A 50,315-nucleotide genomic window follows, 5' to 3' on the forward strand; every position below is an offset into this window, starting at 1 on the left:
GCCTTTTTTTAAAAAGCGTTTTTACTGGGTCTATTTTGTTGTGGTTTTTTCTGGATTTTGAGCTTTTTTAATTTTCATGGGAGTTCTATAAGAAAAGCGATTCTTATTAAAGAATCGCGCCCTATAATGGAATAAGATTGAGCTTCTATTAGCTGGTTACTTAAAGAAGAAAAGTGCGTTTCCGTTGTTTCAGAAACGCCCCCGTTAATTTAAGTACAACACTTCACAATATCGGCCCAATTAATAAAAAATATCATTTTATTATTTTACTCAGGTTTCTCCCCGAATTTTTTGCCGAAATTCTCCATCATATCAAGTATTGGGATAAATTCACGCCCTTTAGTTGTTAATGAATATTCAACACGTGGAGGTACCTCAGGAAAAACCTCTCGTTTAATTAATCCATCTGTTTCTAATTCTCTCAACTGTTTTGTAAGAGAACCTTGTGAAATGTCCCATAAAAAAGCTTTAATTTCGCTATAACGACGTTCTTTTGTTTTTAAAAACCAAAGAATAAGATACTTCCAGCGTCCTGAAAGCATATTTTGGGTATACGCAATACCATAAACGTCTCTTTGCTCCTTAATAAACTCTTTTTCAAATCCATCCTTGCATATTCTAGCCATACTTACATCCCTTTTCTTCTGTAAAGTACAAAAAAGTGTACTATATCATTTTTTATTGCCTACTTCAAAAGTAAGAGTAATGAGTTTATTATATTATTTATAACCAAAACACACAATTACCTCTAAATTACCTTAATGCTTGTAAAAAAAGGAATGTAGACAATTTCGCGTTGAGGCAATTGGAAAATTCCATAGCTGATATTGAATCATAATCGGATAAAATTATATTTAGGAGGAACAATAATGAGATTTGGAATTATAGGTGCAGGACCAATAGGGACAATTATTTCTAAAAAATTAGTTAAGAATGGACATGATGTCAAAATCGCAGATGCTCGAGGAATTGAACGTTTAGAAGGAAAAGAGATTGCTGGAACACCTGTGAGTGTAGAAGATGTAATAACTAATATTGATGTTCTAATAATATCTATCCCTTTTCATGTAATGCCAAGCATTCGCAACATTGTAGATAAAGCTGGAGAGGAAGTAATCGCTGTAGACACTTCAAATTATTATCCTTTTAGAGACAATAAAATTGAAGAAATTGAGAACGGGATGGTTGAAAGTGTTTGGGTTTCAAATCAATTAGGTAGACCTTTCATTAAAGCTTTCAACAATCAATTAGCTTATACTTTAGAAAATAAAGGAACCCCCGAAGGTACTAGTGGTCGCATTGCCATGGCGATTTCTGGTAATGACCTATCACAAAAACAAATAATCATGGACGTAGTAAACGAGCTAGGCTTCGACGCAGTAGATAGTGGTTCTTTAAGTGATTCGTGGAGACAACAGCCAGGAACTCCTGCATACTGCACAGAACTAACAAAAGAGGAACTAACGGAAGCATTGAAAAAGGCAAATAAAGAAAAAGCCCCATTCCTACGGGATAAGGCAATGGAGAAGTTTTCAGCTGGATTTTCACATAAAGATATTGTGAATCTAAACAGAGAAACATATAATTCATAATTTAGGAAACCCATATTGATCATTGCTCTGGTATTTAATTTTAAATTGAATAGAAGACATAGGAATTTGGAACCAAAAGTAGTGATCAAAATATTTGATCACTATTTTGGCATATTTTAAATCTCTCTGTTCATCCACCTTGGATGTAACACTTTAAAAATATTTAGACGTTGTTAACAATTTTCATCGCCGCAAAAAAATTGTATTGTTGTTACACTAAACTGCGACGTTAGCTTAAGTACTTTCTTCACAATCTCCTCTATTATTTTAACATAAATATCCAGTTTACTTGTTTAGTGATCTTCCACAATCTGGATCTTTAATGGAATAACATGACTGACGTTTTTAAACAACTTTAATGTCACTTAACAGTATTCCTTATGGAACTATCCTGCCCCGTTAGTGCCATAAGAAAAAGGCTGCCCCAGCAACCTCCCTTATTCTGATCTTCAGCTAACGCACCCGTTAGTACATTAATATGTCTATCCCCATTCCACAAAACATTATCGTTAGGATGAACCAAAATATATAATCTCTTTTTTTACAATGTAGTTTTCAATTCCTGTTAGAAGGGTGATTATGCCTGCAATTAATCTTAAAATTCCAGAGTGAATATAATCTATACTGTCATAAGTTTGGAAATATAATATTATTGCAAAGATTATCAATACCCATTGTATAAACAGAATAGGTTTATTTCTGTCATCCCAAAATTCTTTTCTCAAAAAAGAACGCATTATTTTATCTCCTCAACCTGAATCAAAGTCTACTCGTATTATAAACTGTAATGAACTAAACTGCCCCGTTAGTTCCATAAGCCAGCCGCAGCAAACTCCCTTTTTGAAGGAAAGCACCTGTTATTATTTAATGATTTCATCTAATTTGAGAACAGATAAAATCATCGTAAATGAGATGACGAATCCTTTAATTAACAAAAAACCTACCCCGGTTAAGGAAGTAGGCTCATTAAAATTAGTTCAACATTCATTTTCAAAATTAGGTGCGATAAGCTGTCCTAGTCTTCGAATTCCCTCGATTATTTCCTTCTCATTGGCATAACTGAACGAGAGCCGGAGAAACTCGGTTCCATCCTTTTGATCCAAGAAAAAGTATTTCCCTGGAACATACGAAACCCCCTCAGCCAGAGCCTTTGATAATAATTGCGACGTATCAAAACCTGGAATTCTCACCCATACAAAGTAACCACCATCTGGTACATACCAGGAAACGGGTTCTGGAAGAAATTGTTCCATCGAGCGGATTAACGCAGTACATTTGGCACGATACACATCTTTTAGAAGGTCGAGTCGTTTCTCTAAATTTGTGTTTTCTAAGTATACTGCCATTGTACTTTGAGAAAATGGATGATCTAAATCTTTTTTAAACCACTCTAAAGCCTTAATGAATTCACTTTCGCCTGCTATCCATCCAATCCGCATTCCTGGCGCCACTACCTTGGATAATGAACCAACATGGAGGACTCTACCACGTTTATCAAATGATTTTATTGGCAGCGGATTTTTGTCGAAGGATAATTCTCCGTACGCATCATCCTCTAGAATGAGGAAATCAAACTCGATGGAAAGTTCCAATAAATGCTTCCGCCGCTCAGTAGTCATGGTCGTCCCAGTTGGATTTTGAAAGGTTGGGATGGTATATAGAAAGCGCGGCAGGGTTAGACCTTTACGTTTTCTTTCATCCAGCATTTCTTTTAATTGGTATGTTTGAAGTCCCTTTTCATCTATAGGTATACTAATAATCTGATTCGTATAGTTTTGAAAAATCTCTAAAGCCTCCATATAGGTGGGAGATTCTACAGCTACAACAGTAGTATTATCAAGGAGAATACGGGCAATAAGATCTATCCCCTGGCAAGCACCTGATGTAACCAAAAGCTGTTCTTCCAAAACGGAAATTCCACGCTCAGCCAATCTTTTCTGAATTTGCTGCTTTAGTCTTGCAATCCTTGGACTTCCGAGATAATGGAGAGGCAAATCCTGCTCTTCATCAAGAAGTTTGGCTACTGCTACTTTAATCTCCTCAGCAGGAACGAGAGCTGGATCCGGATAGCCTGAACTCAAGCGTATACAGTTATCTGGCAAATCTGGCATCCATGCACCAGGTGGATCATTCTTAAGTGCCACTTTAATGTTTTCAGAAAAAAAAGATTCAACATTCACTTCAACCATACACCTTTCCGTCAATCGAACCATGATTGATTTTCTCAATTTTTATAGATAGCTGCTTATGCAGATAACCATCAATCTTTTGTAGAAACATCCTTACATATATTTTAGACTTTCTTTTCTGACGGAGACAACCTATTAATGTTGCAAATTCAGGAGTGCCTATTACCCTGAACTTTCTTGGCCGCTCCAATACATTAGGAGCTTTTTTCTTTAAGCTATGTGTGTATAGATTAAGTCGTTATTTTTATCTATCAGTATCTGTAAAGCAGATAAAAGAAAGTAAAAAAGTGAAGAAGGCAGATCATCCGCCTTTCTTCACTTTTTATGAAACTCTTCGTATTTCTTAACCAAACGCTTCGGCGCCGCACGTAAATAGGCTTCTTGAATTAGAATGGTCAATTCACCCCAGTCTTCCCTATCCGGATTTTGAATGGAGACCCAGCCGTGATGTCCTATATACGGTGTTTTGAAAAAATTCTCTTTCTGTAGCAATAATTCTTGGGTTTCCCGATCTGACTTGAACGACAAGCTGAATCCATTCTCACTTTCACCTGAAATCACGAAGGATTTTCCCTTGATTTTAAAAGTATTGTGACCGAAACCATCAATAAGTTCGACAGCTTCGGGCAGCGCAAGACAGATATTGCGTACATTTTCAAGCATGCCTGCCGTGTCGTGTAATTTCATGTTTCATTCACCTATCATCAAATCTATTTTGCATTCACATCAGGTTGATGAATTCCGAATATATTGCCTTCGGTATCAATATAGTATCCTTGCCACGCCATTCCAGGCAGGGCATATTTGGGCTTGGCGACCTTACCGCCAATCTCAATTATTTTAGCTTCCGTTAAATCGTAATTCTCCACTCCCATTGTACAAGCAAATCCATTTAAAGCTTGGTTTGTTTCCGGCGGAGCACTTTGACGCTGCATCAAAGCTCCATTGACCCCAGGTTCATTGTCATCGCCAGTTACTGCTCCAAAGTAAGGCATTCCCGCATAATCACTCCAATCTTGAAATGACCATCCGAATACCTCTCCATAAAACTTCTTTGCCCGTTCCATATCATCTACATGAATTTCGAAATGAACTAATCTTCCCATGATTCCCTCCTACTTTTTACGAGATTTAACCAATTCATTCAGTGTTTCCGCTTACAATATCCCACTTATTATTATAATGGATATGGAAATAAATACAATTATTACAATAATATATTATTGTTAGTTTCGATTAAATCAGTTTTTAGAGCCTCATCATACATCCTGACATCTTTGTAGAAAGACCGCAGGAACCGTTCAAATAGAGTTAGTTCCGACCAAAAGAATCCGCCCCATGCTCGTTGAGTAGATTTGTGGCCCAACATGAAAAGTTCGGGTCTCATGCGAAAGGCGGAATCTCTTATCCTATATAGTTAATCGTTTATTCTGCCCGCTAGTTTAAGTAGCAAACTTCTCAACCTCACACATATTTAACGACCCTGATTTTCAACCTTTTCGCTTTCATGTTCATATCCTGTTACACATAGTTGGCCTAGATACCAAATATTTGCGAAACTATGCGTATATTTTTGTGCAAGTTGGACGAGACTGCTAGTAAATTAAATCTAGGAGGTTATCAAAATGTTTAGATTCGGGAAAGGGAAAGCGCGAAGTAAGGTCGGGAAATTCATCGATAAGCATGGATATTCACAAGAGGAATTTGTAAGTGCGTCTGGAATCTCACGTAATACGATAAGCAGAGTTTGCAGCGATCCTAAGTATGTGCCATCAGCCGGAGTATTAAAGAAAATCATGAAGGCGATTCGGAGCATAGATGCTGACGCAAAGTCAGACGATTATTTTAATATTTAAGGAGAGAGCATGTGTTGGTATTAGGAAAACGGAGGACGTTTCTTTAATGGCCGGATTATAAACGTTCAACGTCCGCATGATTTTTAAATTCCTTTAAGCGTAACGACTCACCCCTATGCAGCGCACCAGTTTGATAGCGTATAATGGACGAATTTGAAAGGTAGTGGCAAGCGTTCTTCTCCAAAATCACTTCTTAACTTCGTCCAATATAATACATGCACCCAAAATCCAAGCTTTCCTTTCAATGGAATAAAGCCATCCAGTAGCTGCATGTCCTGAACTTCCCAAGCGAATCCCCTACCTTTAAACAATTTTCAAACTTACATACGCCAATGATCATACCAGTTGGGAGGTTGTCCTTTGAGTATCCATGCCTACTAAGCAACAACAGGATTGGCCTTGCTACTGAAAGCCTTATCCACTTTATGACTAGTATGAATCGCCAGCGAACCACGATAATTCGTTCCCCATGACCTTGTTTCGTATTTGACCTCTCCAAGGATAAATAGACTTGCCCAAGGCTGGATTATTGATAAAACCTTCATTCTAAATGCCTACAACTTTTCAAAGTTCACTTATGACTATGGAGCTTCCGTGCATGAGATTATTATAGGCATAGGTAAAAAAGTTTTATAATTAAAGGAGGTTTTCATTCCAAACATATGTGATTCAACAACATCGATACACTTGCAAATTTAAAATCCCCCACTTCCATTAGAAGCGGGGGTTTTATGATTTTCTTTGACAGGTAAAAAACATTTTACGGTTCTTTTGTCCCTTTTAGACAAACCCTGCAGGGATTTCTTTAAACAGGGGCTTGTTATGGATTTGGGACAAGTGCTTATGTATCGACTTCATCTATTTTCGACTAAACATTTTCTTAATGAATCGAACCACAGGTAACACAACGGATTCATGTACATTCGTAAGGGCATAACCGATCAGCCCCATTATTACCAAAACCATTATTAACGCTATTATCAAACCTGATGTTTCTCTAAGTTCTTCAAATACAGCACCCATTTCTTATCCTCCCCGGCTTGCCGATCCGATTTATTTACGGTTTTCACCCATTTACACTCCGAACAGCTTCATCAATCATTTTTTTCTACGAACCATTGCACCCGTTCTTGTTAAATAAGGTTCATTATAACGCATTGGATGATTATGGTCGAGTTTCCACCTTTATACGCACATAGTGATTTCTTTTCGATCATCTCTTCCTGCTAAAGGCTTTCTTCTAGCGTTTCTCTATACGTAAAATATAAACCTTCCCTTCTTGCCATAAAATGCGAGTCAATGAAACCCCTTTCATTTTGTCCAAAAGCGACAAATAAAAGACAGAATTATTGTTTTTTGAGAACATTGTGAACATTGTCGAAAAATCGTAAGCTTAATTTATGAAATACATCTTCTTAGGGGGTGCGCTTTATATGGAAGCCATTACAAGGGACTTTTTCTTATTTTTATCTAAAAATAATCTGCTTAATAATATTGCTAAAAAAAGCGGAGGAAATTTTGCTGCTGGAAAGATCATTGGGGGAACTGATTTCCAAAGTTCCGTTAAATTCATTAAACAACTTAATAATAGCGGCTTGTCGGTTACAGTCGACCATCTTGGGGAATTCGTTGATTCTAAGGAAGTGACTCAGGAACGGACGGCAGAATGCATCGAAACCATCGAAATGATCAGCAGGGAAAAACTTGATTCACAGGTTTCTCTGAAGATGACTTCTTTGGGACTTGATATCGATCATAAACTCGTGATTGAGAATATGACGAAAATTCTTGATACAGCCGAAAAACATAAAGTCATGGTCACGATCGACATGGAAGATGAAGTTCGTTGTCAGGCAACAATCGATATCTTTAGACAGTTCAAAGAAAAATACAGCTGCATAAGTACTGTTTTACAAGCATATTTATTCCGCACAGAGAAAGATTTAGGGGACCTTTCCCAATATAAGCCATTCCTGCGTCTCGTAAAGGGTGCCTACAAGGAATCTGCCGAGGTGGCTTTTCCCGAAAAGGATGATGTAGACGAAAACTACAAAAAGTTGATTAAGCAAAGTCTTCTTAACGGTAATTATACGGCCATTGCCTCACATGATGACAAAATCATCGAATATACAAAAGAGCTGGCTAAGAAGTTTGACATCCCGAATACACAATTCGAATTCCAAATGCTTTATGGCATGAGAAACAAAACTCAATACGAATTGGTCAAGCAAGGTTACAAAATGCGCGTCTATGTACCATATGGTCTGGATTGGTATGGATACTTCATGAGAAGGCTTGCAGAAAGGCCATCCAATATTGCCTTTGCCTTCAAAGGGATGGTCAGAAGCTAAATATACATTCAACATTATTAATTGCTACAAAAAATCTATTAAAAGGTGTGATGATCAATGATTTCATATAAACACGAACCATTTGTCGATTTTACAAACGAGGAAAACAAAAAAGCATATCAGGAAGCACTTCAAACTGTTGAGGGCTATTTAGGACAAGACTACCCTCTTTATATCGGGGCAGAGAAAGTGACGACTGATGAGAAAATCGTTTCATATAACCCTGCAGATAAGCAAGAGGTCATCGGCCGAGTATCGAAAGCGAATAGGGACCTTGCTGAAAAAGCCATGCAGGAAGCTGTTACCGCTTTTGAAAGCTGGAAAAAAGTGAAGCCGGAAATCCGTGCTGACGTTTTGTTCAAAGCTGCTGCCATCATTCGCAGACGAAAGCATGAATTCTCTGCTTTATTGACAAAAGAAGCGGGAAAACCTTGGAATGAGGCTGATGCAGATACAGCGGAAGCAATCGATTTCCTTGAATTTTATGCCCGTCAAATGCTGACTCTTAAAGATGGTGTGCCTGTCCAAAGCCGTCCGGGAGAATTTAACCGCTATGATTACATTCCATTAGGGGTAGGCATCATCATTTCTCCTTGGAACTTCCCATTTGCGATCATGGCAGGTACAGCTGTTGCCGCTATCGTTACTGGTAATACAATCCTGTTGAAACCAGCTTCGACTACTCCTATCGTTGCTGCTAAATTCGTTGAAGTGATGCTTGAAGCCGGCCTTCCAGCAGGTGTGTTGAATTTCGTTCCAGGAAGCGGAGCCGAAGTGGGCGACTACCTGGTCGATCATCCAAAAACACGTTTCATTTCCTTCACAGGTTCACGTGATGTAGGTCTGCGCATTTACAAACGTGCTTCAGAAGTGAACGAAGGCCAAATTTGGCTGAAGCGTGTCATCGCTGAAATGGGCGGAAAAGATACGATGGTCGTCGACAAAGAGGCAGATCTTGAATTGGCGGCTCAATCGATCGTGAAATCTGCATTTGGCTTCTCTGGACAAAAATGTTCTGCTTGTTCCCGTGCTGTCATCGTAGAAGATGTATACGATCAAGTATTAGATCGCGCTGTTGAATTAACAAAACAACTTACAGTTGGTAATCCTGTAGAAAATCATTTCATGGGACCAGTTATCGATCAAGCGGCTTTTGACAAAATCATGAGCTATATTGAAATCGGGAACCAAGAAGGACGCATTCTGACTGGAGGAGAAGGAGATAGCTCTAAAGGCTACTTCGTTCAACCGACAATCGTTGCTGATGTCGATCCGCAGGCACGCTTGATGCAAGAAGAAATCTTCGGACCAGTCGTTGCCTTCACAAAAGCGAAGGACTTTAACGAAGCACTTGAGATTGCCAATAACACTGAATATGGTTTGACTGGGGCTGTCATTACGACAAATCGCCTTAACATGGAAAAAGCACGCGAAGAATTCCATGTGGGGAACTTGTATTTCAACCGTGGCTGTACTGGTGCAATCGTAGGTTATCAGCCATTCGGCGGGTTCAACATGTCAGGAACTGATTCCAAGGCAGGCGGACCGGACTACTTGCAGCTTCATATGCAAGCCAAAACAACATCCGAAACGTTCTGATAAATGTTTCAAAAAGCTATTGAAAAGGAAATGCCCTCGTATTGGTGATGTATCTTCAACTATATGATACAATACCAAACGATGTACAATGGAGGAAGTGACAAATAGGTTGCTTCCTCTTTTTAAACGAAAAAATATCTATTTCATCTTGAAGGGAGTCTTCCTATGATCGATTTTTCTTTAATAATTTCCATTAGCATTTATATGGCTGGTATGCTGTTAATCGGATATTTCGCCTACAAAAGAACCTCCAATCTAAATGACTACATGCTGGGAGACCGGGGTCTTGGCCCTGCTGTCACTGCCTTAAGCGCCGGTGCCGCCGATATGAGCGGTTGGCTTCTGATGGGTATGCCAGGTGCCATGTTCGCAACAGGACTCAGCTCCATATGGATCGTCATCGGCCTGACGCTTGGTGCTTATGCAAACTGGTTATACGTGGCACCTAGATTAAGAACTTATACGGAAGTTGCCAATAATTCCATTACGATCCCTGCTTTCCTGGAAAATCGTTTTGGCGAAGGCTCACGGATCTTAAGGCTCATCTCGGCTTTGGTCATCCTGATATTCTTTACGTTTTACGTTTCTTCCGGTATGGTATCCGGCGGCGTCTTATTCCATAGTACATTTGGCCTTGATTACCATACTGGCCTCTGGATCTTAACAGGCGTGGTGGTCGCTTATACTTTATTCGGCGGATTCCTGGCGGTAAGCTGGACAGACTTTGTACAAGGAATCATCATGGTCGTCGCCCTGGTCCTTGTACCGATCGTTACCCTTTTCCATATTGGCGGCTTTGGCCCTGTCATAGATACACCGCGTTCCATTGATCCTGCGCTTTTAAATATTTTTACCGGAACTAGTCTATTGGGTATCATCTCATTATTTGCATGGGGATTAGGTTACTTCGGTCAGCCCCATATCATTGTCCGCTTTATGGCGATCAGTTCCGTTAAGGAAATAAAGAAAGCACGTACCATCGGCATGAGCTGGATGATCTTTTCCACTATTGGTGCCATGCTGACTGGGTTCATTGGAATCACTTATTTTTCTCAGAACAACATCAAGTTGGACGATCCCGAGACGATATTCATCGTTTTAGGTGAAATACTGTTCCACCCACTCATTACCGGCTTCTTGATTTCAGCTATCCTGGCAGCCGTCATGAGTACGATTTCTTCGCAACTTTTGGTCACTGCCAGCTCTTTAACGGAGGATATATACAAAACCTTCTTCCGTCGTTCCGCTTCAGATAAAGAGCTTGTCTTCTTAGGAAGGCTTTCCGTACTGATCATATCCATCATCGCGCTATTTCTCTCTTGGGAGAAAAACGACACGATTCTTGGACTTGTCGGTTATGCATGGGCTGGGTTCGGTTCTTCATTCGGTCCGCTAGTCTTACTCAGCCTCTGCTGGAAGCGCATGACAAAATGGGGTGCTCTAGCTGGGATGGTCTTTGGTGCCGGGACTGTAATTTTCTGGTCGATGGCAGGCCTATCCGATACGCTTTATGAAATGATCCCAGGTTTTGCCGCAAGCTTGATTGCCATCATCGTGGTCAGTCTTCTTACAGCTAAGCCATCTAAAGAAGTAGAAGAGCAATTTGATGAATTCAAAAGAACATTAAAACAATAATAACCCCTCTAAAAGGAACGGTATTTTTTCATATACCGTTCCTTCTTTGTTCTTGCCCCTATACACATCATTAGTTTAAAAGTATTATTAAACTAACTTGTCATACACTTCAAAAAATTACAGGGGGCCATATATGTCATTAGAAAAAATTCTGACTCTCACAAACATCAACGATATAACGGATATGGTCAGCACTTATTTAAAAAAACCAGTCGTCATCGAAAATGACCAATTTTTATTGCTGGCATATAGTTCATATTATATCGAACACTTCGACCAAGCCAATCGGCAAACCATCTTCACAAAGCATTGGCCTATTCCAATTCTGGAAAAATTCATGGATGAGGGCATTGTCGAACAGCTTAAAACCGTGGAGCATCCATTTAGGGTGAAACAAATCGAGGAGATCGGATTAAATCAAAGAGTCGTTGTGAGCGCCGTTCACAAAGGACAGGTCTTCGGATTCATTTGGGTCCAAGAAACGGAAATGATGACTGATTCCGATTTGGAATTTTTACATGAAGTTTCCCATCATATCGGCAAGCTCCTTTATCAGAAAAAACAGATAAACATGAAAAAAGATGAAGAAAAAAATGAGTTTTATCAAAAGGTCATTGACGAAGTCTATCAAACGGAAAACCAAATAAAATGGGAAGCCGCCAATATGAGTCTTCTCATTCCGGAAACTTTCCTTGTCAATGTCTTTACCATCGCTCAATCCGATGCGGAACATTTCGATGAATTAGCGGATACAGTCAGTCTATTCGCCAATGCATTGAATCATTTTACCCATGCATTCACAAACCAATTGAAGATCATCGTCCTGATTGGCAGCAACGGAAAAGGGAAAGACCTGCTTACCGATAGCGCCAATGATTTAACGAACACCGTTCTTTCCCAATTCAATGACAAAAAGGTATTCCCGGGAATCGGAAATGAGTACTCTTCGATTCTTCAATTAAGAAAATCCTATCTCGAAGCCCTGGAAGTGATCAACGCAGCCAAGTTCATCGGTAAACCTGAACAGCTTCCTTTCCAATATAGTAAGCTTGGGATTTTCCGTTACCTCGAAATGATCTCCAACCATCATACTAAAACGAATTATATCAATGTGGAATTAGAGATTCTTCAAAAGAAGGACCAGGAAAGCCAAACCAAACTCCTTCAAACATTGGAAATATATCTGTTGAACAATTGCCGGATCAAACCGACAGCTGAACAGCTATACGTTCATACCAACACATTGAAATATAGATTGAATCAAATAGCCGATCTCACATCGATCGATTTTGATGACTTACATTCAAGAATCCAGCTATACATCGATTTACAGCTAATAAAGCAAAGATCTTAGGGCATTCTGCTTTTGAGGCCATATTTTCGGAGCCCGCCCATGAATCATTCAATACAATAAGGAGTGAGGGATACGGAGACATCCCCCCTGTGTTCCTCACTCCTTATATGTTGTACTTCATAAACACTTTTACCAAATCAAGTACATTAGACCGTTTTATTTACATGTATACAGAATAAAATTAGCCAAATTGATACAAGCGAATTTAACGTTTTCAAGGGAAAAACTAATCACCTGAGGGGAACCAAAACCAAACAGCCCACAAAGGACCGTTATACCAAGACAGCCAGAAAGCCCATTTTAACCTCCCATCAGCTCATATTTAAGTTGATTTATAACTATTGAATGGATTCCCTCAATATAAGTATTTAACAGTAAAGAAAAACTCCTATCGATATCAATAGCCATCCCAAACCCACCCATTTTTTCAATAGAAGTAAATCCATGTAAAATGCTCCTTAATCCTCTCACCAAGTGAATCGCCATTTCTTCCTGCAAATCATAGGCTTGTAGTAATTGGACAACAAGCTCTACAACAGATTGCTGTGCTTGCTGTAATTCCTTGTCTTCACCATTTGGAAAACGGATGGTGGCATCATAAAGTCCTGGATGGATTCTAGCAAATTCAACATATGCCTCACTCAGTGCTAGGATTGCATCATCACCGGAGCGTCCCACTGCCGCTTGAAGCATGGAATCATAAAGTTTTTTCACTCCATTTACTGCTAGTTTCTGTTTTAATCCATTTAGGCCGTCTAAATGGTTATATAACGAGGGGGGCGTATTTGTAATTCTTCAGCCAACTTGCCTAACGAAAGGTGATCAAGGCCGTTTTCATCAACTAGTTCTGTAGCCTTCTGTAAAACGATGGACAAATCTAACCTTTTACGTTGAGACATCTCATTTTGACCTCCTATTTTCCTGGTTGAAGTTTTAATTCTGCTTCAACTATCGCTCTATCTATAGAATCCCCAGGGTGTTCTAGCATCTTCCCATGACCTACAGCAAGTAATCTCGGTTTATAACTTCTTAGTTTCTTTGCACTTTCAAGTGCGATGAGTTTGTTCCAAGTCCCAAAGGCTGGAAACGGAAATAAAGGTTTAATCATTCCTGATACCGCAGTTCCACCTCTCGTTTGCAAGGCATCCCCAACAATTAAACTATGATTCCGGGTGTCAAGAAGAGAGATCGAACCAGGGGTATGTCCAGGTGAAGAAATAACTTCCAATGAACCAATATGGTCGCCTTCTTTGAGTAATAAGTCTGGTTGAGTTTTAATCTTTTTAGGGACAACTCCGCGGATTGGAGAGTTTGCTTCATTTTGTAGGGGAGTAGAATTGCCAGCCAGTAATAATGCATCCCTAACAGAAATACTCACTTGTAAATCAGGGATTAACGCTTTAAGCCCGTCTAGTGCACCAACATGATCATCATGAGCGTGAGTAACGATTAATCTTGTAATCGGTTTTCCGACAGCCCGCGCTGCATCCATTATACTTTTTGTGCTGTAGGGTAATGCTGCATCTATTAGTGTAAGGCTATTCTCTTCTTCTACAAAATAACAGTTCACCGGAAATACACGTGGCATGAAAGAGAGTTGAAATAATGTACCACCCTTCGTCATTTTCACATTGCAGGAGTGGCGACGGCTATCGCTTTTAGTGGCCCAGGTATCTTAAAGGATTAAACAATAGTTTTTCCACTTGCAAATGCCCCGATAATCACATTCCGGGTTCAAAAAAACGCCAGCGATTCCGCCGGCGTCATGTTTTTTGCATATAAGGTCAAGATACGCTAATAGCACCAAGTACTTCATGTTCTAGCTGATTGGATCTTTCCATCTTCGTCGATTCCGTCCATCCGAAATATCCGGCCATATAATCAATCACCGATTGTTTATGCGTTTGGACTAGATCGATATCGAATAACAGGGTCCCGGTCCTGCGGAAGAAGAAATCCACTGGTGTCGCGGCCATTTCATGATCTAGTGCGTATTTCAGCTGTACGAACAATTTCTGCGGGAGGCCACTACTTGTTCCCCCATCTCTTTCGCTTTTTGCGATATTGAATAACACAGGTGCATTAGACCCGTACATGGCCAAAATTCCCTCCGAATCCTTAGCAGCGAGGCCTGAGGCGGCCCCCATTTGAATATGTTTCTTGATATAATCGGAGAAGTTTCTTGATCCCCCGACATCTCCTCCTGAAATCGGCATTCCTTTTGTATTGCTGGCTGGATAAGTCTTATTGGACTGCTCGGAAAGCTTGCCTGCGACAAGGTCAACCGTCGTTTTTGCCATTTTGCGATACCCGGTCAATTTACCTCCCGCAATCGTGATAAGGCCCGAATCGGATTCCCATATTTCATCTTTTCTTGATATTTCGGAAGGATCCTTTCCTTCTTCCATGATCAACGGCCTGATTCCTGCCCAGCTTGATTCGATATCCCCATCCGTAATTTTCACTTTTGGAAACATATAAGCAATCGCCTTTAATAAATAGGCACGGTCTTCCGAAGTAACAGTCGGAACAGCGGGATCGCCTTCATAAAAAGTGTCCGTAGTCCCTACATAAGCCTTGCCGGCTCTCGGGATGGCAAAGATCATCCGTCCATCAGGTGTATCAAAGTAAATCGCCTGCTTCAACGGGAATTTCGATTGGTCGATGACCACATGAACACCCTTTGATAACTTCAGCGTTTTCCCCTTTTTCGATTGGTCTTTTTCACGGATGGAATCCACCCATGGACCTGCTGCATTAATAACTTTGTCTGCGTGTATTTCATACGCGTCCCCTGATAGTAAATCGGCAACTTGAACGCCGGTCACCTTTCCATTTTCATATAACAATTTATCTACTTTTGTATAATTTATCGGTGTTGCACCTTTATCAACAGCTGCCTTCATGACTTCAATCGTTAAACGTGCATCATCTGTCCGATATTCGACATAGTAGCCGCCGCCCTTCAGTCCCTCTTTCTTTACGAGAGGCTCCCGTTTTAGCGTTTCATCAACAGAAAGCATTTTCCTGCGTTCAGCTCTTTTTACTCCTGCAAGGAAATCGTATACACGGAGTCCAATGGAGGTACTGAATTTCCCAAAAGTTCCTCCTTTGTGCATCGGCAGCAGCATCCATTCCGGCGTGGTCACATGCGGTCCATTTTCATAAACGATTTCCCGCTCTTTCCCAACCTCAGCAACCATTTTTATTTCAAATTGCTTCAAATAACGCAATCCGCCATGGACCAGTTTTGTCGAGCGGCTTGAAGTACCTGCCGCAAAGTCCTGCATTTCCACCAATGCTACTTTCATCCCCCGGGTCGTTGCATCCAGGGCGATCCCTGCACCGGTAATTCCCCCGCCAATCACTACCACATCATATTTTTCTTTTTTCAAAAGTTCGATTGTTTCTTCCCGATATTTATTTGAAAACCTCATGCCTATCTCCTCCTTTAAGTACTGCCTTCTTTTGGTCGAGCAGCTTGTTTTCCTGGTTAATTCGTGCTGGTCACTCGTGAATTCTGCACGTTTACTCTGAGTTTCTTCTTTATATTCAATAGGTTCATTTGTTCTAATAGTTTTTCATTCATATAGATGTTAATATCCCTAATCCGCCTTTAAAAACAAAAAAAGAGACCATAAATGCACATTATCGTATTCACGATAACGCATTCATGGTCTCTCCTGTTCTCCGGCCGAGTTATTAACTTGATTTAAGTATACCATACTTTAGTTCATTTTAGAAAGAATTTACTTTTTTTATTTAAAAGCCATGGCCGCTTGAACAGCTTTTTTCCAGCCTTCATATAATTTTTCACTATCATGCTCTTCCATGGATTTGTTAAAGGTTTTGTCTACCGCCCATTGCCGGGAGATTTCTTCTTGATCCTTCCAATATCCAACAGCAAGTCCAGCTAAATACGCGGCCCCTAGTGCCGTGGTTTCGTTTATGGTCGGTCTTTCGACAGGCACTCGCAATAAATCGCTTTGGAATTGCATTAAGAAATCATTCTTGACTGCCCCGCCATCGACTCTCAATGTCTGTAGCTCAATCCCTGAATCCGCCTCCATTGCATCAAGGACATCCTTCGTTTGGTACGCTAGTGATTCTAGTGTTGCACGAATGAAATGTTCTTTGGAAGTACCGCGCGTCAAACCAAAAACCGCTCCCCGTACTTCACTGTCCCAATATGGGGTCCCTAGCCCCACAAAAGCCGGCACTACATATACTCCATCCGTACTTTCCACTCGTTTTGCATAGGCTTCGCTGTCCTTGGCATCATGAAGCATCCGCAGGCCATCTCTCAGCCATTGGATAGCCGAGCCAGCTACGAAAATACTGCCTTCCAGTGCATATTCAACCTTCCCATTCAATCCCCAAGCAAGGGTCGTCAATAGTCCGTGTTCGGAACTTACAGCCTTTGTTCCTGTATTCATGAGCATGAAGCAGCCTGTTCCATACGTATTTTTAGCCATTCCTTCATTAAAGCAGGCTTGGCCAAATAATGCTGCCTGCTGATCACCAGCCGCTCCGGCAATCGGAATCGATTGACCGAAGAAATGATATTCGATCGTACGTGCGTACACTTCAGAGGATGGCCTAACTTCCGGCAGCATCGATTTTGGTACAGTCAATATCTCCAGCAGTTCCTCATCCCATTTCAGTTCATGGATATTGTACATCAATGTCCTTGATGCATTTGAATAATCCGTTACATGGGCCTTGCCTCCTGAAAGCTTCCAAATCAACCAAGTATCGATGGTCCCGAATAACAGCTTGCCTTCATCCGCTCTTTGTCGTACCCCTTCCACATTATCGAGAATCCATTTCACTTTTGTACCGGAAAAATAAGCATCTATAAGCAAACCCGTTTTATCCCGGAACAGATCATTTAATCCCTTTTCCTTCAAATCGTCACAGATTTCGCTTGTTTGTCTGGACTGCCATACAATGGCATTATAAACAGGTGCTCCTGTTTCCTTATCCCACACGACTGCCGTTTCACGCTGATTAGTAATCCCGATACCGGCAATTTGCTCTGGCTTGACACCGGATTCAGACAGTACACCGGCAATGACCGCTAGAATCGATCCCCAAATCTCATTTGCATTATGCTCGACCCAGCCTGGTTTAGGGAAAAACTGAGTGAATTCCTTCTGGGAAGAATGTACAATTTCCCCCTTTTCGTTAAATAGAATTGCCCGCGAACTTGTTGTTCCTTGATCTAAAGATAAGATATATTTTTCCATAATGTGTTTCCCCCCTTTTATTTTAACTAGCAATGTTGCTAATTTCTAACTCACGTGACTGCTTTTTTCCAAAAGCATATGCTAATACCAATATTATCAGGCTTACTCCTAAAACAGTCCAAAATATTGTCGTCACTTCACCTAAAAACATCGCTTTATAGAAGACAGCTCCAAGTGCTCCACCGACAATCGGACCAACAACAGGAATCCATGCATAGCCCCAATTCGATTTTCCCTTACCCGGTATAGGCAGAAGGAAGTGAGCAATACGAGGTCCAAGGTCACGGGCAGGGTTTATGGCGTAGCCTGTTGTTCCTCCAAGAGACATTCCGATAACAACAATCAATAAACCGACAGCAAATGGATTCAGACCTTCTGTAAACTTGCCGGCTCCAATAAATAATAAGCCAAGAACAAGGATGAATGTACCAATCATTTCACTTAAAAGATTTGAAAAAGTATGAGGGATAGCTGGTGAGGTTGAAAACACACCAAGCTTTGTACCTGGATCCTCCGTAGCTTTCCAGTGAGGCAAATAATGCAAAAATACTAGAGTCGCGCCTATAATCGCCCCTATCATTTGTGCCACGATATACCCTGGCACATCAGCCCAAGGAAAATCCCCATTGATAGCCAATGCTACTGTAACAGCCGGGTTTAAATGTGCTCCGCTTATGGAACCCACTGCAAAGACACCCATTGTAACAGCCAATCCCCATGCAATCGTGATGACAATCCAGCCAGCATCTTTGGCATAAGATCCCTTTAAGGAAGACCCCGCCCCGATACCTGCACCAAATAAAATTAAAATCATCGTGCCTACTACTTCTCCCCAAAATGGAGTCATACATGACCCTCCTCTTATAGAATGATGCCTTACCAACAAATAAAAGGAGATTCACAACAGAACTATCCTCAATAAATGAGTATGTCTGGTGTGAATCTCCTAATCTCCGTCACATGTATTAACTTGTAATTCAAAATATACTAGTTTATGAAAACGCTGTCAAATATTTTCTGAAATATTCATTCTTTTTTCTGTAATTTTTTTGACTTTTGACCCTATTAGACGATATCCCATAATTCAGTTTTGGACGTGGTGATTGCGGACGCTCCCGCTTCAAGGGCATTCAGGACTTCATCCGAAGTCCGTATGAGACCACCTGCAAAAACGGGAGTTTGTAATCGTTCTTTCACTTCTTTTATCATCCATGGCATTGCCCCCGGCAATACTTCGATATAATCCGGCTTCGTTTTCTGTACCAGCTTATAACTTTTCTCCAGCGCATGTGAGTCTATTAAAAAGATCCGCTGGATGGCAATGACTCCCTTTTGCTTCGCTTTCAAAATAACGCTTGATTTTGTCGAAATCAGCCCATATGGGTGATACTCCTGACAAATGAATTCTGTCGCGTATTCATCACTTCTTATGCCATGGATTAAATCAACATGATAAATCATTTTCTTATTATGCTGCTTGGCCATTATACTCACATTTTTCAATTGGGAAATATGCAAGTCAAGAAACACACCAATTTCATAGGAACTATCTAGAAATCTTTCAAAATCCTTCATGCTTGCCGAGGCAGGCAATATCTTCTGCTCCATGCATTTTCCCCCTTATGTCCCGGAAAAACTCTAAACTTTAAGTTTTTTAGTATATTTTAAAGTGCTTGATTTATCAAACACATTTTTTATTAATGAAGAATCAATTGTCACCATATCCTTACACTAACATACCTGGACCCCAAATACAGTAAGGGTAAGAATGTATGGAAAATCCCCCTTAAGATGATTCATCATAAAGAGATTTTCATTTTCATTGCACCTTCGACAAGCTCATACGATTTAATGGTGCCCACGGGGATTTTTCTCACGATGTTCCAAGCATCCACATTCATTTTGATCATTCTATTTTCAAATTCAAAAAATGGCGGTCTGTTAAATATCTTATGATTAATGAAATTTCTATCAATAGGTTTCATTTCCACTAATTCAAATGAAATCGTTCTTTTATCAACGTGAACCGGTTTTATTGTTATCCGGAAAGATACATTTTTCTTAAACATCATTTTTTTCACTTCCGTCGTTCCCCAAAGCACTATATGCTTTGGCGTGATCTCGACTTTAATATTCTGCTCATTAGATTTCATGTTTATAATTCTCTCTAGCATGGATGCACTTACCGTTATCGGTATACCATTCCCGAAAACATTAAAGTGATCGAATGTATTCATCCTGACTTCCCCCTCCGACTTTCAATATCCCCTCTCGCATGTGTGGGTTATAGCATATGCCAGGTTCACCAATGAGGTTAATCATCATGCAAGGCTACTATGAGTAATCGCTATATTCTAAATTTTCCGCCTCCACCCTTGACCTTTACCAATACTCCCTGTATAGTCATAGTTAATTTAATAGACAACTCTTATCCAGAGAGGTGGAGGGACTGGCCCTTTGATACCTCAGCAACAGACTTTTCATGTACTGTGCTAATTCCAGAAGTGTAAAAACTTGAAGATAAGAAGAGTAAATAGCTTTGTTGCCAACACCTCTTCTTATTTTTAAGAAGAGGTGTTTTATTTTATAAAAGGGAAGAAGGAATGCAACATGTCAATCACATTAACGAAAGCACCATTTAGAGCGGACCATGTCGGAAGTTTATTAAGACCAGATCGTTTACATATAGCTAGAAAGCAATTGAAGGAAGGTACCATTTCGGTGGAGCGACTTCGTGAAGTTGAAACGGAAGAAATCAAATTGATTGTCGATAAACAAATTGAAGTTGGATTAGAGGCCGTTACGGATGGGGAGTTCAGACGAACATGGTGGCACTTTGACTTCCTTGAACATTTAAATGGCATCGAGGGCTATGTTACTGAAAAAGGTCTTACATTCGATGGGGTTGAAACTGAGAGATATAACATTCGCAATACAGGAAAGGTTTCATTCAATCCTGAGCATCCCTTCATCCATGACTTTATTGAATTGAACAAAATAGTGGACGGACGTGCCGTTGCCAAACAAACCATTCCCAGTCCCAATCAATTGTTTGCTGTCGGTGTTCATAATGAAGACATCTATCCTGATATCGAGGACTATGCTAATGATGTCATTAAAGCGTATCAAGCTGCTTTGAAAGCCTTTTATGAAGCAGGTGTACGTTATCTTCAATTGGACGATGTATATATTGCCAGACTTTCAGCTCCAGATTTTCAGTTCAAAGATGGAAAATATTCAAGAGAACAATTAATCGATTTAGCACTGCGTGTTATTAATGGTGCATTGGAAGGAAAACCAGAGGATTTGGTCGTCACGACACACTTATGTCGTGGAAACTACCAGTCAACGTGGGCATTTGAAGGCAGTTATGCACGCATAGCCCCAACATTATTGGCCAAAGAAAAAGTAGATGGATTCTTCTTGGAATATGACGATAACCGCTCAGGGGATTTTAAACCATTGGAATACATTCCAAACGGAGGGGCCAGGATCGTTCTGGGAGTGGTCACTTCAAAAAATGGGGAAATTGAAGACAAGGAAGCTGTTAAGGTACGCATTAAAGAAGCCTCACAATTCGTTCCCCTCGAACAACTATGCTTAAGTCCGCAATGCGGATTCGCTTCCACCCATCATGGCAACAAGCTTACGGAAGAACAACAATGGGATAAGTTGAAATTCATCGTTGATGTAGCAAAAGAAGTTTGGGAATGATGACTCACCTTTAATAAAAGCTAGGCACCTTTCAATAAGGAAGCCTAGCTTTTTTTTAAAACAGTACAATAAAACGTTTCTCTGATCGGTATAGGCAGATTTGCTAAGCCCAAGGATTGTTGAAGAATTTACGGTGACAAAATCGATTTCCCTTCAAACAACATATCGTGAATATCCATTTTAACCAATAATATATCGGGCATCTGTATACAGTACATATGCCTTTTTTCATATACATTTTCGTTTATTATCATTGGCAGACCCTGCAGATTAATGAATCAGTATGTAAAATAGTTACTTACTATGTTGAGTTCACACAAAAAAAAGAACGAGCATCTTGCACGCCTTTTTTTACTTGCAGCTATCTTCATCATCCACTTTCTTTACAAATATATCATCCGTCACCCTATCTTCCAGCTTGTTCCTCAAGACCAATTGTGCGGCCTTCCCATCACTAGGCGATCCGTCTGAAAAATACATCGGAAATAAGGAGAAAAACAGTACATAGAAGGAAAAATATATGAATTGATACCAGATTACCGAGCTTTCCAAGATATTCTGATACACTAAGCTATATATGATCAACATACTGACTAAATTAAAGATAGAGCCCCCTAAATAAATAAGCATATTCGTCAATCGATTATCATGTATCAATCCCTTAAATTCGCAAGTACCATTCCAGAAATAATATTTTCTCACCTCTATGTTCCAAAAGGCAAAAAGTTTATTTCCACAACCAATCAAGATTTTCTTTTCAGATCCTCCAAAAATCGTCACAAAGAAGATATGCCCGCTCAAATGTATCAGCGTAACGATTGGCATAATCAAAAAAAAGGAAAAAAGAAATTTAATGATATCAGTGAGACCAAACATTTTTAATCCACCATCCTTATCAAAGAAATTTTCTTATGAACCTTTTTACAAGGATGATACTCTCATACCCTGTCTAAACTAGTTATAACTAGTAATTTTTCACAACAACGAATGGCTGACTTTCATCATGGATTTAAAAACCATTTAGCCATTTTCAAGCTTAATTCGTCCCTCCTCCCACTTAATTTGACATTCCTCACTTTAATTCGTCCTTTTTTCCACTTATTCCGGCCTACTAAATGTTGTCGCAGCATAGTTATTTACGTCGTTATTACGAGGGGCCAATTCATACAAAAACAAGGCTATCTCTCTCCAATATTGGAAATGCGATAGCCTTATTTGATCTTATTTTGTATTAAGGGGCCGAAGTATTTCTGCGTTGCTTTGTCCTGGCTTCAGTCCCGCATGTTTATATTCAGGGGTAAAAACTGATGTTTTGATCGGGCAGGCGATTTGCTTCTGGACATTTCCTTTTCCGTCAGGTACTTCGACGATCATTCCCCTATCCTTCAATTGGGGATGGTTGGTCGCTTCGGTAAAGGTCAGCACTGGTTCTGCGCATGCCTCGAAGTCAGAAAATATTTCCTGCCATTCATGGAAATCCTTTTCTAAGAAAGCTTGTTGGACGAACGTTTTGAATCGGATTCCGCTTTCTTCATCGCTGCCCATGCTCAGTTCATACAATTCCGGTGCCCCGATGGCTTCGCATAACGCTTTTCGAAATGGGGGCTCGAGGCTTCCAACGGAAAAATAACGTCCATCTTTCGTTTCGTAAAAGTCATAAAAAGATCCCCCGTTTAACATCAATTTCTCTGGCTCAAGCTCCAGGCCCCCTTGTAAATTCAGAGGTGATGATATGGCATTCAATGCAAAACTGCAGTCGGTCATGCTGATGTCGATGGCTTGGCCTTCCCCTGTTCGCTCCCTGTAAATGACAGCAGACAATATGCCGATAACGGCATGCAGTGAACCTCCAGCAAGATCGGCTATCTGGGTTCCGTTTTTTGCCGGGCCGCCCCTTTTCGTTCCGGAATAGCCTGATAAACCTGCAATCGATAGATAATTGATATCATGGCCCGGTCGGTCCTTATAGGGACCGGTCTGGCCGAATCCCGTGATGGAACAGTAAATCAATCTCGGATTAATCCGTTTTAATGCCCCATACCCCAGTCCTAGGCGTTCCATGACGCCTGGACGGAATTGTTCTATGACGATATCGTAGTCCTTCACTAGACTTTTTACGGATTCGATGGACTCTGATTGTTTTAAATCAAGTGTGATCGACTTCTTCGACCTGTTAAGATATTGGTTCACACCCCATGAATCACTTGCTCCCGGCCTCTCTACCTTCAAAACGTCCGCTCCTAAATCTGCTAGCATCAAAGTGGCAAATGGGCCTGGCAATAACATTGAAAAGTCCAATACTTTTAAATTAGTCAATAAGGTCATCAGCTGCGCACCTTTCCTTTCCATTGGAAATATTCAATCGGATACAAATGCAGTTAACGCTTTCCCCGTTGTTCTGTGCATGCCATTTAGCTACATAGAGATTACGATTATCATATAACATCTCCTATTAAATTTGTATAAATTCCCATTCATTAAAAATAAAAGGCCAGGAATCATCCTCCTGGAATCTGTTTATGAGCCTAAAGATAAACAAATAAAAGCCGGACAATTTATAACTCATTGTCCGGCTGATTTTACTTATAGCTTGTTCATTCGTATTTTTTGTCAAAGTCAAACTCGACTTCATCTAGTTTAACGAGCTTAGTCTTTCTTATCAGTTTATAGCCCAACCATAGACCAAGGAAAAGCGGGATTCCCAGGTATGCAGCTATAACACTGCCCCAATCAATCTGGTCTGAGAAAAAGGCTTGGATGTTTTGGGACAGGATGACGATCAGACCAATTAAAATGGCAAAGATCGGTCCTATCGGGAACCATAATGCTTTATATGGCAGCTTCTCCAATGAATGACCTTGAGCGATGTATGCCTTCCGGAAACGATAATGGCTGATGGAAATGCCCAGCCAAAAGATAAATCCAGTAATCCCAATGGCATTCATTAACCAGATATACACTTTACCATCACCGAATATGGAAGCTAAAAAGGCTAGCATACCGATGGAACATGTCAAAACCATTCCTGCAACCGGTACTCCGCGTTTATTAAGTCTTGCAAAAATACGTGGTGCTTGACCATTTTTTGCCATTGAATATAACATACGCGTAGATGCATATAGACTAGAGTTACCTGCCGATAATACCGCTGTTAAAATGACTGCATTCATAAGCGAAGCGGCAAAGGCCACTCCAGCCTTTTCAAAAATGAGCGTGAATGGGCTTACCATGACGTTATCCCCTTGTAAACTTGAGTTCGTATAAGGGATAAGCAGCCCTATAACAAAGATTGCCAATACGTAAAAGAGCAAGATTCTCCAGAAGACACTTTTAATGGCCTTTGGTATATTACGTGCAGGATCCTCACTTTCACCCGCTGCCACACCGACAATTTCGGTACCTTGAAAAGAAAAGCCCGCAGCTATGAACACGATGAAGACACCCATGAACCCACCCGGGAAAGGCGCGTCATCGACGGTGAAGTTTTTAAAACCTACTGCTTCGCCACCCATGATGCCGACAATCATTAGTATTCCAACGATTATAAAAATAACGATGGCTGTTACTTTAATGAAGGAAAACCAGTATTCTCCTTCACCATATCCTTTAACGGATAAATAGTTTAATAGGAATATGAGCACCAGGAATGATGCACTCCATAACAATGATGGACTATTCGGAAACCAAAACTTCATGATCATTGTTGAAGCGGCCAACTCTGCCGCTATGGTCATCGACCAATTGAACCAGTATGTCCATCCCAAGGCAAACCCAAATGCCGGATCGACGAATTTCGTTCCATATGTACTGAATGAACCGCTAGTCGGCATAAAGGCGGCCAGTTCCCCTAAGCTCGTCATCACGAAGTACACCATTGCGCCAACTAAAGCATATGCAAGCAATGCACCGCCTGGCCCAGCTGTATGGATAGCTGCCCCGCTGCTAAGAAACAGCCCGGTGCCAATAGCCCCTCCAATGGAAATCATCGTTAAATGTCGAGATTTTAACCCGCGCTTTAATTCTTGTTCTTCTTGCTTTGGAGGATGCTGAAAGATGTCGTTTTCTTGTTTTGGTATCATTAATTTTCATCCCTTTCTACATAAGCGCTTACATTTATGGGGAAATCCATTTAATAAATTTCCTATTTCATCGAGTTTCAAATAGAGCTAATTTACAATTCGAATATTCCTATTCTGAATATATGCAATTTTCATGCCAAATTTAAAAACCGCACTATTCAACAAATTAACCATTTATTTGACGAAATATTTTGCACTTTATGCCACGATTCTTTGCACTTTACGCCATGTTTTTTTGCACTTTTATTCATTTGGTTCAATTTAAATACATTCCAAATATTACTAAAAGAATAAATTCAAAGAACATTTCTATCAAAAACCATTTTTCTCCATTTTATTCCTTTAAATGTCATATTTTTTACGAGTTTTCTCCATTTGATAATAATTATGAAACGATGTAAAAATGAGGTATTCTTATGAAGGAGTTGAGTGTTATGAAGGGTAAGGTATTTTTAGGAACTGCACTATCCATCGGTCTATTATTTTCTGCTATTCCCCATCAAGAAGCTTTAGCGGCAAAAAATGTGTTAAGTGTTGAAAAGTACAATAAGCACAAGGATTCGCTAGAATACAAGTCTGGGAAACTTACGGACCCATCAAAGCAATCGGCAGAAGATATCATTCTTACCTTTTTTGATGAAAACAAAAAGTCTTACAAGCTAGAAAAGCAAAAGGCGAAAAACTCCTTCACGATCCAGAAAGAAAGCAAGGATGAACTAGGCAATACAGTACTTAGATTGCAACAAACCTATAAAGGCGTACCTGTATGGAACTCCACACAAGCAGTATTGATTGATGCTAAAGGTGTATTGACGGTCGTGTCCGGTACGGTTGAAGCCAATCTAAATACGAAATTAGGGAAAAAGGCTAAAAAAGGCATCAGTAAATCCGAAGCTATTAAAATAGCGGAAGCGGATCTGGGGTTCACTCCTGCCTATGAACAATCACCTGAATCTGACCTATATGTATACGCAAATGAAGGCCAGGCCGATTATGTATATAAAGTCAATTTGAAATTCTTAAGTCCGGAACCAGGAAATCATGAATATTTCATTTCAGTCAAAACGGGTAAAATCCTGAATAAATATAATACACTAGATGAAGTGACGGGGACTAATTCCGTCGGAACGGGCACCGGCGTCTTAAACAACACCGTGTCTTTGAACACTACCTTATCCAGCGGTCGTTACTATTTACAAGACAATACACGCGGCAAAGGAATCTACACTTATAATGCCAATAACCGTTCAAAATTACCTGGTACACTCATGTCCAACACGACCAATGCTTTCACTACTTCTACCGATAAAGCTGCGGTGGACGCCCATTATTATGCGGGTAAAACCTATGATTATTACAAATCCACATTTGGACGGAACTCCTATGATGGAAATGGAACCATCCTGAAATCAACCGTTCATTATGGCTCGAGATACAATAACGCTTTCTGGGATGGCACCCAAATGGTTTACGGTGATGGAGACGGCACGACGTTCATCCCATTGTCCGGCGGCCTGGATGTCGTTGCACATGAACTGACGCATGCTGTGACCTCCTCAGAATCCAATCTTACCTATCAATATGAATCCGGTGCTTTAAATGAGGCGATTTCTGATATTTTTGGAACAGTCGTAGAATTTAAGAATCAGAGTACCAAAGCTGATTATCTGATTGGAGAAGATATTTACACACCTAATATTTCCGGTGATGCACTCCGTTCAATGGCGAATCCAACATTGAATGGTGACCCTGATCATTATTCGAACCGTTATACGGGATCAAGTGACAATGGAGGAGTCCATACGAATAGCGGAATTATTAATAAGGCAGCTTATTTGATCTCTGCAGGCGGCACCCATCACGGCGTGACTGTATCTGGAATCGGCATTGATAAACTAGGGAGCATCTTCTACAGGGCAAACACGATTTATTTAACTTCCTCGTCAACTTTTTCACAAGCCAGAGCAGCAGTGGTACAAGCTGCCTCTGATTTATATGGTTCAAGCAGTGCAGAAGTCACAACTATCAAAAATGCCTTTACAGCAGTCGGTGTGAACTAAGAGATTCAGACCCAATATGACTAACACCTCCCTAACTAACTTTTAGCGGGGGGTGTTTTTTCGTATGTATATATGCGCTGGGGGAAAATATTTCGTCCTATTGAAGAATAATTTGGCCGATGAGAGGATTAATTCGTCCTTCCGACTGGATATTCTGGACGTTCGAATCATTATTCGATCCTTGGAGTTCATGATGAATGAAAGTTTGCAAAGTAGGGAGAAAATGATTAATTCTCTAAAATAGTTGCTTTTCTTCTTATTAACTGTCAAGCTTAGATAATCTGGACTATATTGAATAGAACAAGTAGGTGACGAACATGATTGAAGTTAAAACTTCCACACTTAGTGATGGTGAGTTCAATAGAGGTGTATTCGCAACACAGGACATTAAAAAAGGTGAACTTCTGCATGAAGCCCCTGTCATTGCTTATCCAAATGAGGAACATGTCTTCATTGAGAAAACATTGCTGGCTGATTATGCGTTTGAGTATGGAATTAACCATACTGCCATGCTTTTAGGTTATGGCATGCTGTTTAATCACTCTTATACTCCCAACGCTACGTATGATATAAACTTTAAAAATCACACGTTTGATTTTTTTGCTTACACCGACATAAAAGCAGGAGAAGAAATCCTGATTAATTATAATGGTGAGGTCGATAATGAGGATCCTCTTTGGTTCAATAAAGAAGATGACGGTGAAGAAGAATCCGAATGATCATTGATCGTTCATGAAAGCACTTGTGCTTTTGAAGACCTGTTATAGGTACTTCAAAAGCAACGAGTGCTTTTTCGTTTTTCCTTTCACCGAGTTCCTCCACAACAAGATGAACTTCACTATTTTCAGGAGGTCTTTTGATGATGGCTAATACCACAGTTTTTACGTGCTTATGGTTTCTTTACGAATGGCCTTCTCCATTTAATCAAGGTTCAATGAAAAAAAATCCCCATTAAGGCTTGCCCAACTTGAGCAGACACTTAATGGGAATATTTACCTCAATGGATGGATGGATTACTTGATTTTGATTTGGTTATGGATTGGAGTTGGCTCTTAACCTTATCAATGGTTTCTGGAGTGGCTAAGGATTTAATCTGACTCATGGTTTTTTCACGAGTTTTCTTATTGCGCATTAAATATGCTGCAGCTCCTATCAAGACGGTTCCAAGCACTTTGTTTGATGGCATGTGAGTTTCCTCCTTCAAGTTCGTTATAGTATAGTATTCCCTTGATCAGTAGATTTAAACAAATCCCCCTTGCTGATTGGGATATCCCCTTTATTTATCCAAATTCAAACTTTCAAGATACTTTAGGCTTTCAGGACTTTTCACCACTTTTTGGGCTAAATCAGGATCTACCTTCGCTTGCTTCAAATTATAGACTTTATACGTCAGGACTCTCTTCACTGATTCGTTAATTCGCTCCATTGGCACTTCCCCACCCTTTACAGCTTCAAGTAATCCGTTATATACCTCAAGCTCATGGGTATATTCATGACAGACAAGTAATAAATCAGCTCCTGCAAGAATTGCTTCCTTCCCCATATCTTCATAAGAGAAATACTTGTTCACAGCTCCCATTTCCAAATCGTCCGTGATCACAAGCCCTTCATATTTAAGTTTCCCCCGAAGCAGGTCTTCTATGATGACCTTGGAAAGGCTTGCTGGCTTTTCTTTATCATAGGCAGGATATTTAATGTGAGTCACCATCACGAAAAAATTTGGGTTCTCCATTTCACTTATGATTTTCTTGAAAGGATAAATATCCGAATTTTCCAGATCGAGCTGGTTTGCTTCCACTGAAGATGTTTCGACATGCGGGTCGATTTCGCTGCGTCCGTTTCCTGGAAAATGCTTCAAAGCACCAGTTACAGAAGCATCATTCAGGCCTTGTATGGCTTTCTTTCCGTATTGATAGACCTTCTCCGGATCTTTTCCCAATGAACGCTTGTCTGTATCCGATAGATCAAGAACTGGAGCGAAATTTATGTTTATCCCCATGGAACTCAGTTCTGTCCCATTCAATTTTGCCACATTATATATGTCTTCCACAGATGCCTGTTTCCCCATGTCCTTTTGTGCTGGGAGAGGCGATACCCGTTCCCTCATCCGGATTATGTCCCCGCCTTCCTGATCGACTGCCACCATGAGCGGAAGCGAATGCGAACTTTGATTGGCGGTTTGCTGAAGCGAATTGGATAACTTAGCCACTTGTTTAGGTGATTTCATATTTCGGTCAAAATAAATGACGCCCCCCATATGTTTTTGTTCGATAAGCTCCGTTATTTCATTGCTCTTTTCAGTTCCCTTGAAGCCGACCACCATAAGCTGTCCGATTTTTTCTTCAAGCGTCATGTTTTGGATCATTTTTTCAATTTTTTTATCCGTAATGGCTTCCACGTCTTTTCCTCTATCGGTTCCCGCTTCTGAATTCGCCCTGAACTGAAGGAACATCACTGTAATAAATGAGAGAATGGCGATGAAAAGCAGACCAATATAGATCCTTTTTTTCTTCATGCTTTGCCTCTCAATAGGCGGCCTGGCACTTGAAAAGCTTGTCTATTCTTCATGGATACTACCTCTTCATTTGACACTTCATGACTCATATTGTCCGTCCTTCCTTAATTGCACATTTGATTTATCCCAGAACTTCTGTCTGCATCATCCCATTGAGCACTCTCTTCATCATGTTCATAAACAGTCCATTCTATATCATCCTTGAGTATTTTTTTGCATAAAGCATTAGACGCGTACCATACTACATACATACCCTAATGCAAAGGAGATGCCCTTTATGGACGGAATCTTGAAAAATCTTGCCAATACCTTCAGTCATGCAGTCGATTATGCAAAAGAAAAAATAACAGCCATTACAGGATCGACATCTGTTACGATTGTGGAATTGAGTGAGCAAATCATCAATCAGCCTGAAACAAAACTAATCAGGAAAAACCTTTTAGGTATACCCTTTTCTTTTTATCATTTACAAAAAGAAGACGTTACGTACTATTTAGAAATGAAAAGCTCACAAATTCTACAGTTGGATGTTCAAGCACATGACCATACCATTGTGTCTTACAGATCTTATCGAGATCTTTCCAGCTTACCCACGGCGATAAGATTTCCAAAAAACCTTTTATCCGAATGAATCTGCTGGAGTTTCACACAAAATTAGAAAAAAGGCTAAAATCCCCCTTCATAGAGAGATTTCAGCCTTTTTTATTTTGGTACGTGATCTTTCTGCTAGAGTGAGAAAAATTGATCTCTTTCTCTAGAAATCCATTTCTCGGCACCCTCTTCATCCTTTTTGACTAAGCGGTTAACAAGGATATCATGCCAAATGTAATTTTCGAGAAAATTGATATGAATGGGATCATCTGTGTAAAACGCCGTTTCTCTCGTTTCCGAAGCAGGTCCATAAATCGTCTCCTTGCCATCAATGGATAGAATGAACCATTTATTCTCTCCAATATTGTCCACATAGCTGGTTTTACGATGTATATCTAGCCCTGATAAAGGGTTTTCAACTTGAAAGACAATCCCCTTGAGTGTACAGTTTGCAGCTATCTCTGTAAGCTCTTGTTCTAGTTTCCCATACATTTTGTCCCATAAAGAAACCACCACTCTTTTCTCGGCTTTTTGAAGTAAAGTACGACAAAAAGATAGGATATGCCCTTCACCCTTAAGCGTCATTACACGATTATCGGACATAGGCCCGATTTTCTCGAATTGTTTTAGTGTATGACTTATGGATTGATAGGAACTGTTCCATTTCGATTGGACGGATTCCAAAAATACATCGACTGGTAAAGGTGAATATTGTATCGAGTCATTGATTTCCTCTTTTAATACGACTCCCTCTTCTTGAAGTCCATTTAATATTTCATAGATACGGGCTCTGGGAATACCTGATTCCTTGCTTACCTGATAGGCACTGGTTGGACCTTGGCGAACTAAAGAAACATAAGCCTTTGCTTCATATTGACTAAATCCAAGTGACTGTATTTTTTGTATGATATCTTGCATGGTACCTCCTCGTGCTTGTAGTAAGTTATATGCTTATCATACCAAATCTCTTATTAAATCATAATATTCTTATTTACATCAGGATTCATTTTAGTTACTATTCTAATAGTGACTAAAATGAACACTTTGGGTTAAGACCGCATCAAAAGCAAGCGATTCGACCTTAATGCCATTGATTTGGAGGCTTATTAGATGGAAGATATACAAATTTCCACACTCTTGCTACTAGTATTTTTCGGCTTTCTGGCAGCATTCATTGATTCTGTGGTCGGTGGTGGCGGCCTGATCTCCATACCCGCTTTATTATTCTCAGGACTTTCCCCTACAGCTGCAATTGCAACCAATAAGTTAGCAAGTTCCATGGGGTCTTTAACAAGTACCATTGCCTTCATACGCTCAGGAAAGGTTGATTACCGATTGGTTTCAAAACTTTTCCCACTAATTTTCACAGGGTCCTTATTAGGTGCATGGGTGGTCAATTTTGTCTCACCCGAATTATTAAAGCCTCTAATCTTAGTTCTTTTAATAGCTATAGCCATTTATACCTTTATAAAGAAAGACTGGGGACATGAATCGACCTACAATAAGCTCACGTTGCCAAAGGCAGCACTATTTGCATTCGCTATATTTGCGACTGGCTTTTATGATGGTTTTTTAGGGGCTGGAACGGGATCTTTCATTTTGTTCGCCTTTTTAATGATTGGCTTTGATTTTTTGCACTCTGCTGGAAACGCAAAATTTTTAAACTTCGGAAGTAATCTGGCAGCGCTGCTCATGTTCATATTTCTTGATACCGTCAACTATTCATATGGAGTACCGATGGGGATATCCATGATAGCGGGAGCATTGGCAGGTTCTAAATTCGCCATTAAGAAAGGAGTGGCATATGTAAGAGTTTTATTTATCATCGTAACCGTCATCTTGATCTTGAAAAATATAGTTGATTACATATTGGAAAAATGAATTAGACACCTTCGGTAAAGCAAGTCAGACAAAAAACCCGACCACAAAATGTGACATATAGGAATTATTTGGGTATATGATAGGTATAGAATGTGTGGAAAGGTGTGATTCGATGACTGAAAAGTGGAATGGCGAAGAAATGGCAGAAGTATCGGGGCAAACCATCGTGATAACTGGTGCAAATAGTGGACTTGGCTTTGAAACGGCTTTTGCTCTGGCCGGTAAGGGGGCAGAAATCATTCTTGCTGTCCGGAATGCTTCAAAAGGTGAAAAGGCTGTCGATAGAATCATCTCGGTTTATCCTAAGGCAAATGTACGGGTAATGCAGCTGGATTTAAGTGATTTAAGCAGCATTCGGCATTTTGCTGATTCCTATAATGAAAACTATGACTCACTCTCTGTGCTTATTAATAATGCAGGCGTGATGATCCCCCCTTACAGTAAGACGAAAGATGGTTTCGAGCTGCAATTCGGAAGCAATCATCTCGGTCATTTTGCTTTGACAGGGCTCCTTCTTCCGCGTATTCTTTCCACGCCAAAATCACGGGTGGTCACATTGAGCAGTTTGGCTGCCATCAATGGGTTCATTGATTTCGAAAATCTAAATGGTGAACTCGGTTATAAACCAATGAAATACTATGGACAAAGCAAGCTGGCCAATCTTCTTTTCGCCCGTGAATTACAAAACAAATTCAACCAGCATGATGCAAACCCGATTAGCGTTGCCTGTCATCCGGGCCTGTCCCATACTAATCTCATGTCACGCGGATCTGGCAAACCACTAAATAAATTCGTCCATTTTCTTTCGAAAACCATCACCCAACCGGCAAATATGGGTGCACTTCCTACCCTTTATGCCGCAACGGAACCTACATTAGTAGGCGGGGAGTATATCGGGCCAGATGGAAAGAAAAACAGAAAAGGCTTTCCTAAAATAGACGATATAATCAATACCTTATATAATGAAGAAATTTCACAGAGATTATGGGATATTTCGGAATCCATGACAGAAGTGAAATATACTTTCACTGAAAGCATTACGTCAAAATGACTCTCTATAGCCCTCTCCTTCTATATAGAATGGGATTAAATAATATAGCGAAAAGAAAGAGGGAGCACAATGCCCCCTCTTTTCACTTCCATTATTCAGCGTCAAAAATTTCGACTTTTTCCATTTTGTCGCCATTTTTCATAGCTTTGGCTGTTTCAAGTCCAGATGTCACTTTACCGAATACTGTGTGAACACCATTAAGATGCGGTTGTGGCGCGTGTACAATAAAGAATTGGCTTGAGCCAGTATCTTTTCCAGCATGTGCCATCGATAGACTGCCTGCCTCATGTTTGTGAGGGTTTCCTTCTGTTTCACATTTAATTTGCTTTCCGCTTCCGCCTGCACCTGTACCTGTTGGATCTCCGCCTTGGCTTACGAAACCAGGGATGACACGGTGAAAGACTACACCATTATAAAATCCTGTGTTTGCTAGGTTTTCGAAGTTTGCCACTGTGTTCGGTGCTTCGTTCGGGAAAAGGTCAAATTCAATCTTTTCTCCATTTTCCATAAGTATGTATCCTTTTTTAGCCATGTAAAACATCTCCTTTAATATGAACTGAATCAAATCTAATAGTAACACTTTTAGAAGTAGAAAGAAAAGCCAGCGCTACTTATTTCGAATTGTATCATTATGATTTCAATGTTTTTTCTTTTATAATTAGGTAGATTTATTATAAAAGGGGGAACGAACCATGAAACAGCATTTTGATGCATTAGTCGTTAACAAGCAAGAGGATCAATTTACCGTTAACATTCAGCAATTATCAATTGACGACCTTCCGCAAGGCGAAGTGCTCATCCGTGTTCATTACTCTGGTGTAAACTATAAAGATAGCCTTGCCAGCATTCCGAAAGGAAACATTGTCAGCAGCTATCCGATCGTTCCAGGAATTGATATGGCTGGTGTCGTCGTATCATCTGAGGATTCCCGATTTAAAGAAGGGGACGAAGTCATTGCGACCTCATACGGAATTGGCGTTTCCCAATCCGGGGGTTATAGTCGATTTGCCCGTGTTCCTGCAGATTGGATCGTTCCACTTCCTGATGGCCTGACAATGAAAGAAGCGATGATCATCGGAACGGCTGGTTTCACTGCAGCCTTATCGGTTCTTCGTCTGGAAGAAAATAACCTTACTCCTGAACAAGGGAGCGTTCTCGTCACTGGTGCAACTGGCGGGGTTGGCAGTTTTGCTGTCTCGATCCTTTCCAAACTTGGTTATTCCGTGGAAGCGAGTACAGGAAAAGCCTCGGAACATGGATACCTGAAGGAAATCGGCGCGACGACCATTTTATCTCGTGAAGATGTTTACAATGGCAAGCTGCGGGCACTGGGCAAACAGAAGTGGAGCGGTGCGGTGGATCCCGTCGGCGGTGAACCGTTAGCCTCGGTCCTTAGCCAAATCAAGTATGGCGGATCTGTAGCGGTCAGTGGATTAACAGCCGGTACAAACCTTCCTGCCACCGTCTTTCCATTCATACTAAGAGGTGTGAATTTACTTGGAATCGATTCGGTCAATTGCCCGATGGATACAAGATTGAAAGTTTGGCATCGCCTAGCCACAGACTTTAAACTCGATCATTTAGAACAGCTCATTCAACAGGAAATTACACTTGAAGAATTGCCTGAAGTCCTTCCGACCCTTTTAAAAGGGGAAGCAAGAGGCAGAACGATCGTTAAACTATAAATCAAAAAGTGACGAGAGCATGGCTTCTCGTCACTTTTCATTTTGGATTCCAGTGATTGGGAGAATGATATCGACGATGGTCCCTTTTCCCACTTCGCTACTGAAGTGAATTTCCCCATTGTGCTCATGGATGATTTTAGTACTGACCATGAGTCCCAAACCTGTTCCTTTTTCAGTAGTGCTATAAAAAGGCTGCCCTAAATGCTTCATGCGCTCATTTGAGATTCCGCAGCCCTGATCAATGAATCGGATTATTGCAGATTCTCTCTCATCGTTAACCTGTATATAAAGCTTGCCGCCGTTTGGCATGGATTCTATCGCATTATTTACAACATTCGTGAATACTTGCTTTAACTGATTTGGGTCGCCCATAACAGATGCATTACACGCCTTATATTCGTTGATGATTTCAACATCATTCAATATCGCTTGAAACTCTTCTAACGTAATCACTCTATCCAAGATATCGTTAAGTTGAATTGATTCCCAAACCTTCGCTTCAGGCTCTGCTAAGCTCAAAAATTCATTGGCAAGGACCTCTATTTTCTCAACTTCACTGACCGTGATTTCAAGATAGTCCTTTTGGTAAGGGTTTTCCCTTAATAATTGTAAAAATCCTTTAACCGTGGTTAATGGGTTTCTAATTTCATGTGCCATGCCCGCAGCCATCTGCCCTACCGCAGATAACATGTTGGATTTACAGAGCAGCTCTTCTGTCTTCTTACGCTCTGTAATATCCCTGCAGAATACCTGTATGGCGGGATATCCATTATAATTAATCGGAAGACCTAATGTTTCCCCACAAAATACTTGTCCGTCAAGCCGAATGAATTTTTGCTCCAATAAATCAACCGCTTTATGTTCATCCCTCATTATCTCGATTCTTTTTTTTACACTTTCCCTGGAATCAGGATGAACGAATTGAAAAACCGATTTACCGATAATGTCTTCCACACTATCCATCCCCAGCATTTTTGCCCCCATGGGATTCATATACTCAATAATCCCATTGCGATGTACGAAAATCGCTTCAGGCGACACTTCCACTAAACTGCGATACCTTTGTTCACTTTCCTTCAAAGCAGCCTCAGCAAGTTTTTGCTTTGTAATATCCCGATAAACGAAGACCAGAGCGCACGGCTCATTTTCATTGTCCTGGATATTGAACAAGGAAATGCTCACATGGATTAACCGGCCATCTTTTCTTTGCCTGACCGTTTCAAATCCTTTTTTTTGTTCCCCTGACTTAATCTGGTCATGCAATTCATTGACTGACTCCTTCAAGAATTCAGGAATAATTGGAAACGGCATGCCAATGAGCTCATCATTCGCCCAACCGAAAAACTCTTCGAAAGCTGCATTTACTTGAAGGGTCCTTCCTTCCAGATCAACGATGGAAATGGCGTCCGGGTTATGCTCCATGAAAGACTTAAGTTTCTCAGCATTATCCTCCGACTGTTCTCCCATTTGCCCTTGTCCATAATCAATAAGCCTTTTACTCATCAATATTTTTATTCCTTTCTATCCGGAAATTTACAGTCTCAATTTTACAGTATCAGTAAATCATTTGCCAGTTTTATCATATGATTTTTCCTAGTTAAAGACTGATGCACAAAGAGGCCAAACCTCCATAAGGTTCAGCCTCTTCCTTAAAACGTATTATAAATATCCGGACATTCTGTACCAGTTGGTTCATAAAAGCAATGGAGCTTAAAACGCCCAACCAGGGGCTGATTATACCAGGTTTCCGGACAATCTCCCGGTGGCCTGAAGTACCATAGGCTAAATTTAGAGGGCCATAACCTTTCACCACTTACGCTCCGGCGTGCAAGCCTTTTTTCCCTATCCCTTGCTCGCTGATAAAAATACCCCTTCTGAACAGCTTCAAAGGCATGCTCCTGATAAATCATGTCTGGAATCGTCCTCAACCCTTTGAAATCGGAACAATTTGACCTAATCCGATTGACCCCTACATTACCGATCATCAACATGCCTTGATCACCTTCACCCTCGCCTTCCGCTCTAAGCAATCTTGCCAATAAGGCAATATCGGCATCAGTGTGCTTTACAACGGCCATCCCATCACCTCCACTTTTTTTATCCTATGCCTTGGATGTGGAAAAATACTCCGTTTATTAACAAAATCTTCATATGGGGTACACGTCCCTTCAATATTACAACCCTATACTTAAGAAAGGCTGGATAGCACGCGTGGCTATCATGGTATTTGGCGAAGGCGGGGCCAATACTTTCTTTATACATATAAAAAAGACGGCACACATTGTGCCGTCTTTTACCTTGTCATTCTTTCGCTTCAAATGCTGCTTCAAACGCCAATGATACCTTTTCGAACTCTTCGTCCGATTCGATATCTAGCAGTTCACCTTCGCCTTCGACCCTGAAAAAGAAAATATCGATATCTTCCTCTGTATCCTCTTCAATATCTTCAAGCAAACCTACTGCTACATATTCCGTTCCTTCTACATCCAATGAGCCTAAAACCTCAACTTCATGGCCTTCATCATTGTCATCAGCAAGGGTGAAAACCTCACCTTCACGAATTTTTCCCATACTACCTCTCCTCTCATATCCATTAATAATGGAGTTGTTTCCATAGTATATCGACTATTCCATATAGAAACAAATCTTAACCTTGAAAAAGATAAATTCTTTTTGTTCGTGAAAAGAATCAATCAAGATGAAAAATAATCCTGAAAAAGTTCAAAGTAACATACACACCATATATGGTATAAGACCGGTGTGAGACGTTAGTATGAGTGACCAATATGACTTATTTCAACCATTATACGGTTAATTAAAGGGTAAGCCACGGGTATATGAAGAAACCTATTGTTTATAGGAATGTCCTTTTCTCTATTATAGGATGATGCGGTACTTCTTGAAGGTATAGATAATATTATGGGGAAAAAGTATTTTCAGTTTTTAATTTTTTTTAAATAACGGCTACAAATATATAATTTTATACCGAATGTTATGATATATATTAATATTGGAAAATTGCACCGGACATAATAAAGGAGGAAGTTTTCTTGGCTACGAAAAGAGTAGATCATATTGGAGTTGTTGTAAAAGATCTTGAAAAATCCATCGCCTTTTATCAGGAAGTGTTGGATTTAAAAGTGAAAGCGCGGGTGCCTCATACCAACGGTGTAATCCAACTGGCTTTCCTAGGTTACGAAAAGTCAGAAGAAACAGAAATTGAATTGATTCAAGGATACAGCGACACATTGCCATCCGAAGCAACAATCCATCATTTTGCCATTACTGTTGATGATATCGAAGAAGAATATGCCCGGATCAAAAGCTTGGATAACATCGAGCTGATCGATGAGGAAATCGTCACCCTTCCTAATGGGTATCGCTATTTCTACATATATGGACCAGAAAAAGAGTGGATTGAATTTTTCCAAAGGTAAATAGCATGCTAAAAAAGCAGAGTCTATATGACTTCTGCTTTTTTGCCGTTCACTCATGCAGAATCCCTATTCTCAGATTGTTTATGCCGCTTAGTACGGATCGTTCCCGCGCTGGGACGGATTGTCACGTTCTCGGACCCTGAATTATGCCTTATTCTCAACATTCCACCATATTTCTTTATCCGGCTATTACCAGCTTGCCTTTTTGACACCAGGCAGTTGCCCTTTATGGGCAAGCTCCCGAAAAACGATACGTGACATGTTGAATTTGCGCATATATCCACGGGGCCTTCCTGTAACTCCACAACGATTGTGGACCCTTGTCGGCGAGGAATCACGCGGGAGTTTGGCCAATGCGGCATAATCCCCTTTCTCCTTCAATTCCTTTCTAAGTTCTGCGTACTTTTCAACTATCGCCAACTGTTTTTGCGCTTTTACTACTTTAGATTTTTTGGCCATTTGAATCTCTCCTTTTTAACATATTGATTTTATAAATTCTATAAATTGTTCACAATTCGTTCGGCTGCCTGTCTAGCTTCCACTTCCCCCCTTTTACATCCATTCTCTTCAATAAAACATAATCATTCCGATTTATAACTCAAAATTACTTCGTTTCACGGTGAAGCGTGTGTTTCTTTAAACGCGGGCAGTACTTTTTCAATTCGATTCGATCTGGGTTATTCCGCTTGTTTTTCGTTGTGATATAATTTCGGTCCCCTGTTTCTGTGCATGCTAAAGTAATATTTACTCTCATCTTTGTTACCTCCAAAAGTTTTTTAATGAACGATTTCCGTAAAAGCAGGTAATGGATCTTCATACAGAGACCAATCCTGCTGCAGCTCCATTTCCGTCAATAAGCATTGATCTAATTCCTTTTCGATTTCCTGTTGATTCATTTGAATGCCAATCATCACCAGCTCCGTCATCCGGTCTCCATAAAGATCATCCCAGCTTTTCAATAATTCAGGCTCATCATGAAAAATCTGCTGTTGTTCATCTTTAGGATGTGCTGCAATCCATTTACCTGCTGCCTGGATCATTAATGACGGTCCAGCTTGTGATAGCAGGCCTGCTGTATCATTTCTCGATGCCAACCAAAGGAAGCCCTTTGCCCGCACCACTTCCACGGGCCACCTTTCTAACCACGTCATCAGCCGCAATGGATGAAATGGCTTTCTCCTTCTGTAAACGAAGGAAGCTATTCCATATTCTTCGGTTTCTGGAATATGCTCCGCATTCAATTCCTTTATCCAGCCAGCCCCCTGGCTTGCCTTTTCAAAATCAAAAAGATGGGTGTTCATGACTTCTTTTAGCGGAACCTGTGAATGACTCGTTACAATGATCCTTGCATCCGGATTCACTTTATGGAGTACCGCTTTCAATTCCGCGACGTCTTTCGCTTCCATTAAATCAATTTTATTTAAAAGAATCACATTAGCGAACTCTATTTGGTCAATTAATAGATCAACCACTTCCCTCTGATCGGCCTCATCCGTTGCCTGCATTCGATCAATAAGCGTTTCTCCTGAAGCATAATCTTGCCAAAAGTTCTTCGCATCAACAACGGTAACCATCGTATCGAGTTGACAAAATTTTGATAAATCAATTCCCACGTTTTCATCAACATACGTGAAGGTTTGAGCGACTGGGACGGGTTCACTGATACCGGTCGATTCAATCACAATATAGTCAATATCACCTTGTGCGGACAGCTTTTCAACTTCAATCATTAAATCCTCACGAAGCGTACAACAAATGCAGCCATTCTGCATTTCCACAAGTTTTTCATCCGTCCGGGTAAACCCTCCCTGTTTGATCAGAGAAGCATCGATATTGATTTCACTCATATCATTAACGATGACGGCAACCTTCAGATCATTCCGATTTTCAAGAATATGATTCAGTAGCGTCGTCTTACCGGAACCAAGGTACCCGCTCAATACGGTTACGGGAATTTTCTTTTTCAACATTCCTTACCACTCCTTTACTTGCTAAACTCAAATCGTAAACATTACGATTTGAGTTTCGTAATTACCTATCACAAAAAAAGCACTCTTTAATAATAAAACGTAATCATTACTATTTGCAAGTTTTATTCAAAATATTTATAGGATTTCATTACTCCTTTTTAAAGTTTTAGCCCATTGGAGTTATTAATCATATAGGTACAACATTGTTCATAATTAATAACAAAAATAAATGGAAGCCCATTCACACATAACAGCATGTGTAAAGAACCTCCAGTGCTTTTATTCATGTATTGTACCCTCATATAACACTAAGCTGCATCATCGAGCAGCCTATTTCATTGGACTATTTGCTCATTCTCCCATATCCCACCTTGAAGATTTTACCGTTTCTTGTTCAAAAGATTTAATCTCTCGCTGTTTCGCCTGTTTAGAAGCTTGTGACACGGACCATGTTAAATTCCCAAAGGCAATCACTGTCCCTACCGAGATAACCAACACCTTTTTACAAAGTATTTTCTTCAATAGTAACCTCCTGAAAGCGTAATGGTGGAATACTTCAAATATAAACCAACAATGTTAACCTCACATCAAGTAACTGTAAATATACGGACATTTTTTGAGCATTGGATGTAACACAAAAAAAGCTGATTGCATGAGCAGCCAGCTTTTTTTATTATTTATAAAACACTTTGTCGACGTTGTATTTAGCATGAAGTGTATTGATCATGTACGTTTCATAGATTTCACGTTCCATAGCATCTTCGACTATAAGAATGTCAATTTTCTTGACTTCATTACGATGCTCTTTAATCGGAGAAACATTATCCTCGAAATGCTTCTTGACCCTTGGTCTTAATTTACGAGCTTTCCCTACAAAAATCAGCTCATCTTTTTCATTGTAAAACAAGATGATGCCGCCTTTATCGCGGGGAATCAAATGAAAATCGATAAACCCGTAGATTTCCGGAATGACAGCTTCGTCTCCTTCTATCACTTGTTTTCTTTGTTTAATGCTTATATCCGCTGCAGGGATTTCAATATTTATCATTACAATTCACGTCCTCTATTTGTATAAGGTGAAACTCTCAATCGGATTATCTAAACTCCGGTGATGAATAATTTTCGTCAGGCACAAAGCCCAAAGTTGCTTTATTCTTAAAGGTAAATGGTATCATAATTATGAACGAAAAGCCATGCATGCCTTAATTAGGGTTCCATTCCAATTCCTATGTTTGTTTAGCCATTAAATATAAAGAAGAAGACTCGCGAAGAGCCTCCTTCTTTATCAGAAATATCCGTTACCACTTGTGAGCCTTTGCATTGCTTCTTAGTATAATGTTTGTTTGCGATTCTTGCGTATGGCCATTAACTTGAGAATTTGAACGCTTAGGTCTTGTCCAATTATGGTGAAACTTTTGAGAATGTGGATCTAATTGATCTTTATAGCTCATTCTGTGTCACCTCATCATTAGGATTTGGATATTCCGTTCAGTGATAAGAAACCCTATCACTTGTTATAGTATTTGATTTTCCGAAGGCATTCATACACTATATCCTTTAAAAAGAGAATTCAACTGACTTGCCTTTTGCAAGAACTTCCTCTTCTTCATCCACCGCATCACTTGTCATGAGGGATATGCCCTTTATGTTTCCCTCACTTAGAATGAAACCAATGTTTCCACTTTTTGAACCATTTCCTTCTATTTCACCAGTAAGTTCTTCTAAGTAGATGTCATCTTCCCATGTCAGATGTTCTCCGCCGTCTGTTTCAAGGAAAGCAACTGGGGAAAACTTGATTTTTTTATCCGAATTGTTCTTGATATCTACGTTCACTTTTACGATATCGAAATCTTCATCATGCGTATAGCCATGAAAGAAATCAATCATGCTGTAATCAGGGGTAACATGCATCACTTTCATTTCTTTGACCTTAATCTCGATTGGACCAACATTCAACATTTCATTCACTTTTTTATAGGATTTCAATGTTAAATCGCCTTTTTCATCGGAGGCGCTTTGGCCGATTTGGTTCAGTTTAATATCATCAGGAAGCTGTGGATTCGGAACATAGACATCCTTTTTTATCAATGGTCGTTCAATTTCCTCTGTTTTTTCTTTAGCTGTCGTTTCTTCTTCGTAAGCTGGTTGGGTATTAAGAGCACCAAATGCCGTTAATAACAGGGCACCTATCATCAGTCTGTTCATTGAATCCCTCCCTGAAGTGTTATTACTTCTTTAATAGATCGAAGATGATTTTGGCATGATCCGTGTTATCGACCTGCCCGGCAAAACGTTCTTTATATGGTCCGTACGCGTAGACCGGTACATCTTCACCCGTGTGTCCTCCTGTAGTCCACGCAGTATTAGTCCGATTATCGAATATGGCTTCTATGGCATTATCGACGTTCGTCACATTTTTTGTTTTGGCAGCTTCTGTTACTGTTTTGATTTCTTCGTTAGTCAGCTTCACTTTATTTTGATTGATATATTGCTTTAATGTCTTTTCAACATCCGCCCCTTTTACGATGGCATCCGCCATGAAGTCTGGGGTGCGTTTGGCTGCCTTGATCGGTTCACCGTACCAGTTATATATTCCTTTAGCTCCGATCGAGAATCCTCCTGTAGAGTGATCGGCAGTAGCCACCACCAATGTATGTTTGTCTTTCTTCGCGAATTCTATTGCCGCTTTATATGCTTTTTCAAAGTCTTCCATTTCACTCATTGCACCTACGATATCATTATCATGTCCTGCCCAATCGACCTGGCTTCCTTCGACCATCAAGAAGAATCCATCTTTATTTTTATTCAATCGCTTGATCGCCGAGCTTGTCATGTCTTCCAAAGAAGGCGTTTCATTTGGGCGGTCAATCATTTTCGGGAGTCCTTCTGAAGCGAATAAACCTAGGACCTGTTCATTTTTGTCCTTGAGCATTTGCTTTTTATCAGTCACATAACTGTAACCGTCTTTTTTGAAGGCTTTCGCCAAATTGATGTCCGGCCTGACAAAATTGGATTTTCCGCCGCCCAACAGGACGTCGATTTTATGTTCACCCTTGATTAATTCATTATAATAATCGTCTGCAATTGAATTCATGTTTTTTCGATTTTCATCATGAGCACCAAAAGATGCCGGTGTTGCATGAGTAATTTCAGAAGTGGCAACCAATCCAGTCGCTTTTCCTTTACCCTTTGCTGCTTCCAATACGGTTTTGACTTCAGATTTATCATTATCCACTGCAATCGCAGCATTATAAGTCTTCACGCCGGAAGACATTGCTGTTGCTGCTGAAGCTGAATCCGTTATATTTTGTGCAGAGTCTTCAGGGTAGGTCATCTGCTGGCCAACCAAGTATTTATCAAACTCCGTCCTTTCTGCCACCATAGTACCTGGGTTATCTTTTAAATAACGGTAAGCGGAGGTATATGACACCCCCATACCGTCACCTATCATGAAAATGACGTTCCTGATTTCCGGATCATTTTTAGGCTTTTCCTTTGCCGAAACACGATCCTCAGCGGACCATGTTAAACTTCCAAATGCTAAGGCCGAAACGAGGGTAATCGGCAAAACCTTTTTACTCCATGCATAATTCATATAAATGACCTCCCTTTAATGTTTGAATATTTAATTAAACTATAAGTGAAGAAGATGAACACTATATCAAGGCATTGTAAAAATGCAGTGGATTATTGTTAAGACAAGGTAAAGGCAACTTGACACGTGATTGTATACCTTATATGCTTTTGTCCATTCCTTAAACGGTTAAGGATTCCATATAGTTCCAGGGGAAAGATGGAAACCATCACTAATGGGGGCCATTTTACTGGATGAGAGGAGTGGAACTATCATCCATCAACTCTAGCATGAAGGATGTTCTAGTGGATTTTATTAATGATACGGCCAATAAGGAACGCACGAAACGATTTCCTATGGTGATGAATGAAGGAAGTATGAAGGCGGCGATGCCGGTTCCGCTACATCTGATGAATTTTCCAGATGAAAAGGCTTAAAAAGGTGGGAGTCCCTTAAAGAGCTAGGCGATTAGTGTTATTCTGATCCTTACCGTAACTGGACAAAACGTAAGTCGAAGAAGGTTTGGTTATTGGATTAACCGCGGTGAAGGACATTTTAGCTATAAAAAAAGCGCTCCAATCACAGAGCGCTTTTCGCTGTTATTTCTCTACGCCTAAACATTCCAAAGCACGGGCTGCATTCACTCTCGCTACTTCGATTGAATCAGCAGATGATAGGGCGACAGCGACCCTTCTCCCTACCTTGGTGACTGGTTTTCCGAAGAGACGCACTTGTGTATTCGGTAAAGCCAAAGCTTTTTCAACACCGACTATAGAATATTCGGATAACTCAACTGGTGCTTTCAATGGACGGCTCGCCCCTGGTGTGATCAACTTGATTTCAGGGATAGGAAATCCTAGAATCGCTCGAACATGCAAGGCAAACTCCGACAAGTTCTGAGTCACTAATGTTACTAGCCCCGTATCATGCGGACGTGGGGATACTTCACTGAAATAGACTTTATCCCCTGAAAGGAAAAGCTCGACCCCAAATAATCCATACCCTCCAAGTTCATCTGTAATGGCATGGGCAATCCTTTTCGCTTCTATTATTTGTGCTTTCGTCATATTATGCGGCTGCCAGGATTCAATATAATCCCCGCCCTGTTGAATGTGACCGATGGGAGCACAAAACATCGTTCCGTTTACGGCACGAACTGTAAGCAAGGTGATTTCTGAATCAAAATGGATATATTCTTCAATGATCACTCGTCCATTTTGAACACGGCCGCCTTCCATGGCGATTCCCCAGCATTCTTCCAGATCTTCTTCCGTTCGGCAAACACTTTGCCCTTTCCCTGAAGAACTCATCAGCGGTTTTACGACATTGGGAAACCCAACTTCTTTGGCAGCTTGGACAAATTCTTCATATGTATCAGCGAATTTGTAGGCAGCAGTTGGAATCTCCAGCGTTTCAGAAGCCATCCTCCTGATTCCTTCACGATCCATTGTTAATTTAGCCGCTCTTGCCATCGGAATGACATGAAAACCTTCCTCTTCCAATTTAACTAATTCAGATGTAGCAATGGCTTCGATTTCCGGTACAATCAAATCAGGTTGTTCTTTTTCTATAATTCCCCTTAGTTGTACTGCATCCAGCATATCGATGACATAGCTTCGATGAGCAACTTGCATGGCAGGGGCTTGTTCATAGCGGTCTACGGCAACTGTCTCTACACCAAGACGCTGTGCTTCAAGTATGACCTCTTTCCCCAATTCACCCGAGCCCAATAATAAAATCTTTTTGGATTTATACATTCAGTCTCTCCTCCTCCATATCCTTAAAAACTATTATATACGAACTATAATTGAATAAACATTAAATTTCATTCGCATTTACAATTAAATTACCCAATAAATATTAAATAAACATATTTATTTCAGTATTTTAAAAACCAACTTGACAAATACGAATAATACACTTTATACTTTTTTCATATCAGGAAAATATATAAGCTGACTAGTTCACTGGAGGCTCTCTATTCAACATGAATAGGGAGTCTTTTCGTTTTTATCAAGGAGGGAGGAATATACTATGCAAAAGGAAGCGCTGAGGTCCATTTCCCCTATGAAGGAGAGGCAAAATGGACGCCTAGAATATATGGAGCACCTTAATCTGCCTGACCGAATATTTTTCCATTGGTGCCAGCAGCAATATGGACTGAATAGAGGGGTTTACAATACGATCGATCATTGGTTCTATGAGTATGGCATTGTCCATATCCTTTACCGCCGGATTAACCTTTTAGCCTTTTTGGAATTCGCTTCTAAACCCGAACCAGAAAGCGGAAAGACAACGCTCATTAAATTTGGCAGTGGTGGCTTAACTCAGAAGTTGCAGGAATTCATTGCGCATTAACCGGATTCTATAAGGGACCCCTTATCAGTAAAATGACCATTCCCCCTACTGATAAGGGGACACAGATGAGAATGTCGAAATTTGCATTACGATTAATTTTGTAAATGTAAGCGCTTTCTATTATAATGAAATTAGGTTGGATGGCATGCGTGGCCGTCAAAGTATCTGGCGTAGGTGGGGCCAATACTAGCGCTAAAGGAGTCAAACTTCTTTACCGTAAAACTATTAGAAGACCTTTTGGTTGATAGGGCTGCAATATAAGGACCAATCTTGGATAAGGACCGTTACTTTTCAGGCTTAAAGGCGAGATACCATGCAATCGATAAGTAAAGCATAACTTTACTTATTTTTTGCAGCAGCCCTCATCGTTTCTAGTGTAATAGTTTATAAGACTAAAAAGCTCTTCCCCCATGTACACGGAGTTGAGCTTTTTCATTTGGTCAAATTTCACATATACATACCTGCTAAGAAAATCCCAAGCGTCTTCTGATAAATCTCATCGAACTGTGATAAAGGGAGTGGGTTGGTTCCTTTGCCCAGCTCCACAGTAAATCCAGGTCTGCGCCAATCCTGAATGTACCAATCCTTATACCCTGCGTAACTATTGGCGGATTTGACAGGTTCATATCCACTGACCCTCGCAAACTCATTGACTATCGTTTCGGACTCTGGCGGTTCCAAACCTTCAAACCCCCAATAAATGACCTCCCCTTGAGTATGGAAAGCAAGGACCTTGTCAAAATCACGTTTTCTAGTCAGCTCTGCCATTCCAATGGCTTCAGGCTGCGTAAGTGGTCCTTCCCCAGAATAATTTGCCGGACCAGGCTCCGTTACATTATTGCGTTCTTGTTCCAGCTCCCATTTGGCGGGAAATTGATCATTCAGATCCACCCCGTTAATATTGGCTTTCCAGCCAGAGAAGTCTTCGCTGCCATTATTCCATTCCACGAGCTGTCTTTTCAAAGACTCATCGGCAGGCGGGCCTTTTTGAACCAACTCCACTCCGTCGGGATTCACCATTGGGACGATCGAAAGCATCGCCTGTTGGTATAAAGGAAAAAGGGATAGACCTCGTATGGCAGTTTGATTCGTGATTGACAGCAAGTAATCGTTTAAAAAGGTCATAATCACAGGGGTAGTAATCCACTCATTCGCATGAAATGAACCGTTATAGTGTACTCGCTTGTCACCGTTCCCAATCAGCACTTCTGGGATATCCCTTCCTAGCACTGTTTCTCCAATCGGGGATGTTTTAATAAAAGGATAGATACTTTTCAAGCGTCTTACATCAGTCACCATCGTCTCATAGTCATATTTTTGGTTTCCTTGAATGAGCCTCCACGTAATTCTTAATGGCACAGAAATCGTCTGACCAACTTGCAAGGCACTGGGATTGAGATTAGGATTAACCAAGAATAAGGCATCCAAAGAAAGATTACGTGATTTTGCAATTGCCCATAAAGAATCCCCTTGCTTAATCTTATAGCCGGTCGTCGTAAATCCAGGAATTTTAATTTGCTGGCCTATCTTGAGGGCAAGTGGATCACTCCCACTATTGGAATCAATGATAAGTTGGTAATTCACCTTGAATAATTGGCTATAATACCATAAGGAATCATTCTGGCGCACAAAAACGTCCATACTGCACCTCCTCTTAATAGAATGTATGCTGATACTATTTAATTATTGCTAAAGCACAAAGACCTTTCTTCATTGGAAGGGACTTCACGATTAATGTTGCTCACTCCTCAAGCCGAACCAAATTGGGATCACCATCCAGAATGTATCATTCCTGATATCTTTAAAATTTCCTATCCATCCCCTTCTTTCAGCCAACGCAGATTCTTCAAGCATATGTCAGATAACTTTTAACGCAGTTCAAAGACAATTTCAAAATATCTTCCACAATCGGTGTTTAAAAAGATGACCTATACTTTAAACACCGATTGGTCTGAATGGACAGAACATCACGGCATAAAACAAAACAGGCATCCATTCATGAATGGATGCCTGTTTGCTTATTAATAGATTGATAGTTCGATATTTTACGCTTCTTGCGGTACAGCCAAGCCCAAACCTTCAGCAATGCGTGTTCCGTATTCTGGATCGGCTTTGTAAAAATGACCGATTTGACGAAGCTTGATTTCTTCTAATTCCACAGGTTTCATTGCGCCCACAATCGTATCCACAAGGCGAGTTTTCTCTTCTGCACTCAATAGACGGTATAAATCACCTGCTTGCGTGTAGTGATCATCACTATTATGGCCAACCTGTGCCACTTGCCCAGTGAGCTCGAAAGGAGTGACTTTATTTTCCGCAGATTCTGCAGGACCGCCAAAACTATTCGGCTCATAATAAACAGAACCCTTGCCATTGTCATCTGCACGCATGAAGCCATCACGCTGGTAATTATTCGCTTCCACTTTCGGACGGTTAACCGGAAGCTGGTTGTGATTCGAACCAACACGGTAACGGTGTGCATCACCGTATGCAAATAGACGACCTTGAAGCATCTTGTCTGGAGAAGCTTCAATTCCTGGTACGAATGTTCCCGGTGAGAATGTCGCTTGCTCTACTTCAGCAAAATAGTTTTCAGGATTCCTGTTCAATTCCATGCGGCCAAGTTCGATTAGCGGATAGTCTTTTTGAGACCATACTTTCGTTACATCAAATGGATCAAAACGGTACGTATCCGCATCCTCCAAAGGCATGATCTGAACAAATAATTTCCATGCAGGGAAGTCCCCTTTTTCTATGGCATTGAATAGATCTTCCGTATGGTAATCAGGGTTTTCACCTGCTAGTTTTGCTGCTAGATTCACATCAAGGTTTTTGATGCCTTGTTCAGTTTTGAAGTGGTATTTCACCCATACGCCCTTCCCTTCATCATTTACCCATTTAAATGTGTGGCTTCCGAAGCCATGTGTATGACGAAGTGTAGCCGGAATACCCCGGTCAGACATCAAAATTGTTACTTGGTGCAAAGATTCTGGTGAATGTGACCAGAAATCCCAAACTGCTGTCGGGTTTTTCAAATGTGTTCGCGGATCTCTCTTTTGTGTATGAATGAAGTCGGGGAATTTTATTGCATCACGAATAAAGAATACAGGCGTATTATTACCGACGATATCGTAGTTTCCTTCTTCCGTGTAGAACTTAACGGCAAATCCACGTGGATCACGTACTGTGTCAGCAGAACCCAATTCACCCGCTACTGTAGAAAAACGGATAAAAAGATCTGTTTTCTTGCCAACACCATTGAAAAGTTTAGCCTTCGTATACTTAGAAAGGTCGTTCGTTACTTCGAAAGTACCGAATGCACCGGCGCCTTTCGCATGAACTACACGTTCAGGCACACGTTCACGGTTGAAGTGGGCCAGTTTTTCCAATAAGTGTACATCTTGAATGAGGACGGGACCGCGTTGGCCGGCAGTGATTGAGTTTTGATTATCTCCAACTGGAGCACCCCAGCTTGTTGTAAGGTTTTTCTTATTTGTCATTATTGAACCACCTTTTCATTATTATTTATGTATACAATGATAAAGCTTATCAGAAAAAAATCAATACTTATTTAT

Annotated in this window: 52 protein-coding genes and 1 riboswitch; of the genes, 16 read left to right on the forward strand and 36 right to left on the reverse strand. The window is 40.4% G+C overall.

Going from position 1 to position 50,315, the window contains the following annotated elements; all coding sequences use genetic code 11:
• Positions 1 to 266: 266 nt before the first annotated feature.
• Positions 267 to 626 (reverse strand): winged helix-turn-helix transcriptional regulator, encoded by a 360-nt coding sequence (locus ACFWE9_RS09335; RefSeq protein WP_101226146.1) that lies wholly within the window; start codon positions 624 to 626, stop codon positions 267 to 269.
• A 243-nt stretch (positions 627 to 869) separates the two neighbouring features.
• Here ACFWE9_RS09335 and ACFWE9_RS09340 point away from each other — a divergent pair, with 243 nt between their 5' ends.
• Positions 870 to 1,592 (forward strand): NADPH-dependent F420 reductase, encoded by a 723-nt coding sequence (locus ACFWE9_RS09340; RefSeq protein ID WP_230159504.1) that lies wholly within the window; start codon positions 870 to 872, stop codon positions 1,590 to 1,592.
• Between the two features lie 509 nt (positions 1,593 to 2,101).
• Here ACFWE9_RS09340 and ACFWE9_RS09345 read toward each other — a convergent pair.
• The 4 genes from ACFWE9_RS09345 to ACFWE9_RS09360 form a co-directional block, all read right to left on the reverse strand.
• Positions 2,102 to 2,329 carry a hypothetical protein gene (locus tag ACFWE9_RS09345; protein WP_230159503.1) on the reverse strand — a complete coding sequence of 76 codons (228 nt, stop codon included), beginning with the start codon at positions 2,327 to 2,329 and terminating at the stop codon, positions 2,102 to 2,104.
• Between the two features lie 240 nt (positions 2,330 to 2,569).
• Positions 2,570 to 3,772: an aminotransferase-like domain-containing protein gene (locus tag ACFWE9_RS09350; RefSeq protein ID WP_230159502.1), complete on the reverse strand. Its 1,203-nt coding sequence runs from the start codon at positions 3,770 to 3,772 to the stop codon at positions 2,570 to 2,572.
• 324 nt (positions 3,773 to 4,096) lie between these two features.
• Positions 4,097 to 4,468, reverse strand: a complete 372-nt coding sequence (locus ACFWE9_RS09355) for an MmcQ/YjbR family DNA-binding protein (RefSeq protein ID WP_230159501.1) — start codon at positions 4,466 to 4,468, stop codon at positions 4,097 to 4,099.
• 23 nt (positions 4,469 to 4,491) lie between these two features.
• Positions 4,492 to 4,887: a VOC family protein gene (locus ACFWE9_RS09360; protein WP_230159500.1), complete on the reverse strand. Its 396-nt coding sequence runs from the start codon at positions 4,885 to 4,887 to the stop codon at positions 4,492 to 4,494.
• Positions 4,888 to 5,406: 519 nt separating this feature from the next.
• Here ACFWE9_RS09360 and ACFWE9_RS09365 point away from each other — a divergent pair.
• Positions 5,407 to 5,637: a helix-turn-helix domain-containing protein gene (locus ACFWE9_RS09365; RefSeq protein ID WP_230159499.1), complete on the forward strand. Its 231-nt coding sequence runs from the start codon at positions 5,407 to 5,409 to the stop codon at positions 5,635 to 5,637.
• A 113-nt stretch (positions 5,638 to 5,750) separates the two neighbouring features.
• On the opposite strand, the gene ACFWE9_RS09370 is transcribed toward ACFWE9_RS09365, so the two are convergent.
• Both ACFWE9_RS09370 and ACFWE9_RS09375 read right to left on the reverse strand, forming a co-directional pair.
• Positions 5,751 to 5,909, reverse strand: coding sequence for a hypothetical protein (locus ACFWE9_RS09370; RefSeq protein WP_377356549.1), 159 nt, complete (start codon positions 5,907 to 5,909; stop codon positions 5,751 to 5,753).
• 586 nt (positions 5,910 to 6,495) lie between these two features.
• A complete protein-coding gene (locus tag ACFWE9_RS09375; protein WP_230159498.1) occupies positions 6,496 to 6,660 on the reverse strand; it encodes a hypothetical protein in 165 nt (54 codons plus the stop codon).
• 410 nt (positions 6,661 to 7,070) lie between these two features.
• Here ACFWE9_RS09375 and ACFWE9_RS09380 point away from each other — a divergent pair, with 410 nt between their 5' ends.
• The 4 genes from ACFWE9_RS09380 (at position 7,071) to ACFWE9_RS09395 (ending at position 12,576) form a co-directional block, all read left to right on the forward strand.
• A complete protein-coding gene (locus tag ACFWE9_RS09380) occupies positions 7,071 to 7,988 on the forward strand; it encodes a proline dehydrogenase family protein (RefSeq protein WP_230159497.1) in 918 nt (305 codons plus the stop codon).
• 57 nt (positions 7,989 to 8,045) lie between these two features.
• Positions 8,046 to 9,587 (forward strand): L-glutamate gamma-semialdehyde dehydrogenase, encoded by a 1,542-nt coding sequence (gene pruA / locus ACFWE9_RS09385; protein ID WP_214791075.1) that lies wholly within the window; start codon positions 8,046 to 8,048, stop codon positions 9,585 to 9,587.
• Positions 9,588 to 9,752: 165 nt separating this feature from the next.
• Positions 9,753 to 11,222: a sodium/proline symporter PutP gene (gene putP, locus ACFWE9_RS09390; RefSeq protein ID WP_290370601.1), complete on the forward strand. Its 1,470-nt coding sequence runs from the start codon at positions 9,753 to 9,755 to the stop codon at positions 11,220 to 11,222.
• Between the two features lie 133 nt (positions 11,223 to 11,355).
• Complete coding sequence (locus ACFWE9_RS09395) at positions 11,356 to 12,576, forward strand: PucR family transcriptional regulator (protein ID WP_230159496.1); 1,221 nt, start codon at positions 11,356 to 11,358, stop codon at positions 12,574 to 12,576.
• A gap of 300 nt (positions 12,577 to 12,876) precedes the next feature.
• On the opposite strand, the gene ACFWE9_RS09400 is transcribed toward ACFWE9_RS09395, so the two are convergent.
• The 8 genes from ACFWE9_RS09400 to ACFWE9_RS09435 all read right to left on the reverse strand — a co-directional run bounded on the left by ACFWE9_RS09400 (position 12,877) and on the right by ACFWE9_RS09435 (position 20,062).
• On the reverse strand, positions 12,877 to 13,290 hold the full coding sequence (locus ACFWE9_RS09400) for a TetR-like C-terminal domain-containing protein (protein ID WP_356714645.1): 414 nt from the start codon (positions 13,288 to 13,290) through the stop codon (positions 12,877 to 12,879).
• A gap of 41 nt (positions 13,291 to 13,331) precedes the next feature.
• Entirely contained in the window at positions 13,332 to 13,475 is a 144-nt protein-coding gene (locus tag ACFWE9_RS09405; protein WP_356714643.1) for a hypothetical protein, read from the reverse strand.
• 14 nt (positions 13,476 to 13,489) lie between these two features.
• Positions 13,490 to 14,200, reverse strand: coding sequence for an MBL fold metallo-hydrolase (locus ACFWE9_RS09410; protein WP_230159495.1), 711 nt, complete (start codon positions 14,198 to 14,200; stop codon positions 13,490 to 13,492).
• Between the two features lie 160 nt (positions 14,201 to 14,360).
• The gene (locus tag ACFWE9_RS09415; RefSeq protein WP_230159494.1) at positions 14,361 to 16,013 is read right to left on the reverse strand and encodes a glycerol-3-phosphate dehydrogenase/oxidase; all 1,653 of its coding nucleotides are present in this window, start codon (positions 16,011 to 16,013) and stop codon (positions 14,361 to 14,363) included.
• A 321-nt stretch (positions 16,014 to 16,334) separates the two neighbouring features.
• Positions 16,335 to 17,825, reverse strand: a complete 1,491-nt coding sequence (gene glpK / locus ACFWE9_RS09420; RefSeq protein WP_230159493.1) for a glycerol kinase GlpK — start codon at positions 17,823 to 17,825, stop codon at positions 16,335 to 16,337.
• Between the two features lie 22 nt (positions 17,826 to 17,847).
• Positions 17,848 to 18,672: an MIP/aquaporin family protein gene (locus ACFWE9_RS09425; protein ID WP_230159492.1), complete on the reverse strand. Its 825-nt coding sequence runs from the start codon at positions 18,670 to 18,672 to the stop codon at positions 17,848 to 17,850.
• Between the two features lie 218 nt (positions 18,673 to 18,890).
• Complete coding sequence (locus ACFWE9_RS09430) at positions 18,891 to 19,433, reverse strand: glycerol-3-phosphate responsive antiterminator (protein WP_230159491.1); 543 nt, start codon at positions 19,431 to 19,433, stop codon at positions 18,891 to 18,893.
• A 191-nt stretch (positions 19,434 to 19,624) separates the two neighbouring features.
• On the reverse strand, positions 19,625 to 20,062 hold the full coding sequence (locus tag ACFWE9_RS09435) for a hypothetical protein (RefSeq protein ID WP_230159490.1): 438 nt from the start codon (positions 20,060 to 20,062) through the stop codon (positions 19,625 to 19,627).
• Positions 20,063 to 20,250: 188 nt separating this feature from the next.
• A riboswitch (SAM riboswitch) is annotated at positions 20,251 to 20,352 on the forward strand.
• Positions 20,353 to 20,435: 83 nt separating this feature from the next.
• Between ACFWE9_RS09435 and ACFWE9_RS09440 the strand changes: the two genes are divergently transcribed.
• Entirely contained in the window at positions 20,436 to 21,539 is a 1,104-nt protein-coding gene (locus ACFWE9_RS09440) for a 5-methyltetrahydropteroyltriglutamate--homocysteine S-methyltransferase (RefSeq protein ID WP_230159489.1), read from the forward strand.
• A gap of 351 nt (positions 21,540 to 21,890) precedes the next feature.
• On the opposite strand, the gene ACFWE9_RS09450 is transcribed toward ACFWE9_RS09440, so the two are convergent.
• From ACFWE9_RS09450 to ACFWE9_RS09460, 3 genes are all read right to left on the reverse strand, one after another.
• The gene (locus ACFWE9_RS09450; RefSeq protein ID WP_230159488.1) at positions 21,891 to 22,415 is read right to left on the reverse strand and encodes a hypothetical protein; all 525 of its coding nucleotides are present in this window, start codon (positions 22,413 to 22,415) and stop codon (positions 21,891 to 21,893) included.
• Positions 22,416 to 22,760: 345 nt separating this feature from the next.
• Positions 22,761 to 23,864 (reverse strand): CaiB/BaiF CoA transferase family protein, encoded by a 1,104-nt coding sequence (locus ACFWE9_RS09455; protein ID WP_230159487.1) that lies wholly within the window; start codon positions 23,862 to 23,864, stop codon positions 22,761 to 22,763.
• A 269-nt stretch (positions 23,865 to 24,133) separates the two neighbouring features.
• Entirely contained in the window at positions 24,134 to 25,618 is a 1,485-nt protein-coding gene (locus tag ACFWE9_RS09460; protein ID WP_230159486.1) for an amino acid permease, read from the reverse strand.
• 434 nt (positions 25,619 to 26,052) lie between these two features.
• Between ACFWE9_RS09460 and ACFWE9_RS09465 the strand changes: the two genes are divergently transcribed.
• Together ACFWE9_RS09465 and ACFWE9_RS09470 are read left to right on the forward strand one after the other, a co-directional pair.
• The gene (locus tag ACFWE9_RS09465; protein WP_377356556.1) at positions 26,053 to 27,678 is read left to right on the forward strand and encodes a M4 family metallopeptidase; all 1,626 of its coding nucleotides are present in this window, start codon (positions 26,053 to 26,055) and stop codon (positions 27,676 to 27,678) included.
• A 317-nt stretch (positions 27,679 to 27,995) separates the two neighbouring features.
• Complete coding sequence (locus ACFWE9_RS09470) at positions 27,996 to 28,397, forward strand: SET domain-containing protein (RefSeq protein ID WP_230159484.1); 402 nt, start codon at positions 27,996 to 27,998, stop codon at positions 28,395 to 28,397.
• Positions 28,398 to 28,675: 278 nt separating this feature from the next.
• Here the strand turns inward: ACFWE9_RS09470 and ACFWE9_RS09475 are convergent, their stop codons facing one another.
• Together ACFWE9_RS09475 and ACFWE9_RS09480 are read right to left on the reverse strand one after the other, a co-directional pair.
• Positions 28,676 to 28,864 carry a hypothetical protein gene (locus tag ACFWE9_RS09475; RefSeq protein WP_377356558.1) on the reverse strand — a complete coding sequence of 63 codons (189 nt, stop codon included), beginning with the start codon at positions 28,862 to 28,864 and terminating at the stop codon, positions 28,676 to 28,678.
• Positions 28,865 to 28,954: 90 nt separating this feature from the next.
• Positions 28,955 to 30,193, reverse strand: coding sequence for a glycoside hydrolase family 3 N-terminal domain-containing protein (locus ACFWE9_RS09480; RefSeq protein WP_377356559.1), 1,239 nt, complete (start codon positions 30,191 to 30,193; stop codon positions 28,955 to 28,957).
• A gap of 277 nt (positions 30,194 to 30,470) precedes the next feature.
• On the opposite strand from ACFWE9_RS09480, the gene ACFWE9_RS09485 reads away from it, so the two are divergent.
• A complete protein-coding gene (locus ACFWE9_RS09485) occupies positions 30,471 to 30,824 on the forward strand; it encodes a hypothetical protein (RefSeq protein ID WP_377356561.1) in 354 nt (117 codons plus the stop codon).
• Positions 30,825 to 30,919: 95 nt separating this feature from the next.
• On the opposite strand, the gene ACFWE9_RS09490 is transcribed toward ACFWE9_RS09485, so the two are convergent.
• Positions 30,920 to 31,702 (reverse strand): TrmB family transcriptional regulator, encoded by a 783-nt coding sequence (locus tag ACFWE9_RS09490; protein WP_377356563.1) that lies wholly within the window; start codon positions 31,700 to 31,702, stop codon positions 30,920 to 30,922.
• A gap of 192 nt (positions 31,703 to 31,894) precedes the next feature.
• Here ACFWE9_RS09490 and ACFWE9_RS09495 point away from each other — a divergent pair, with 192 nt between their 5' ends.
• Entirely contained in the window at positions 31,895 to 32,665 is a 771-nt protein-coding gene (locus ACFWE9_RS09495) for a sulfite exporter TauE/SafE family protein (protein ID WP_230159479.1), read from the forward strand.
• A gap of 112 nt (positions 32,666 to 32,777) precedes the next feature.
• Entirely contained in the window at positions 32,778 to 33,716 is a 939-nt protein-coding gene (locus ACFWE9_RS09500) for an oxidoreductase (RefSeq protein ID WP_377356565.1), read from the forward strand.
• A 91-nt stretch (positions 33,717 to 33,807) separates the two neighbouring features.
• On the opposite strand, the gene ACFWE9_RS09505 is transcribed toward ACFWE9_RS09500, so the two are convergent.
• Positions 33,808 to 34,248: a peptidylprolyl isomerase gene (locus ACFWE9_RS09505; RefSeq protein WP_230159477.1), complete on the reverse strand. Its 441-nt coding sequence runs from the start codon at positions 34,246 to 34,248 to the stop codon at positions 33,808 to 33,810.
• A gap of 160 nt (positions 34,249 to 34,408) precedes the next feature.
• Here ACFWE9_RS09505 and ACFWE9_RS09510 point away from each other — a divergent pair, with 160 nt between their 5' ends.
• Complete coding sequence (locus tag ACFWE9_RS09510) at positions 34,409 to 35,401, forward strand: NADPH:quinone oxidoreductase family protein (RefSeq protein ID WP_377356567.1); 993 nt, start codon at positions 34,409 to 34,411, stop codon at positions 35,399 to 35,401.
• Between the two features lie 30 nt (positions 35,402 to 35,431).
• Here the strand turns inward: ACFWE9_RS09510 and ACFWE9_RS09515 are convergent, their stop codons facing one another.
• The 3 genes from ACFWE9_RS09515 to ACFWE9_RS09525 all read right to left on the reverse strand — a co-directional run bounded on the left by ACFWE9_RS09515 (position 35,432) and on the right by ACFWE9_RS09525 (position 37,972).
• Positions 35,432 to 36,904, reverse strand: a complete 1,473-nt coding sequence (locus tag ACFWE9_RS09515; protein ID WP_377356569.1) for a PAS domain-containing sensor histidine kinase — start codon at positions 36,902 to 36,904, stop codon at positions 35,432 to 35,434.
• 146 nt (positions 36,905 to 37,050) lie between these two features.
• Positions 37,051 to 37,479, reverse strand: coding sequence for a cell wall hydrolase (locus ACFWE9_RS09520; RefSeq protein ID WP_230159474.1), 429 nt, complete (start codon positions 37,477 to 37,479; stop codon positions 37,051 to 37,053).
• A gap of 223 nt (positions 37,480 to 37,702) precedes the next feature.
• Positions 37,703 to 37,972 carry a DUF1292 domain-containing protein gene (locus ACFWE9_RS09525; protein ID WP_230159473.1) on the reverse strand — a complete coding sequence of 90 codons (270 nt, stop codon included), beginning with the start codon at positions 37,970 to 37,972 and terminating at the stop codon, positions 37,703 to 37,705.
• A 479-nt stretch (positions 37,973 to 38,451) separates the two neighbouring features.
• Between ACFWE9_RS09525 and ACFWE9_RS09530 the strand changes: the two genes are divergently transcribed.
• Positions 38,452 to 38,838 carry a VOC family protein gene (locus ACFWE9_RS09530; RefSeq protein WP_230159472.1) on the forward strand — a complete coding sequence of 129 codons (387 nt, stop codon included), beginning with the start codon at positions 38,452 to 38,454 and terminating at the stop codon, positions 38,836 to 38,838.
• 189 nt (positions 38,839 to 39,027) lie between these two features.
• Here ACFWE9_RS09530 and rpsN read toward each other — a convergent pair whose 3' ends face one another.
• From rpsN to ACFWE9_RS09570, 8 genes are all read right to left on the reverse strand, one after another.
• Positions 39,028 to 39,297 (reverse strand): 30S ribosomal protein S14, encoded by a 270-nt coding sequence (rpsN, locus tag ACFWE9_RS09535; RefSeq protein WP_230159471.1) that lies wholly within the window; start codon positions 39,295 to 39,297, stop codon positions 39,028 to 39,030.
• Positions 39,298 to 39,442: 145 nt separating this feature from the next.
• The gene (gene rpmG, locus ACFWE9_RS09540; protein WP_053348792.1) at positions 39,443 to 39,592 is read right to left on the reverse strand and encodes a 50S ribosomal protein L33; all 150 of its coding nucleotides are present in this window, start codon (positions 39,590 to 39,592) and stop codon (positions 39,443 to 39,445) included.
• Between the two features lie 22 nt (positions 39,593 to 39,614).
• The gene (locus ACFWE9_RS09545; protein WP_230159470.1) at positions 39,615 to 40,808 is read right to left on the reverse strand and encodes a GTP-binding protein; all 1,194 of its coding nucleotides are present in this window, start codon (positions 40,806 to 40,808) and stop codon (positions 39,615 to 39,617) included.
• Positions 40,809 to 41,159: 351 nt separating this feature from the next.
• Positions 41,160 to 41,330, reverse strand: a complete 171-nt coding sequence (locus tag ACFWE9_RS09550) for a hypothetical protein (RefSeq protein ID WP_230159469.1) — start codon at positions 41,328 to 41,330, stop codon at positions 41,160 to 41,162.
• A gap of 151 nt (positions 41,331 to 41,481) precedes the next feature.
• On the reverse strand, positions 41,482 to 41,856 hold the full coding sequence (locus tag ACFWE9_RS09555; protein ID WP_377356573.1) for a nucleotide excision repair endonuclease: 375 nt from the start codon (positions 41,854 to 41,856) through the stop codon (positions 41,482 to 41,484).
• 250 nt (positions 41,857 to 42,106) lie between these two features.
• The gene (locus ACFWE9_RS09560; RefSeq protein WP_230159468.1) at positions 42,107 to 42,259 is read right to left on the reverse strand and encodes a YpzG family protein; all 153 of its coding nucleotides are present in this window, start codon (positions 42,257 to 42,259) and stop codon (positions 42,107 to 42,109) included.
• A gap of 106 nt (positions 42,260 to 42,365) precedes the next feature.
• On the reverse strand, positions 42,366 to 43,013 hold the full coding sequence (locus ACFWE9_RS09565; RefSeq protein WP_230159467.1) for a DUF4352 domain-containing protein: 648 nt from the start codon (positions 43,011 to 43,013) through the stop codon (positions 42,366 to 42,368).
• A 22-nt stretch (positions 43,014 to 43,035) separates the two neighbouring features.
• Positions 43,036 to 44,403: an alkaline phosphatase gene (locus tag ACFWE9_RS09570; protein WP_230159466.1), complete on the reverse strand. Its 1,368-nt coding sequence runs from the start codon at positions 44,401 to 44,403 to the stop codon at positions 43,036 to 43,038.
• Positions 44,404 to 44,636: 233 nt separating this feature from the next.
• On the opposite strand from ACFWE9_RS09570, the gene ACFWE9_RS09575 reads away from it, so the two are divergent.
• Positions 44,637 to 44,819 (forward strand): hypothetical protein, encoded by a 183-nt coding sequence (locus tag ACFWE9_RS09575; RefSeq protein WP_230159465.1) that lies wholly within the window; start codon positions 44,637 to 44,639, stop codon positions 44,817 to 44,819.
• Positions 44,820 to 44,981: 162 nt separating this feature from the next.
• On the opposite strand, the gene purT is transcribed toward ACFWE9_RS09575, so the two are convergent.
• The gene (gene purT, locus ACFWE9_RS09580; RefSeq protein ID WP_377356576.1) at positions 44,982 to 46,139 is read right to left on the reverse strand and encodes a phosphoribosylglycinamide formyltransferase 2; all 1,158 of its coding nucleotides are present in this window, start codon (positions 46,137 to 46,139) and stop codon (positions 44,982 to 44,984) included.
• Between the two features lie 277 nt (positions 46,140 to 46,416).
• Here purT and ACFWE9_RS09585 point away from each other — a divergent pair, with 277 nt between their 5' ends.
• The gene (locus ACFWE9_RS09585) at positions 46,417 to 46,740 is read left to right on the forward strand and encodes a hypothetical protein (protein WP_230159463.1); all 324 of its coding nucleotides are present in this window, start codon (positions 46,417 to 46,419) and stop codon (positions 46,738 to 46,740) included.
• A gap of 447 nt (positions 46,741 to 47,187) precedes the next feature.
• On the opposite strand, the gene ACFWE9_RS09590 is transcribed toward ACFWE9_RS09585, so the two are convergent.
• Together ACFWE9_RS09590 and katA are read right to left on the reverse strand one after the other, a co-directional pair.
• On the reverse strand, positions 47,188 to 48,381 hold the full coding sequence (locus ACFWE9_RS09590) for a M14 family metallopeptidase (protein ID WP_230159462.1): 1,194 nt from the start codon (positions 48,379 to 48,381) through the stop codon (positions 47,188 to 47,190).
• Between the two features lie 404 nt (positions 48,382 to 48,785).
• Positions 48,786 to 50,240, reverse strand: coding sequence for a catalase KatA (gene katA, locus ACFWE9_RS09595; protein WP_230159461.1), 1,455 nt, complete (start codon positions 50,238 to 50,240; stop codon positions 48,786 to 48,788).
• Between the last annotated feature and the right edge of the window lie 75 nt (positions 50,241 to 50,315).

The organism is Peribacillus sp. NPDC060253, assembly GCF_042727425.1.
Classification (GTDB): Bacteria; Bacillota; Bacilli; order Bacillales; family DSM-1321; genus Peribacillus.

Bases quoted from the DNA above. Each gene is read 5' to 3' on its own strand.
- ACFWE9_RS09335 (WP_101226146.1), bottom strand. From the start codon at position 626: ATGGCTAGAATATGCAAGGATGGATTTGAAAAAGAGTTTATTAAGGAG.
- ACFWE9_RS09340 (WP_230159504.1), top strand. From the start codon at position 870: ATGAGATTTGGAATTATAGGTGCAGGACCAATAGGGACAATTATTTCT.
- ACFWE9_RS09345 (WP_230159503.1), bottom strand. From the start codon at position 2,329: ATGCGTTCTTTTTTGAGAAAAGAATTTTGGGATGACAGAAATAAACCT.
- ACFWE9_RS09355 (WP_230159501.1), bottom strand. From the start codon at position 4,468: ATGAAATTACACGACACGGCAGGCATGCTTGAAAATGTACGCAATATC.
- ACFWE9_RS09360 (WP_230159500.1), bottom strand. From the start codon at position 4,887: ATGGGAAGATTAGTTCATTTCGAAATTCATGTAGATGATATGGAACGG.
- ACFWE9_RS09365 (WP_230159499.1), top strand. From the start codon at position 5,407: ATGTTTAGATTCGGGAAAGGGAAAGCGCGAAGTAAGGTCGGGAAATTC.
- ACFWE9_RS09370 (WP_377356549.1), bottom strand. From the start codon at position 5,909: ATGCAGCTACTGGATGGCTTTATTCCATTGAAAGGAAAGCTTGGATTT.
- ACFWE9_RS09375 (WP_230159498.1), bottom strand. From the start codon at position 6,660: ATGGGTGCTGTATTTGAAGAACTTAGAGAAACATCAGGTTTGATAATA.
- ACFWE9_RS09380 (WP_230159497.1), top strand. From the start codon at position 7,071: ATGGAAGCCATTACAAGGGACTTTTTCTTATTTTTATCTAAAAATAAT.
- pruA (WP_214791075.1), top strand. From the start codon at position 8,046: ATGATTTCATATAAACACGAACCATTTGTCGATTTTACAAACGAGGAA.
- putP (WP_290370601.1), top strand. From the start codon at position 9,753: ATGATCGATTTTTCTTTAATAATTTCCATTAGCATTTATATGGCTGGT.
- ACFWE9_RS09395 (WP_230159496.1), top strand. From the start codon at position 11,356: ATGTCATTAGAAAAAATTCTGACTCTCACAAACATCAACGATATAACG.
- ACFWE9_RS09405 (WP_356714643.1), bottom strand. From the start codon at position 13,475: ATGTCTCAACGTAAAAGGTTAGATTTGTCCATCGTTTTACAGAAGGCT.
- ACFWE9_RS09410 (WP_230159495.1), bottom strand. From the start codon at position 14,200: ATGACGAAGGGTGGTACATTATTTCAACTCTCTTTCATGCCACGTGTA.
- ACFWE9_RS09415 (WP_230159494.1), bottom strand. From the start codon at position 16,013: ATGAGGTTTTCAAATAAATATCGGGAAGAAACAATCGAACTTTTGAAA.
- glpK (WP_230159493.1), bottom strand. From the start codon at position 17,825: ATGGAAAAATATATCTTATCTTTAGATCAAGGAACAACAAGTTCGCGG.
- ACFWE9_RS09425 (WP_230159492.1), bottom strand. From the start codon at position 18,672: ATGACTCCATTTTGGGGAGAAGTAGTAGGCACGATGATTTTAATTTTA.
- ACFWE9_RS09430 (WP_230159491.1), bottom strand. From the start codon at position 19,433: ATGGAGCAGAAGATATTGCCTGCCTCGGCAAGCATGAAGGATTTTGAA.
- ACFWE9_RS09435 (WP_230159490.1), bottom strand. From the start codon at position 20,062: ATGAATACATTCGATCACTTTAATGTTTTCGGGAATGGTATACCGATA.
- ACFWE9_RS09440 (WP_230159489.1), top strand. From the start codon at position 20,436: ATGTCAATCACATTAACGAAAGCACCATTTAGAGCGGACCATGTCGGA.
- ACFWE9_RS09450 (WP_230159488.1), bottom strand. From the start codon at position 22,415: ATGTTTGGTCTCACTGATATCATTAAATTTCTTTTTTCCTTTTTTTTG.
- ACFWE9_RS09455 (WP_230159487.1), bottom strand. From the start codon at position 23,864: ATGACCTTATTGACTAATTTAAAAGTATTGGACTTTTCAATGTTATTG.
- ACFWE9_RS09460 (WP_230159486.1), bottom strand. From the start codon at position 25,618: ATGATACCAAAACAAGAAAACGACATCTTTCAGCATCCTCCAAAGCAA.
- ACFWE9_RS09465 (WP_377356556.1), top strand. From the start codon at position 26,053: ATGAAGGGTAAGGTATTTTTAGGAACTGCACTATCCATCGGTCTATTA.
- ACFWE9_RS09470 (WP_230159484.1), top strand. From the start codon at position 27,996: ATGATTGAAGTTAAAACTTCCACACTTAGTGATGGTGAGTTCAATAGA.
- ACFWE9_RS09475 (WP_377356558.1), bottom strand. From the start codon at position 28,864: ATGCCATCAAACAAAGTGCTTGGAACCGTCTTGATAGGAGCTGCAGCA.
- ACFWE9_RS09480 (WP_377356559.1), bottom strand. From the start codon at position 30,193: ATGAAGAAAAAAAGGATCTATATTGGTCTGCTTTTCATCGCCATTCTC.
- ACFWE9_RS09485 (WP_377356561.1), top strand. From the start codon at position 30,471: ATGGACGGAATCTTGAAAAATCTTGCCAATACCTTCAGTCATGCAGTC.
- ACFWE9_RS09490 (WP_377356563.1), bottom strand. From the start codon at position 31,702: ATGCAAGATATCATACAAAAAATACAGTCACTTGGATTTAGTCAATAT.
- ACFWE9_RS09495 (WP_230159479.1), top strand. From the start codon at position 31,895: ATGGAAGATATACAAATTTCCACACTCTTGCTACTAGTATTTTTCGGC.
- ACFWE9_RS09500 (WP_377356565.1), top strand. From the start codon at position 32,778: ATGACTGAAAAGTGGAATGGCGAAGAAATGGCAGAAGTATCGGGGCAA.
- ACFWE9_RS09505 (WP_230159477.1), bottom strand. From the start codon at position 34,248: ATGGCTAAAAAAGGATACATACTTATGGAAAATGGAGAAAAGATTGAA.
- ACFWE9_RS09510 (WP_377356567.1), top strand. From the start codon at position 34,409: ATGAAACAGCATTTTGATGCATTAGTCGTTAACAAGCAAGAGGATCAA.
- ACFWE9_RS09515 (WP_377356569.1), bottom strand. From the start codon at position 36,904: ATGAGTAAAAGGCTTATTGATTATGGACAAGGGCAAATGGGAGAACAG.
- ACFWE9_RS09520 (WP_230159474.1), bottom strand. From the start codon at position 37,479: ATGGCCGTTGTAAAGCACACTGATGCCGATATTGCCTTATTGGCAAGA.
- ACFWE9_RS09525 (WP_230159473.1), bottom strand. From the start codon at position 37,972: ATGGGAAAAATTCGTGAAGGTGAGGTTTTCACCCTTGCTGATGACAAT.
- rpsN (WP_230159471.1), bottom strand. From the start codon at position 39,297: ATGGCCAAAAAATCTAAAGTAGTAAAAGCGCAAAAACAGTTGGCGATA.
- rpmG (WP_053348792.1), bottom strand. From the start codon at position 39,592: ATGAGAGTAAATATTACTTTAGCATGCACAGAAACAGGGGACCGAAAT.
- ACFWE9_RS09545 (WP_230159470.1), bottom strand. From the start codon at position 40,808: ATGTTGAAAAAGAAAATTCCCGTAACCGTATTGAGCGGGTACCTTGGT.
- ACFWE9_RS09555 (WP_377356573.1), bottom strand. From the start codon at position 41,856: ATGATAAATATTGAAATCCCTGCAGCGGATATAAGCATTAAACAAAGA.
- ACFWE9_RS09560 (WP_230159468.1), bottom strand. From the start codon at position 42,259: ATGAGCTATAAAGATCAATTAGATCCACATTCTCAAAAGTTTCACCAT.
- ACFWE9_RS09565 (WP_230159467.1), bottom strand. From the start codon at position 43,013: ATGAACAGACTGATGATAGGTGCCCTGTTATTAACGGCATTTGGTGCT.
- ACFWE9_RS09570 (WP_230159466.1), bottom strand. From the start codon at position 44,403: ATGAATTATGCATGGAGTAAAAAGGTTTTGCCGATTACCCTCGTTTCG.
- ACFWE9_RS09575 (WP_230159465.1), top strand. From the start codon at position 44,637: ATGAGAGGAGTGGAACTATCATCCATCAACTCTAGCATGAAGGATGTT.
- purT (WP_377356576.1), bottom strand. From the start codon at position 46,139: ATGTATAAATCCAAAAAGATTTTATTATTGGGCTCGGGTGAATTGGGG.
- ACFWE9_RS09585 (WP_230159463.1), top strand. From the start codon at position 46,417: ATGCAAAAGGAAGCGCTGAGGTCCATTTCCCCTATGAAGGAGAGGCAA.
- ACFWE9_RS09590 (WP_230159462.1), bottom strand. From the start codon at position 48,381: ATGGACGTTTTTGTGCGCCAGAATGATTCCTTATGGTATTATAGCCAA.
- katA (WP_230159461.1), bottom strand. From the start codon at position 50,240: ATGACAAATAAGAAAAACCTTACAACAAGCTGGGGTGCTCCAGTTGGA.